This window comes from Leptospira ainlahdjerensis, from assembly GCF_016919175.1.
In the GTDB taxonomy this organism is placed as follows: domain Bacteria; phylum Spirochaetota; class Leptospiria; order Leptospirales; family Leptospiraceae; genus Leptospira; species Leptospira ainlahdjerensis.
The window spans coordinates 200164-244128 of the sequence record NZ_JAFFPU010000044.1 but is presented as its reverse complement, the minus strand read 5'-3'; the positions used below and the strand labels follow the sequence as shown (position 1 = coordinate 244128).

The following is a 43965-nucleotide window of genomic DNA, read 5'->3' as shown; positions in this document are numbered from 1 at the left end:
TATACACTATCATTCGTCAATCGCTAATTTGGTATTTTTGCGTAGAATTTGCGGGGCATGTTCGGCTAACGAAAGAGGCTTCTCGACGTTGCGTCCGCAAGCGCTTGTGCGCGACGCGGTTGGCACGAGGTTCGAGGCGCCTTAGCGCCGTCCCGCGAACCGAAGTGACAAAGCAATGTGGCTTTAGCCCGGAGTGAGCGCGAGCGGGAACCGTGAGTCGCGAACGGAGCGAGAAGCCGAAGTTAGGCGCCAGGCCGAAGGCCGTGTAGCTTGCGTGGACAAATACATCTAAAGTATAAAGCAGTGAAATATCACTGATGAGCAAGACTTAAACGTGATATATAATAAAATTATAAAAATTACTACCCAAACAATACCGAAACTATTCGGTATAAAATTTTCGAAACTGGAAACACTTCTTTTTTTAATAGATTTATATTTTCCATCGGAGAAGGTTTTGAATGATCCTATGGCTTCTTCCAAAGTTTTTGCACGCTCGATTCGAGCAGTTAAATAAAATCTATTCCGAATACTCGTCAATCGCCAAACATAACATAAATATAAATTTAGCAAGATGACGCACATTCCACTAAGAAAAATTATTAAATCGATTTCTTGCTTTTGATTTAAGATATCAAATATCCCTTTTATGGCGCCTAAAAGAAAGGCTGTTTCAACTGCTAGAAAGAATTGATTTTTAGCCCAGAAGTGGCTATCCCAATGGATAATTTGCTTAATAACTTGGTCATACTCGGCTAATCGATATTTCTCTTTTTTATCTTTTTTCATTTTACCTTGATTGTTAAGAAAACATTTTTTGGTCCCAATGATTATTTTACTTTGTAAATCATTAGATTCCTATAACTTATTTCTAATCTCATTGTTTATTGGCGTGATTTCCAGAATTAAAAGTTTTAGCATTCATTGTTTACATCCACTGAATTTTTTAGCATGCTATGGCGCCTAACGAAAGAGACTTCTCGACGTTCGCGTTCCCGGAGCGCCTGTGCGCGCAGGGATTGACGGAGGCTTGAGCGAGCCTTAGCGAGCGATCACAAGCCGAACGGTAAAGCGAATGTGGCGAAGCCCGGAGTGAGTCCGAGCGGGAACCGTGAGTGACGAACGGAGCGAGAAGACGAAGTTATGCGCCGTAGTGCCGATGAATTTCAAGGAGGATTCGTATTGCCAATGGTCATGACAAATGCTGCGTTCTTACTTTGATCCGTCTCATCTGAAAAATGAGCTAAATACTGAAGGTAAAGGTTGTGAACATTCACGACATCCCCTTTAGGAGAATGAATACCGATTTTTTGCGAGATAATCATTGGAATCCTCAATGTATCGTTAAAAGAAAATGGAGTTCTCTCTGTTGAAAAGTAAAGGCTCTGAGGATTCTCACCTATCGATAAATTCAAACGGCGAGCTACGTCCGGTAAGCGTGTTATTCGAATGCTTTCAATACCGTTAAAGGTTGTGGCAAACCAAAGCATTGCGCTTTCGTCAAGAAGAAATCGATTAAGAACATCAAGGGACATGATTCGTGCATTTGTGATGATCGCCCTACCATAGAAATTTTCGCGATATTGATAAATATGATCAAAGGTTAAACAATATCGTAAAGTGAGTGGTTCGAAAATAGATCGTAAATTGGGATAGAAGTGGAACGTATTAAAAAGATGCAAAAGATTCTGAAATGCCATCGCGAAAATCACGGCTTGAAGCGGATTATCAAAGATTTGGAATCCTCCGTCACCAGTTGAGATGAAATTTATCGAAAAACGTTCTTCATCATAGTTCTGAAAAATGATCGGTTCGATTAAAAGGACATGACGACTTGCTTCTTGATAGATGAGATCGAAGATGATCGGAACGAGCGTCTGGGAAAGCTCTTCCATCTTGCTGTACCTGTATATATCCAAACCGAGTACAGCTTGCTTATCCCAACTGGGAAAATCAAGAGAGTCAGAGACATGTTTCTGGAAAGAGTCTCGATTAGGCTGGAAAACTGATGATTCGTAATAATCTTTAATGTCGCCGGAAAGAATTGTATTAAGAAGGTTCGAGTCTATATGTTTCATTTGAATGGATTATCTCCAAGAATTTTGCAGGCGCTATGGCGCATAACGAAAGAGGCTTCTCGACGTTTGCGTTTCTGGAGCGCGCTAAACGCGCGGAAGAATTGGCGCGAGGCTTGAGTGAGCCTTAGCGAACGATCACAAGCCGAGCGACAAAGCAAATGTGCCGAAGGCCAAGCGAGAGTTGCGATAGCAATCTCGAAGCGCCGCGAGAAGCCGCAGTTATGCGATCGTCGCGAAGTTTATCAAATATTTCACGCAGGCCAAATTTTTTTTCGACAATCTCACTAATTAGCCTGGATCATTTACAGAGTTAAGAATTTTAATTTCCCACGTATTACAATTGAGCTGCAATTCTAATTTCCGGGTCCAATTTGTAAACTCTTCGCAATAAATAAGTAAATTATCATTATCCCATTCTTTAAATATGATTGAATCCATTTCAACGGGGCTATTAATATACTTCATTGACGTTAATTTATTCTCTAATCTTTGAATGTGATAATAATCTGCAAAAATAAAATCTCCCCGCGGGGAAACAGTTATATTTCTGAACTGCGGAGATTCCATTGTTTCAATAACGTTACCATTAGTCCTATCTAGTAAATACAAGTAATCAGAAGTTAAGACAACAATTTCATTTCTTGAAATGGAAATTTCAGCTCCATAAGACGCCCCTCGGAAGTGGCCACACCATTCATCATAGTTATCATTCGTAAATTTTATCCACGACCAATCTGCGGAGTTCCAAGCTGAATCGTTATCGTAGATCCTTTCTTTATATTCACCTGATTGAGGTTGTCTAATAATTTCAACGGAGCTAATCATTTCAAACCATATTATCTCAACTTTCTATCTGAAATCCCCTTTCTTAATGAAAGAATTTTCGCGATGTCGCATAACGACAGAAGCTTGCCGACGTCGCGTCCCGGAGCGCTTGTGCGCGATAGGGTCGCGAACTTCTACTTCTGAAAATCTCTTCTTTTACTATTTAACCAAGTTCGCGAAGCGATGTGTCGAAGACCGGAGTGAGTCCCGAACGGATTCCGTGAGTGGCGAACGAAGCGGCAAGCTTTAGTTAGCCGCTGTTTGCCCAATCAAGATCAAATTGCATCGCGGGGACTGCTGGGGGCTCAAGAAACATTGATTACAGAAATAGTAACTTTTGAACTTTAAAGTTTTTCCTGGAAGGAAAGACCAACACAGAAAAGCAATAACACTTCTTTCTTAATTTCTGGATTAGAATCAAGTGAGTATAGTAGAGAAGAACAAATCCGGAATTTCCCCTGCCCCGCTTCGTCCCCGCGCCTTTTTCCGTCATCCCCCGGGCAAATGGCGGCTAACGAAAGAGGCTTCTCGACGTTGCGTCCGCAAGCGCTTGTGCGCGACGCGGTTGGCACGAGGTTTGAGGCGCCTTAGCGCCGTCCCGCAAACCGAAGTGACAAAGCAATGTGGCTTTAGCCCGTAGTGAGTCCGAGCGGGACCGCGAGTGACGAACGGCGCGAGAAGTCGAAGTTAGACGCCGTCGATTTTACCAAAAGAATTCAATAATTTGAAAAATTTTTTTCGAATTTGGAATAGCCATTTGAACTCGATTTTGATGCCATAAACCAGCTAATCCATCCCAATCCTTTAAGTCTTCATCTAAAAGTATCACCGGACCATCACTATTCACAGTCTTTGGCGGAATTTTAAGTAAGAATTTAACTCCTCTAAATTCAAAAAGAGCCCCGACAATTTCTTTCCTTGTCGAATCGAAAACAGGCGTATGAAAAATTGAATCTTTAGATTTAATTTTATCACCTACTCTAACCATGATATTCAAACCGAAAGGCTCTTCAAAATTCTTCTCGTTATACAGGACATCCAATAAATAAGTTAAATTTATTTTATCTCTGTATTCTTTCTTATTTGCAAATATTATGTTCAAAAATGTTTTAACAAACCATCTTTCTAGCTTAAGGCCATTTACGTTATATTTTTTATTTTCTACAAACCTGTAATTACGAGCCTTCATTTGACTATCATGCTCCGAAAACTCATTCATAAATCGAAAGAATTTTCCCGCTTCCGTATCATAATCTGATAAAGAATTATTATGCTTTGTGCATAATAATTTTGCAACGGCCTTGGAAACGCTAATTTCCTTTGCCTCATTTAAGCACCAAGAGAATCCCTGAACAAAAACCTTTTCTTCGAAAATATTCTTCGATATTATATGTTCCTTGGACTGAATATTTGAACAATTTTTTAGGCTGTTAGCATAGCAATTCATAATTTCAACAGTTTTGTCCGATGGCGTCTAACGAAAGAGACTTCTCGACGTTGCGTCCGCAAGCGCTTGTGCGCGATGCGGTTGGCACGAGGTTCGAGCGTCCTTAGACGCGGCTCGCGAACCGAAGTGACAAAGCAATGTGCCGGAGGCCGTAGTGAGCGCGAGCGGGAACCGTGAGTCGCGAACGGAGCGAGAAGTCGAAGTTATGCGACGTGACAATTACAGTATTTGTGAAAGTAAATTGACGACATCGCTTGGATTCAAGCCTTCTACTTTTTCATATCCGAGTATATCTACTCCACGCACCTTAACTTCCGACGAACTTAAGTAATTATAATCAATGTACATATCAAGATTAACTCTGACTGACACTTTTTGCTTATCTACACCGATAATCGTTCCAATCATTAAGGCTTCAACATAGACGTTGTAAGAAAAGTCTGTTATTGGTTGGATTGGAGAAGTAATCCTAATATCAGCAATCTTATCGTAAGGAAATAAACCGGAAGTTTCTATTCGATTACCTGCTTCATTGATTATCAATCTAACTAATAAACTTTCAAAATTAGCCTGATCTTGATGTCTTCTTTTCAGAGCTTTATCTTCTGAAACAAGTTCGAGTAGATTTCCAAAAATCCAGCCTTCTACATCACCGTAAGTTTTAACTTTGTACCATTTATTAGTTCCAAGATTTTCAACCTTACGATAATCGTAAGTTTCACCTATAACATAGAAAAGCCCTTTATGTCTAATAATATCAACTCTATCAGATTTTGTATTCGGTTCTTTTCTAATTATCGCACCAGATTTGGTAGTAATAATTCCGTATCGTTTAGTTTCATATTCCGAAAATGAATTTTTTCTAATTGAATAAATTGAAAATAGCAAGAAACAAAAAAATAATAAGGATCCTCCGACAAAATAAAGTCGAAATGAATCATTATTTAGAATTCTTTTCCAAATTTTATCTTTAAATAATTCTGATAGTTCTTTCATTAACTATTTAACCCATTGTCATGTCGCATAACGAAAGAGGCTTCTCGACGTTTGCGTTTCTGGAGCGCGCTAAACGCGCGGAAGAATTGGTGCGAGGCTTGAGTGAGCCTTAGCGAACGATCACAAGCCGAGCGACAAAGCAAATGTGCCGAAGGCCAAGCGAGAGTTGCGATAGCAATCTCGAAGCGCAGCGAGAAGCCGAAGTTAGACGGCGTTCGATTATTCTACCTTCGAATTATATCATCCCATTGGTGTTCACATCTCTTACAATGAAAGTATCTTTTGTAAATTTTAGTTTCTGGATTACTTTTATAGCGTAAATCCGGCAATCCATCTTTTCGAGTGTGGCGCCAATTTGAATAAAGATATTCTTTCTTATCTAATTTTCTTGAAAACCATTTCTTACAGCTTGGACATTTTGCTGAGAAACCATAGATTAGAATTACTATTCCCGGGGTGAATAATAGAAACAGAATTACGCCAGCTGGATTTTCTTCATTCCTTTCCTTTTCCAATTTTTCTGCATTTAGATTTTCACACTTTTTCTCAAGATTGCGAATCTCACTAATTAATTTGTGACTTTTCTGGTGAATCTGTATTAATTTAATACAACCTTCATATTCTTTATTATTTATATATGATTTTGCAAGAGCAATAATTTCCTCATTTGAATAGTTTTTTTCAGTTTTAAGTTGAGCTTCACTTATTTTCCGGTCATCGGTAACTAATTTTCCTGAAGACTCTTTTTCAGTCTGATTAGTCGCAATTTCGTTCTTTTTATTAATAGAAACTACCATAAGTCCAGCAATAAATAATATGAAAAACGTTACTAATCTAAGTTTCCATGATGCTAAATTAGGAAATTTCACAAGGAGAAATAAATTAGTGAGCGGGAAGAGATAAAGTGATCCTATAGATATTATTAATATGCCTATTGTATTTTCATTCGACAGAAAACCGGCGAGCGCCATGATAAATCCAAATAAACTAAAGGCCCATTCTAATGTTCGAATGAAGATCGTTTTAATTTTGTTTATAAGTGAATTACTATTTTCTTCCATTTGCTTCTATGCCCTATTTTTAAGAAATCGAATGCCGTCTAACGAAAGAGGCTTCTCGACGTTCGCGGTTCTGGAGCGCGCTAAACGCGCGAAAGAATTGGAACGAGGTTCGAGCGACCTTAGTCGCGGCTCGCGAACCGAGTTACAAAGCGAATGTGCCGAAGGCCAAGCGAGAGTTGCGTAGCAATCTCGAAGCGCCGCGAGAAGCCGAAGTTAGGCGCAGTAGTATGCTTATCTAAGTTTTTTTGGTGCTTGCAGCAGTAATAATCGCTTGTAACTGCTCTTTACGATTGTGTCGATTTATATACCACTCTTTAAAGAGCGTTTCCAATAGACTAATAAGTAAAGCAGCTTCGTTCGGATCAACTTCCACAATTACATTGATATCTTTTTCCATATGTGCACCGATATTGCCTAGTTTTCGGAGGCCATCAATCGCATCCCATATTAGTGGATCAATTCTTCCTTGAAGCTCATTGATTTCATCTACTAAGCGTGACTTTGTTATACTCCAGAAATCGCGTACCATTCCTTGCAAACATCGTCGAGAGAGAGTCGCTGAAGCCTTAGGACTTAATGATAAAATCCTGGATGCTTCTTCGTAATCTTGCCGCACAGCTTCAGGAATGTAATTTGGAAGAACTATAAAGTTTGATTCAGGTTTTAGATGCCAAGAAAGTAAAGGTTCTCCAACGATCTCATTCTCATAGCGCGGAGGGCCTAGTTTGGCATTGAATAACTGAACCTCTATTGAAGTTTCACGACAATTAATATTGGGACAAACAATTATCAGAGTCATCAAGCACTGTTTTTTATACTTACTATTATGCTCGAAAAAATGAAACTCGGAAGAATACTGTGGATGTGTAATAGTAGCATCACGTCGGCAATAGGGGCAAGTCCAGGAAAAAGAATCGTTCATCTATTGATTTCCAAAATAATTTTATACTATTGCGCCTAACGAAAGAGGCTTCTCGATGTTGCGTCCGCAAGCGCTTGTGCGCGACGCGGTTGGCACGAGGTTCGAGGCGCCTTAGCGCCGGCTCGCGAACCGAAGTGACAAAGCAATGTGGCGAAGCCCGTAGTGAGTCCGAGCGGAAACCGCGAGTGGCGAACGGAGCGAGAAGTCGAAGTTATGCGAAGTTGGTTTTGCTTATGCGAGACCAATCTGGATATTATCGTTATTTATTTCGATTGCGCTTCGTAAATTTGAAAATCGATTATCGTGAAATTTAAGAGATCTTATATTTTTAGAATCCTTAATAAACAATTCATTTCCGGATATTTTAATCGCATATGAAAGATAGCTCATTTCCAAGTAATCAATTTTAATACCATTTGGAGGAAAGAATATAATTTTTAAATCTAGATTGTTTTCAGAACTTTTAATTTCCATAAAGGTTTCCTTCTCTTTTCTTTTAAATTCTATATCCCAAACATCTGTGAACGCCTTCCATTCATTATTTTCTATCTCTATTACTTTTTTCTTTTCACTATTCCATAATTTTGCACTAAGCAAGAAGGGTGGAGATTTATCTCCCGAATTATTTGCTTTAATAGAAATTATACTTTCGTTATTAATCCTTAAAACACTTTCACAATTTACAAATGCGGTGTTTCCAAGTTCAAGATTCAAGTTTTTATAAAAGTCAAATTCTCCGAACGCATATTTATGAATTTTAGAATAAGGTTTTTTCATATCCTCTTTAATTTTTTCCTTTGACCAAACTTTCCTTGTCACCTTATCATGACAACTCCCGCAGAGCAAAGTAATACAATCCGGGTCGTGAAGCTTTGCATCTGCAAATTCAGGATCGACGTGTTCATATTGGTATAAAGAACTTCCACAAGAGACGCAGGCAAATCCTGCTTTTTCTCTGATTTTCTTTTTTAACTTTGGACTAATATTCCGCGAAAGGTTATGCTTATTTATTTCCATATAATTTATACCAATTTCGCATAACGACAGAAGCTTGACGACGTCGCGTCCCGGAGCGCCTGCGCGCGAAAGGGTCGCGAACTTCTATTTCTGAAGATCCTTTCTATTACTATTTAAGCAAGTTCGCGAAGCGATGTGTCGAAGGCCGTAGTGAGTCCGAACGGAAACCGTGAGTGACGAACGAAGCGGCAAGCGTTAGTTAGCCGCTGTTTGCCCAATCAATAGCAAACTGCATCGCGGGGACTGCTGGGGGCTCAAGAAACATTGAGTACAGAAATAGTAACTTTTGAACTTTAAAGTTTCTCCTGGAAGGAAAGACCAATACAGAAAAACCATAACACTACTTTCTTAATTTCTGGATTAGAATCAAGTTAGTCTAGTAGAGAAGAACAAATCCGGAATTTCCCCTTGCCCCGCTTCGTCCCCGCGCCTTTTTCCGTCATCCCCCGGGCAAATGGCGGCTAACGAAAGAGGCTTCTCGACGTTTGCGTTCCCGGAGCGCCTGCGCGCGAAGGGATTTTAATTCGGTTTGAGTGAGCCTTAGCGAACGTCTTGCAAACCGAATTAAAAAGCAAATGTGCCAAAGGCCAAGCGAGAGTTGCGAAGCAATCTCGAAGCGCAGTGAGAAGCCGAAGTTATACGCCGTGCTATGATTCAATTTTTTTAATAAAAGCGGTTAAATTTTCTAAATCATTATATGAGAATATTTTATTATTCCCAATAATATTTTTAATTTTATCGGATTTTTCTATTTTGTCGCTCCCGATCATAAAAGGGAACAAGCTATAAATATAAGATTTATTTTTAACTAATATTTCTATCTTATCAAATTTTGAAATTAACTCTTCAAATGTTTCAGGGAAGTCCCTTTGCTGAAGCAAGTTTCGTATCGCTTGTAAAAGAACAAAAGCAAGTTTTGAATAATCACCATCTTGATCCATATATGGACCGTTGTTTTTAAACTCTTTAATCGATTCTAAAATATTGGAAAGTAAAACTTTTTTGGTTTCTCCAAACTCAGAATTTAACTGGATTATATTACTCGTCTTTGAGTTTAAAATTAGTTCAAGTATGAACGCCTTATCTGGTTGATCGGTCTGGCTAATTTTTATTATTCCAATGCGATTCGCCTTTGCAAAATCAAGACAATCTTCATCGAAGGTTACTGGATTATCAGTTTCTTCGTAATAAACTAACCAGTTTTCATTCGCCCAACTGCCATTAATTGCGGTTTCAGAAAGAGCATTGAGAATACTAGCGCGATGTGTTAATCCATACTTTAGTTCAATCGAGGAAATAATCAATTCAGGAGAGGAATCAACATATTTTAGTACATCTAAATCAATATCCTCATCATATTCAAATTTTCTATTTCTCCTGATCATAAACATATCAGGATTTGCCCATTTGCTGTTTGCTGTCTTTGTGGGCAATGAAAACACTCGACTAATGAAATACTGGGATATTAATAGAGTAGCGGGAAAATGTAAGAATGCTTCTTTTGAAATTGGATGAGACGAAGATGTATCTAAGGATTTTAAGTCGGTCTTATTTGAAATAGCAACTATATTTGAATCAAGTTTATCATCGTCGGCTAATTTATATCCTTGCTTTCTCCCGAGGCCAACTATGATGTTATTAGCTTGAGCACGTTGTACATAATTTGATAGATTTAAGTCTAAATCTTTAAATTGTTCTGAAGTAATCTCAAATTTTGAATATATAGGTTTGATTGCCTTAATTATATCATTAAAATTAAAAAATCTTTTTTCCTTGTATTGTTCTTTTAAACAGTTTTCAAATTTATCCTGCAATCCAGGAAATTTCGCTCGAGACATGTTATTTTCCTTTATTAATAAGATTCAAATTTAGCATGGCGTATAACTCAAACTGTCTGAGTGTGATATAAGAATTGCACTGGCGTCTTTCGTGTAAACGCCGAAAAAGGAGAGATAACCGAAGGGCGTATAAACGCCTAATTCTTTTTGAGGTTTAGGAGGTCGAGAGGGCTGGCAACTTCGGTGAGGCGAACTTGACTGACCTGAGTGTAGATCTCCGTGGTCCTTACACTTTTGTGTCCCAACAAAAATTGGATGTGTTTGATGTTGGTTCCTGCTTCCAGAAGATGAGTAGCGAAAGCGTGACGTAGGCCGTGGATGCTCACAGGCTTTTTGATCCCCGCCTTCTCCCTTGCCATCTCAAAGATTTTCTCCGCAGTCCGAATGTGAATGGGCTTCGAAGGATCCTGACCGGGAAAAACCCACTCTTCATAAGGGTTTGCTTCTCGAAACTCTTTCCAGAGAGAAGCGCAGGCCTGAGAGAGCATCGTAAAACGGTCCTTCTTCCCTTTACCTTCTCTTATCTTAAGGCTCTTCCTCGTTTCGTCGATGTCTTCCGGTTTTAGCTTGACCAATTCGCTCACGCGCAAGCCGCTTGCGTAACAAAAAGAGAGAAGAAGCCTGTGTTTCGGATTCGGAAGAGCCTTTAGAATATTAGAAACTTCTCCAGGAGAGAGGATATTCGGGAGTTTCTGTTCTCTCTTGGGCCTTGGAAGATTCTTAAACCAGGGCTTCCCCAGATAAAATCCAAAGTAAGAATTCAAAGCCTGGATTCTCAAAGAAACACTCGTCGCGCTTAATTTCTTCTCCAGAAAGGAAACTTCTAAAAACGTGAGGACATCCTTTTTTTCAATCTCCCTCGGATTCTTCCCCGACCATTTTAAAAGCGAGAGAACGTTCGAGTAGTAAGCTTGAATTGTTCTCCGGGAAGAATTCTTCAACCTCAAAGTCTTGATCCAACCTCGGAGTTCCAACTCTCCCTTGAGAACCACCTTCGAAGAATCTAACTTAAGGAATACGTCTAAGTTGGCTTCGGAGAAAGGAAGCACCCAATTCTTCCTTACCGGATCCCATTTGGCCTTTGGAATCCTCCTCACGAACTCATAGGCCTCCGAATCGTATGAAAAACGAACTAAAAGAAATCTTCCCTTCTTTTCCAAAAAGAAACGCATAGGGGAAGAGTAAAAAAGTGCTAAATATATGTATAGTAAAAAATGAATCTTGGGAAGTGTACAGCTTCGCCCCTTGGGTCACAAATGTTTGAAAAAAATAAAACCTTGTAGTATACGGTCAAGGAGTTTCTGACACATTTTCTGGGCTTTGAATTTCTTTTTTCATAACTCCTTCCTTTTGTGATATTTAGGCTCGTCTTGATGGCATTTTAAGATCAAGAACTCTTTTTTTTAAGAATGCACCTTTATTTCTGACACGTTTACAATGCCGACTAACGCGAAAATTCCGTTCTCTTCTTTGGATGGGATGATTCTCCGGAAAAAGTTAAACTCCTGAAAAGGAATTCGATTCTTCTCTCGGATTCTATTCTTAGAATGGAAGAAGGGATCATTCTTTTCCTTTTCGGTCTTTGCCCCGATATGGAAAGCCATGCCTTGCCCCACAAAGGCGAGAGGATCTTAAGGAAAAAACTGTCGTAGTTACGACGCTCCACTGTGAAAGTCGCGGGCCCCGCCCTGATTTTGGGTGGAGGGGAGTGGCGGCGGGAAAAACTCCGGATACTTTCCTCTATCAGAAAATCAAACTATTTACAATTACAAATTCCGATGTAGGAACTCCTACAAAACCCTTGTCTCGGGACACTTCTCGTTGTATCTCCCTCTCGACTTTTGGGTAAGGTATGATGAAAATCTGTGGGAACTCCTCCGACTTTCATCGAATGGTCGATCACTTCAAAAAAAGAAAGCCGGAGAAACGAAAAGATTCTTGTAGGAGCTTCTAAAAATTTTCTTCCGGGTTTAGGGAAAAATTCGAATCTAAAAAAAAGGATTCAAAGACGAAAAGGAAAAGTTTTTCTTTCGTCTTTGTTTGATCTTTTTGGATTCAGAATTAGGAATTTGTCCTGGATTTGAGAGAAGACACCGCTCTGGCCCAGTCTCTTTTTAGATATTCGAAAATTCTTTCCTTCTGAAGTCGGGCGTCTTGTTTTCCGAGTTCGTAGGCGCCTCTTACCCCGACAGGGTCGGTATAATCAAAGGAAGTAATCGGCAATGGCTCGGAAGGGGTTTGTAAAAAACATCTCTCGAGAAGCTTTGGATCCTTCCCTACGATCGTCGTGGGTTCGTAGTAGATTCCTATCGTCTTGCTGTCAGGAGGAAAGGCTTCCAAGAGAAGATTGTTCGTCAATCCCCCGTCGAAGTAGTATTCTTTTCCATGACTCTGAACGGAGACCACGGGAGGAACGGAAGAAGAATTGAGAATGATTTGCTCCACACTCTGAGGATCGTCGAAATCTTTTTCGGTAAACAAAACCTCTTTCATATTCCAGTTTCTGAGAACTCTCTGCATTCTTTCGGTGTGAAGACCTCGAGCACGGTCCCTCTCATCCTCTAAAAACGCCTTTGCAGTTTCGGCGATCAGTCTCGCCAGACGAAACTTATTCTTCAAAGAATCGTTTTTAGGGATGGCGCGTAACGTATGGATGAAAACTTTTGTCCCCGATTTCATGATCTTTTCAAAGTCCATTCCAAAACGAATCGTCTTTCGATACATCTCTTCATGAGGAAACGCACGTTCTCCTTTGAAAAGACGGCTCAGATAGAAGTTCTGAGGATTTTTTCTTACGATGTTTTCGAAGAAAGCGACACATTCTTCTTCACCGTCGCAGATCAAACAGAGAACCATAGCGGCTCCCGCGGAAACTCCGGATACTTCTCGGAATTTTAATCCCCAAGATTTCATCTCATGCCCAAAACCCAATCCGTAAAACGCCTTACATCCTCCTCCTGCGATGGCAAAACTGATTTCATTTTCCATCCAGAGTCCTTGAAAGGCTTCTCCCAGTTTTGTCTGGGATTCTTGTTTTCTCTCAAACGCAATGGAATCGTCTAAAACGGGCGGCATCGAATTCTCCGAAAATTCATTTGACCATAGTTTGACGGGCGATCCTTACGGGAAAAGAAATTATTGGGGAATTTTTTTCTTCCTTTTCCGATTGTAGTTTTTTGAAAGAGCTTCTAAATTCTGGAACGTGAAAAGGAAATAGATTCCGGTTTCTTTCTGGAATCGATTCGCAATCGAGATTCCCCCGTTGTTCCGACAATCTTTCCGTAAAAGTCGCGCGCCCCGCCCTGATCTTGGGTGGAGGGGAGAGGTGGCGGGAAAACCTCGGTCGATCTTTCCTCTATCAGAAAATCATACTTTTTGCAAGTAAAAAGTCCCGTGTAGGAACTCTAACAGAACGGGAAGATTTGTGTTTCAGTTTACTCTCAACTTGTGGGTAAGGTTATGTCCGGATTGGGTGAAGGTGGATCGCGTCAGCGCAACGCTCTCTACGGATCCCGTCGCAAGTAAAAAGTCGTCAATGTAGGAGCTCATACTAAAATTCCCATTGGGGTCTTGTTGATTCTTAATAACCTTTTTTTAGTAGAAGTCCTTGTTCTTTTGTAGAAGCTCCTACTAAAAAATCATCCTCTTCGATTCTTTCCTTATCCCTGTTCCGAAAAACCGTATCCTCTTTTTTCCAAAAAGTCCCCCGCGTGAAGAGCGATCCAGCTCGCGAGAAGCCCCGGAATCGAAGCGGGGATTTCGAAAGAACCTAAATTCCAAAATAGCCAAACGACAAATCCACAGATCATGGAAGACACGGCCCCCGTTCCCGTGGAACGTTTCCAAAAAAGCCCGGCGACCAGAGGAACAAAAAGAGAAACCAAACTCAGAGCCGAAGCCTGGGAAACCAATTCGTAGATATTACTTTTTGTGATCGCCATCGACAAAGAGACGAGAGTGATCACTCCAACAGAAATTCTTAATATTCTCAAAAGATGTTTTTCGGAAGGATTTTTTAAGAATGGACGAATCACGTTTTCTCCTAAAACGGAAGCCGGAGCCAAAATGGCACCGCTCGCGGTGCTCATCACTGCAGACAAAAGCGCCCCAAAAAAAAGGATCTGAGTAAACAGACCGGTGTGTGTCAAAACCGTCTTTGGAAGAATCATCTGCGCGTCGCCGGCCGCGATTTCCGGATAAACCTTTCTCGCACAAAGAACGGCAAGCAACGGAAGTAAGGCGACACTCAGATAAAAAAAAGAAGCCAAAAGAGAAGAATAAACCGCAACTTTTTCCGATTTAGAGGCCATTACCCTTTGAAAAATATCCTGCTGTGGAATCGAACCAAGCCCGATTGTCATCCAAGCTGCGATATAGACCAAAATACTTTTCGGATTCATCTCGGGAACAAAACTAAAAAATCCGGGTTTTGTGGATTCTAAAACGACGCCGATTCCTCCCGCCTTCACGCTTAAGTCCCAAACTAGATAAGCAAGTCCTAATACGATTAGAATCGTCTGTAAAAAGTCTGTGAGGGAAATCGCCCACATTCCTCCGATCGTCGTGTAAACCAAAACGACCCCGGCTCCTAAAAAAATTCCCGTCGAAACCGGAAGATCCGTCAAAGAATGAAGGATGATTCCTAACGCGACAAATTGAGCCGCGATCCAACCGAAATAGGACGGTATCATAAAAACGCTCGAAACGACTTCGGCCCTTCTCCCAAAACGATTCTTATAAAAATCTCCGAAAGTAAGAATATTCATTCGATAAAGAGGACGCGCAAAAAAAAGACCGACCAAAAAAAGACAAAGGGCGGCGCCGAAAGGATCTTCGATCACGCCTAAAATGCCCTCCTCCACAAAACGGGAGGATGCGCCGAGCAAGGTCTCCGAACCGAACCAGGTCGCGAACAAGGCGGAGGAGGCCAGAAAAAGAGGAAGCCTTCTTCCGGCGAGAACATAGTCCTTGGAATCGCTTACAAAACGGGAAGCGATCGCTCCGATCAGAATGGTTGTGAGAAGATAGAGGATTACGGAAATGCCGAGCAATGGATTACCTTGGATTTATCGTTTCTTTTTTTTCCTCAGGAAAATCAATTCAAAACCAAAGTCTGTTTCTTTTAAAACCAAGAACGATTTTAAATTTTCAAAATCATTCCTTTCTGTGGGCCTTTTTACAAAGATCGGCGAGTTGCAGATGATTTAGATTCCCGATGTCTCCGAAATGTTTCGGAGTATCTCGGACCCACTTATCGTAATGACCTTCGTCGCTTCGGGAAAGATTGACGATACATTCGTCCGAAGGAAAGCTTCCTCGGAGCTCCTTCATTTTTTGAGAAAGAAATTGAGCGCCCTCCTTCGTATTTTCAAAGGTGTATTCCAACTTTCCTTCCGACTTCGTCGAGTTTGTATCAATCTGTTCGCTAATCAGCTTGAGTTCCGTTTCGGAAAGAATGAGGATCGTAAAGATAAAAATCGATTTGAATAAAACCATCTTATCCTTTCCAACGCCGGAAGGTCTTTCTTTTTGAGTTCGTTTTTTAAGTTTGAGAATTATTTTTTGACAAACGCATTTTTACAAAGATCGGCTAACGCGGAAGAATCGAGTCCTTTGGTTTTACCCAGATTTTTCGGAGAATTGTCCACAGATTTCCCTAAAAAACCTCCTTCCTGTTCGGAAAGATTGATGATACAATCTCTGGAAGGTTCATTTCCTTTTAAAGCGGACATCTTATCCCCAATCAAAGAAAAACCACTTTTGGTATTTTTGAAAAAAAATTCAGATTTCCCTTCGGAAACGCCCGTGCGGACGTTGATCCTTTCGCTGATCAGCTTGAGTTCCAAAGGGGAAAGAATCAGAAGTGTGAAGATCACTAAAATTTCGGACATTAAATTCTCCAAAACCTACAGGATTCAAATTTAGAATCCATTATGAAAAAGAGGAAATAAATTTCCATCCAAAGAATCCCCAATTCAACATTTGTCCTTACAAGAATAATTCCTTCTGCAATCCTTAAGGTGTTCCAAAAATGAGAATCTTATCCGCCTTTCCAAAAAAAATCTCGAAGTCCCGTTACTTTTCCGAAACGGATTTACTAAAGAATCGGAATTCCCAGAATTTCAAACCCTTTCTTTTTCTCTCGAAGCGTGTTCTTGAAAAAGCCGACGTATGGATTTTCAAAACACTTAATAATAGTGGAATATACTTTATCTAAGGATTTTTTTTGGGGTTCGGGAGATTTCTCAGATGAATCGCTTCTTCAATGAGAATTTTTATTGCCTCTTCTTGAAATCGAATGATGAATTCCAGTTCTTCGTCCTTGTAATTTTGGAAGAGATTCATCATCGAGTTTCCCATCGGAGAATAGATCTTTTCGGCTTCTTGCATCGCTTCCGGAATCAATTCCACGACGACCTTTCTTCTATCGTTCGGATCGGCGATTCTTCGAACCAGCCCCACCTTTTCGAGACGATCGATCACCGAAGTGACGGCGCCTGTGGTCAACCCTAAGGATTCCGCCAGCTTTCCGGCGGCAATCGGACCTCCTTCCAAAAGAGGAAGGGTTTTCATATCCGTCGCATTCAGCCCGAATTTTTCAGCCGCCGCTTGGTGATAGAGGACAGTTGCATTGCTCGTTCGGTGGCTGACTATGGCAAGTCTCTGTAGGAGCTCCTCACGAGAAGAATATTTCAGATTATCAGTTGACATATTTACTTAGATTCATTAAGATACTTATTAGTTCTTACTATTTTAGAAAAAGAAAAGGACATAAGGAGCTTTCTTATGAATTCACAAGACAAAAAAATCGAAGATTCCGTCAAGCTTTCGCTTGGAAAATGGTATAGTTGGGACACCCCAACCGGACTCAGCATTGCGCTTCTCTCCCTTGGATTGTTTTTGGTCCTTCTTACGGTTGTCGGATTTATAGGCCGCTCGATTACACTTCTTCATTGAGGAGGACGATCGAAGAAGTCGGGTTTTCCGATTCGAAAAGATTTGTTCTTCCAGTTCGAGAAATCTCATTGGAGAAAATAAATTTTTCAGATCAGTCCAAATCTACGACTTTCCGTAGAAAGAACTTTCGAAAAAAAAAAGATCATCGGAATCCCAAGAGAATTCTGTCGGAACTCCGACAACTCTACTGTGAAAGCGGCGCGCCCCGCCCTGATCTTGGGTGGTGGGGCGGGTGGCGGAAAAAACCACGGCAAACTTTCCTATATCACAAAATCCTAATTTTGCAAGTAAAAATTCCCGCGTAGGAGCTCCTACAAAATTTCTCGAACCATTCCGCCCAAAAAGACTCGTTAAAACGTTCTCGATTTCGTCCTTCAGGACTAAATTATTATTTAGTATATTTCAATATTCTACTTTCTAGAAAATTAAAATATACCTTATTCAGATCCGATCTAATTATCCCTCTGCAAAAAAATAGGTGGGAGAATTTTTTCTATCGGTAAAACCGCACGATATCTTGGGTCGATTCTCTCGGCGTATGATAACGATTGAGATCGGAATTCTCCTTCGGATATCCCAAGCTCAATCCACAAACAACCTTCTCCGATTCGGAAAGACCCAACTCCAATCTCACCACTTCAGGAAAGGCGGATAACGCAGCTTGAGGAACCGATCCCAAACCGTAACCGCGGGCGAGTAACATTAGAGTGTTCAAATAACATCCAATATCGAGAGCGATATAAAAGTTCAAATCGAATTCGGTCGTTATAAAGACCGCCGTAGGCGCTCCGAAGAATTCAAAGTTACGAAGCATAAAATTGTCTCTTGCTTCCTTGTCCTTACGTTCGATCCCGGCAACTCCGTAGATTTTCATTCCAAGATCGAACATCCTTTTTTTCGCGCTCGCAGGAAAGGACGCAGGCCAGATCGTGTCAGGTACCGGTTCTCCTTGTTTGGCTCTTTCCACAAGTAGACTTGCCATCTTGTCCCTTCTCTCTCCGCTTACGACGTGCACCTTCCAGGGCTGGCTGTTTTTCCAACTCGGGGCCCGGAGCGATTTTTGAAAGAGATCCTGCAATACGCTCTCTTCGATCGGCCTAGATTCGTAGTCTCGAACGCTGTGTCTGGTTCGGACGGCTTCTTCTACTGTCGTCGCAATTCCGGCGACGTTTACAAACTCGGCTTCCGCGATTTCATTTGATGACATAAAAACTCCAAATTGGACTTGCGTTTTCTTCCTTCTCCCGGTTTGATGAAAGAAGAAGGACTTTGGACAGACAAGTCTGTCTGCTATTTCATCAAATGGAATCAAAAATGTCAAGTAGAGAATCCGGACCGAAATCTAGAATTTTAGAAACCGCAGTTCGGCTTTTCCAATCCCAAGGTTACGGGAACACGGGAATCAATCAGATCATCCAGGAATCCAAAACCGCAAAGGCGAGTTTTTACGACCATTTTCCATCCAAAGACGATCTCGGTCGTGCATACATCGAATTCTACGGAGAGGAACAACTCATTCTTTTGGAAAAACTTAAATCTAGATCGACCAATCCGCAAGAATTCATCCAAGCCTGGACTCAGATTTTAAGAAGACAAACAAGAAACAGCTCATTCGCAGGTTGTCCGATGGCAAACACGGTCGCACAAATCGCCTCCACTTCCCATTCCATTTCGGAGGAAGCCAAAAGAGTTTCCTTAAAGACGATCGATATCCTTGCCTCTTATCTTTCCGATTGGCAGAACGAAGGTTTTGTTTCTAAAAACGCGGATCCGAAACTTTTAGCGAGAAGGGTTTTTGCGTGTTACGAAGGTGTTCTTCATACCTGGAAGTTAACGGGAAAAATTTCCGCGTTAGACGATCTCCCTATCATTGTGAACGCCGTCTTTCAGAACATTTCTTCGAACAAAAACTGAATCGATATCGCTCCGAAGATTTTATTTTTTTGATTCGCATTCGAATCTCTTTTTAAACCCGAAAAACAATATTCTTTTAGTCTGAAAATCGGAGCCCGAACAAAACCATTCGATTTTGATTGACGCTAAATATACCCCGTATGGTATATGGCTATGAAGAAGGAAAAAGATTCCAAACTCCTCGTCAACCGGATCCACAGGATCAAAGGCCAACTCGACGCCGTCGAAAAAGGTCTTATCAACGATTCAATGGACTGCGAAAAAACTTTACTCTTGTTAAAAGCGGCGAGCCAAGCCCTCAAAAAATTCGGGGAAGCTTATGTACAAGAATACATGGATCGTTGTCTCTTGGAAAATAAAAAAAATCCGAATATGGAAAACGTCAGGACTGCGATCAAGGCCGCTTTTTTTCTCTAATCAAAATCTCCCATTCGGTCTTAGAATGGCGATTTCTGTCATTCTAAGACTTTCCTAAAGCTTACAAATTAAGAATTTCAGAGATTCTCCCAGTGCCCGCCGTAGTATTCTTTCTACGGACCGAAAAATACGGGAATTTCTTTCGTGGGGCGTCCAAAAATCTTTGAGCTGCGCTTCCCGCAAATCCGTCTCGTTACTACCGAATTCAAGCTTTCCTTTCGTTCCCGATCGGATATTCCGTTTTTTTGATAAAATCCGCTCTGTTTATCGTCCTATAAAATAAAATTTCACTTTCAAAAAACATATACCCCATAGGGTATGTCAATTATTATATACCCGCTGGGGTATATAAAGGAGAACAAGATGAACAGCTGGTATAGAGAAAGGTTGCTTTTTTTAATCGGTGGAACCGTGTCTTTGATAGGAATTACTTTAGGGCTCTTTGTAAATCCCTGGGGATATGTTTTGAATTTCCTCGTTGGAATCAACATGGTCCTTTTTGCGTTTGCGGGATTTTGTCCTATGTCGTTGATCCTCAAAGGTTGCGGAATCCCTTCTCTGATTGAGATCAAAGGAGAAAACAGATGAAATCCTTTTTAGGAATTCTTCCGATTCTCATAACCTTTCTGGCCTCGCCCTTTTGGGGCGAGGTTCGCGCAGAAAGTGTTCTTGAATTTTCGGAAGTCTGGTCAAAAATTCAAACCCAAGCTCCCAACTTGAAATCCAAGGCTCTGGAAGTTCAAGCTGCAGAAATCTCCAAGGACCGAGCTAAAAAACACTGGCTCCCAAAAGTCTACGCCGACGTCCGCTCCTTTCAGACAAACGACCCGGCACTGAATTTTATGGGCAAACTCGGACAAAGATCGGCGACCCAATCCGACTTTTCCACCGCGAGCGTCCGTTCTCAACCTTCCAATTATTTGGATACGAATAACCAACCCTACACCGGTTTGAATTCGAATACCGCTAACATTTTTGCAAAAGACACTCTCAACAATCCGGGTTCTCAAACCTACGCGAGAGGAACCTTAGGGATCGAACTTCCTCTCTACGAAGGAGGCGCCAAATCATCCGCAAGTCTGATCCAAGAAAAACGACTCAACGCGGTTCACGCGGAAGAAAAGTATATTCGTTTTCGTGAATATTCGAACGCAGCCGTCGCTTATCAATCGATTCTTCTCGCCGAAGAAAACGGAAAGATCGCCGAAAATCTTCACCGTAAAATTTCCGACTTCTTGAGCCAGTATCAAATCGGAAACCGCTCCAATCTCGTCGGGTTTTCAGGATCTTTGGCTCTAAAGTCCTTACAGCTCATATTAGATGTTTCTAAAAAAGAATCGGAAACCGTTCAAAAAAGCGCGGAAGAAACTCTTCACTTTCTCGCGGTCGATCTTCCCGAGGATTTTAAACCGAAAAAGAACTCGCTTCTTAAATTTGTGGAAGAGTATCTCCCTCTTCCTTCGGAAGCAGAATCGGGTCATACGCCTCTCGCGGACGCATATTCAGCCTATGCCGACGGCGCAAAAGAATCCGTAAATTCCGAAAAATCCAAATTCTTACCGAAGGTCGCCGCTTACGCGGAAACATACGCTTACGACGGAAATCGGAATTTTGCCAATTCCTACAACGCTGGAATTTATCTACAGATGAATCTACTCAGCCCCTCCGACATAGGCGCGTTAGACGAAGCAAAGGTAAAGGCGGAAGGTGCGAAAAAGAAATCGGAGGAGATCCGACTCAGAGAAGAAAGTAATTTTAGAATTCTTCTCCAACAAGAAAAGACACTTTCTGAAAATTTAAAATCCATCCAAGAATCGGTTCGGCTCCAGGAGGAGCAATTGCAGGTATCCCAAAAGCTCTTCCGAAACGGAACGATCCAGGCTCCTCAACTTGCGGAATCTTTTTCGGCGATGGTCAATCTTCTCAAAATGAAAAGCGCCTCGGAATCGGAATATCTGAGAATCCGAGGAGAACTCTCCATCTACGCAAAAAGAGGAAATTCCAATGAAAGATAAACAACCACAAAAGACCGGATTCGCAGGAAAAATCGCGCTCGCGTTTGTTCATTCCAAACTCACTCCGATTCTTATCTTCTCGAGTCTTTTTTTAGGAATCATCGCGGTCTATCTGACTCCGAAAGAAGAAGAGCCGCAGATTTCGGTGCCGATGATAGACATTCAACTTTCGGCTCCGGGTTTTAACCGTTACGAAGTGGAACGCAAAGTCACAGAACCGGTCGAAAGAGCGGTTTGGGGATTGGAAGGAGTCGAATACGTTTATTCCGCGAGCGGGGATCACAACACGATCGTCACGGTTCGTTTCGAAGTCGGCCAACCCTTGGAACCTTCTCTGGTCAAAATCCATCATAAACTCATGGAAGTCCAAAGGGAATTGCCGCCTAACGTGTCACAGGCGACTGTTCGATCCTTGACGATAGACGACGTTCCGTTTTTAGCACTTACTTTCAGCTCCGATCAAAGAGACGATTATTCATTACGCACGTTAGTCGCACCTTTGGCGAGAGAACTTTCGGGAACTCCGGATCTTTCCAAAGTGGAACTTTTGGGGGGAAGAAAACGATCCGTGCGCGTGATCGCGGATCCTTCCAGAATGAATCGCTCCGGGATCAGCATCTCGGACATCGCCAATTCTCTCAAACTCAACGATACCTTTCTTCCTGTCGGACAAAACTGGGGGAAAGAAAAAAAATTCGACGTTGAAGTGGGAACTGCGATTTCCAAATTGGAAGACGTACGATCTCTACCGGTAGCACAACGCGGAGGCCGCGTGATCCGAGTCTCCGACGTCGCTGAAATCGTGGAAGGCGCGCAAGAAAGAAACAAGCAGTCAATCCTCTACGACAAAAATATCGACACAAAGGAAAGAAATTCGGTGACGATCAGCTTCTCCAAAAGAAAAGGAACCAACGTCGTTCCTCTTTCTAAAGAACTTTTAGAAAGGGCTGAAAGTTTCGGAAAAAATCTTCCCAAAGACGTGAAGATGTCCGTGATCCGAGACTACGGATCGACAGCGGATGCGAAGTCCAAAGAATTGATCGAACACCTTTTGATCGCCACGGTTTCGGTGAGTATCTTAATCGCGCTCTGGATGGGATTTCGCGCATCCGTCGTGGTTTCGGTCGCAATTCCGGTGACCTTGGCTCTGACCTTGGCGCTCTACTACTTCTTGGGTTATACTCTTAACCGAGTCACGTTATTTGCTCTTATCTTCTCGATCGGAATCTTAGTCGACGACGCGATCGTAGTCGTAGAAAACATAGAGCGGCACCTTAAGGAAAATCCGAAACAGAGTATCTTAGAATCCACGATCGCAGCCGTTTCCGAAGTGGGCAATCCGACCATTCTCGCGACCTTTACTGTGATAGCGGCGATTCTTCCGATGGCGTTTGTGAGAGGGCTCATGGGTCCGTATATGAAACCGATCCCCGTCGGAGCGAGTCTTGCGATGATTCTTTCCTTATTGGTCGCGTTTATCGTAACCCCTTGGGTCAGCGTTCGCCTTCTAAAAACTTCACACGCACATTCCGAGAAAGAAAAAATTTCCAAACTGGATCGCATCTACATTCGAGTCGTAAACTGGTTATTGGCGTCGAAAGTCAACTCTCTCAAATTCGGAGCCGGGATCGTAGGACTTCTTCTACTCGCCTCTTCCTTGGTCGCGTTCAAAGCCGTAAAGGTAAAGATGCTTCCGTTTGACGACAAAGACGAGTTCCAAGTGCTGATCGACTTTGATCCGAAAACCCCGCTTACAAAAAGCGTCGATCGATCCAAAATTCTCGCAGAAGGAATATTAAAAAATGAGAATGTGGAAAAGGTGCAAATCTTCGGAGGAGAAGCTGCCCCTTTTTCCTTTTCGGGAATGGTCAAACACAGTTTTCTTAGAAAATCGGATTGGCAGATCGATCTTCACGTGGTTCTCAAATCGAAAGAACATCGTTCTATCAAAAGTCACGAGATCATAGAATCATTGCGGGACGAAATCGCAAACTTCGGAAGAATGGAAAACGCGATCACAAAGGTATTGGAAATTCCGCCCGGACCACCCGTGCTCGCAACCTTTGTCGCAGAAATCTACGGACCGAACGAAACGGAACGAAAAAAAACAGCGGCGGAAATTCACAAAATTCTCTCCGAACAAGAAGGAGTCGCCGACCTGGATTCGAGTCTCCGCCCCGGAAGACCGAAGATCGTCTACCCTTTTGATTCCAATCTTGGAGGAATCTTGGGGGTTCGTTCGGAAACGATCGCGAGAGACGGACAGTTTTTATTTTCGGAAAGTCCGATTCTATCCCTATCCGAAGCGATTCATCCGGAAGAGATCACGGTGGACCTTTCGGTATCGGATAGAATTCGTTCTTCACAGTCGCCTTTTCGTCCGATGACCGTGTCCTCGATGGAAAGCGGATCGATTCCTTCCGAAAGTGTATTAAAAAATCCTTATATTCGAGAGAACCTAACGTTAAACCGAAAAAATCTGAGATCGGTGGAATACGTCACGAGCGAGTTTTACGGAGAAGAAGAAGCTCCCGTTTACGGAATTCTTAGATTGGCTCCTAAAATTCTCTATCCGACCGGAACCGCCGAAACTCCGCGCAACACCGACCAAGTCTTCGTAAAATGGGACGGAGAATGGTTTATCACATACGAAGTCTTCCGGGATTTGGGAGGAGCTTTCGCACTTGTGATGATTCTCATCTATGTTCTCGTGCTCGGTTGGTTTAAAAATTATTTCCTACCTCTGATCATCATGGCTCCGATTCCGATCTCTTTGATCGGAATTCTACCGGGACATTGGTTTACGGGAGCGTATTTTACGGCGACTTCGATGATCGGTTTTATCGCCGGAGCGGGAATCATCGTGCGAAATTCGATCATTCTTGTGGACTTTATAGAATCTGAGATTCGTTTTGGAAAACCCCTCAAACAAGCGGTGATCGACGCGGGTGTGGTTCGGTTTCGTCCGATGCTTCTCACGGCCTCCGCCGTCGTAGTGGGAAGTGCGATCATGCTTTTGGATCCAATCTTCCAAGGACTCGCGGTTTCTCTGATCTTCGGAGAGATTGCGGCAACGATTCTCAGCCGATTTGCGGTCCCGGCTCTCTACTATTGGTTCTTGGGTAAGAATCGGGTGCAAGAATTGACTGCGGAAACGGAATAAAGTTTGCATCCGATCCAACGAAAACAAAAGAGGCCAATTTATAGCATGCAGTGATTTTTAAAATGATAAAAACGATAATCTATCTGGATCATGAAGAAGTCTCTTCGATTACAGATTATCGTTATTTATACGATCCTAACCGTGGTGAACCTGACGTTTGTCGCGGTTATGATTTTCGAAAATCAAACAGATCTTTTGATTTCGAATTTTACTCTGGAATCGGATCGGGTCGCGAGGGAAATTCTTAAAAAGATAGAATCTTTCGGCAATGTCGATTATCAAGATCCTTCCCAGATCCACGAATTTCAGAGTAAACTTTTCAGCATCGGTCTCAGTCATTTTTCGGTTCTTGAAATCGAAGACAGCTCCTTGGAAAAAACAAAAACGCTTCTTTCCAACGGAGCGGTTTCTCCCCTCTCCGATCTCAAATCCAAGCTGAGTAAAATTTCCAGCGCCAAGGCCGCGCTCAATACTTCTTACGATATCGAACTGGATACGGATCAGTTTATCGTACATCTGATTTTTTTTCTCAATCCGAAAACGTTCTTAATTTCCGAAATCAAAATGCGGGAGATGATCGATCGACTGCGTTCTCTTTATATCCAACTCGGGCTTCTCTTGGTCTGGGGTTTTACGTTTCAAATTCTTTTCGGAGTCTTTCTCTATCGTAAAATTTTTATCCGTCTTTTTCTTTTGAAAGAGGTCAGCGAGACGATGGCGACGGGAGATCTAAAAGCAAGAGTTTCTTGGAAACAAAACGCCCAAGACGAGTTGGACGTTTTGGGAAATACCTTCAATGGGATGGCTGAAAAAATTTCCTCTCAGTTCGAAACGTTACAACTGAAAAACACTCAGATTCAAACCGAATTGGAAATCGGAAAAAACGTTCAGGAATGTTTTCTTCCCGGGAAACAAAAACAATTCAATCTTCTTCAAGCTCATATTCACTATCAGCCGATGCGCGAAGTCAGCGGAGATATTTACGAAATCGTCGAGATCAACGAGACTCGGACTGCATTCTTTTTGGCGGATGCGACCGGACACGGGGTTTCGGCCGCCCTGATCACTTCCATCATTCATTACAATATGCGTGACATCCTCAAAGAAACGATCAACCCCGCAGAAGTATTGGGCAGACTCAGCGAAAATCTGTTTGAAACCTTACAAGGCACCTTTTTTGCGACCGGGATTTTTTTCCTCTTCGAAAAAAACGGGTTCGCCTACTTCTGCAGCGCCGGCCACAACCCGATCTATTACTTCCGCAAATCCAAAAGAACGATTCTAACCTTGAATTCCACCGGATTTGTTTTAGGAATCGGAATTCCCGATCCATACCAAGTTTTGAAAATCAAAACCGAACCGGGGGACAAAATCCTCGTGTATACGGACGGAATCTTAGACGCTGAAAGCCCGGCCAAAGAACAATTCGGAGACGATCGCCTTTTAGAAACCTTTCAGAAATACGCCGAACTTCCCTCGGAAGAATTGATTCACCGTTTACAAACGGAACTTCGCTCCTTTGCGAATCATTTTCCGGACGACGTTACTTTTGGAATATTAGAGATTTCTTAAGAATGAAAAAAAGCGCCTTCATCGCGATCATCGGTTTTTTGGTGATCCTATTTTTCGGTTTGATCGTCCTGGATACGAAACTTTTCGAGCTCAAGGTAATTCTGGAAAAAAGAAAAGTTCTGAACTTTTCCTTTTCCAGCGATATTCTAAGATCCAAGTTTGAAAGTATTCTTTCCAACAAAGAAAATCTAAGAGTCGAGATGAATCTCAACAATCTCCAGAGCAACCTTATCGAAAGCGACCAGCTCCATTCTTTTGAAACCAACTTCTGGCAGAATCTGGGTTCGGCCCTGATAAACGCGGTTCGTTTTGTGACCGGAAAACCGCCGATCCACTTTGAACTCAATTCTTCGAAAATTCGCGCCTTGGAACGTGCCTTCCGTTTGGAAAGGAATCAGGCTTATAAGGACGCCTACAACGCCTACGAAGAGGCCCTTTCTTCCTTTCCCAAAGGAAGCGAAGAAAGCGGATTCATTCTATTGCACCAAGGATTTTGTTTGGCGGCCCAGGGAGAATTGGACGCGGCGCTCCAGGACTTGAGGAAGGTTCCGGAAAACAATCCGGGAAGCAGCTTTGCAAACGACGCGGAAATTTTGACCGGAGTGATTCTCAAATCCAAAGAAAACGCAAAGGAAATCGAAGCCAATTTTGAAAGTCCCGAAGCAAAAATTCGTGCCTATTTTGCGAAAGGAAATTATGTAAAGGTTTTGGAGGAAATCGCAAAGATCGAACTCCATTCCTCGGAAATGAAATACCTCCGGGGGTATTCTCTCGAAAAAACGGGGAACCAAAACGAAGCGATCACGGAGTATGCAAAACTCGCATTCTCCGACAAGGACAAGGAGATTGCGATCAAGGCCAATCGACGTCTTTTGATGTTGGGGCATTACTACAACGCGGGAAGTGAAATCGCCAGGATTTCGGATAAGAATGCGCAGCGTCTCGGAGACGTAAGCGAGGCGGCCATGATCAAGTCTTCAGCGGAAAAATTAAAACACACAAAAGAAGAAGACTCTTCTCCTTACGAAGAATCCGTCGCGTCCAAAGAAGCTCTCAAAACTCCGATACAGGAAATTATCTCCGACTCGGAGGCTTTTCTAAAAAAAGCGGAAGAAGAAGCCAAGGCGGCCGAAGTTCGAAATTACATCATGGTCCACATCGCGGGCGCCCCACCCGTCTACGGCGAGCGAATCGTAATCGAAGGAGACAAGACCAAACTTTTCTCCACACATTTCCCGATCACACTGCCTACTTATACGATTCAATCCATCACTCTGGACAAAAAGCCGATGAGAACTTCCAAACTGAAATTTGTAAAAGATTCCAAAATCACACACTTTCAGAAGGCGATCTTCGAAGACGATCAATCGATTACTTTTATCGAAAACAAACTCCAAAAAAAAATCGATCTCAATACGCCAATCACAATCGAGCTTTCAAAATGAAATGGGTTCTTCTTTTAATCCTAATCTGTTCGATTCTTACCGAACAATTGATAGCACATCGGGTTGTCCTCAAATCCGGAGAAGTTGTCACGGGAGAATGGAAAGAATCCGAAGGTCATAACGATCACATCGTAATCATCACAAACGGAACGGAAAAAAAGATCGAAAAAAAGGATATCTTAGAATTGTTTTTTGAAGATCTGGGAAACCGACTTTGTTTCACCCCGAAAATCGAAGCGGAAAGAAAATGCGGATTAAAACTTCTTAAATTGAGTTCACAAACCGCCTACTACATGGACGAAAAAAACCGTTATCTAAGAATTTCTTTACAAGACTTGAAGGATCTTACCCTCGAGGAGCCGTCTACAAGAATATTGGAACAACTTTCACAAACAGGCTTCCGACTTTTGATTTCCTCCATACAAAATCAAAACATTCCATCCACGATCCAAAAGGTAAATGGAGAATCCGTCTTCGTCCAAGGAGCGTCCGGAACCGAACCGTTCGAAATTGCACGAAAGGAAATTCTCGCAATTACGTACGTTTTGGAAGAAAAATCCCCCGAAAAAAAAGAAGAAAACCCGAAAGAACAAGCTATAACTTTCGTCGATTACTTAATCCCGGGATATTATTTGAAAAATCAAGGGCATCGTAAATCCGGATTCACTCTTATGGGATTGACCGCTTTTTTTGCAACGGGAGCCCTGCACGAATTTATAGCGGCCCAAAAGGCGAATTCGGGGCCGCCCACATTGGTACCGCAAGGGAACGGTTCCTTTCTCTGGCTCGAATCCGAAAATGAACAGTTTCAAAAGCACAAACAACTCAACCAGATGTTTCTCCTTTCTCTGGCTTTTAGTTATCTTTTGAATACAACACTTTTGACTTTCCCCGTTACTTACGAATTCTTATTTCAAGAGACGGAGCTCCCATTACGGCCTTCGGTTGAAAAAGATCAAAAAATTGAAATGAAAATAAATATCAGCTTTTAGGAATATACAATGGAAACAACCAACAACTCGAAAGATGAACTTTCCGTAGAGGTCGTAAAAAACTCTCATGTACATCACATACTCAAACCGAATATCAGCGTCATAAAGGCAAAAGGAGAAATTAATATTTTCTCCTCAAAAAAATTGAAAGACGTTTTTTCCGAAAGAATCGACGGTGGGGACACTTTGCTTCTTCTAGATCTTTCCGAAGTGACACATATCGATTCGTCCGGCCTCGCTGCTTTGATCAGCACACAGGCACGATTGATGAAACAGGTAAAGGGTGGATTGATTCTTTATTCGATTCCGAGTTCCATCATGAAAATTTTCGAGCTCACACGATTGGACAAACTGATCTCGATGACTATCGACTTGGATGCGGCCGTCGATAAAACCTTGAGTTACTAAAATTCAAAGTCTTTCTTTCCTAAAAAACCTACTCTCGATTGAGCAGTAGGTGGATCGTACAAAGCCCGTCGATTCCAAATCCGGACGGGACTTTTCAATTTTCAAAAACATAAGAATCAAAACCCTCTTCTTGGGTCAAGAACCGTCTTGAATCAAGTAGTCTAAATGCAAACGAATGTCCGGTTCTTCGGAAGAAACATTTGCAAAAAGAAAATTCTGATCCAACCGTTTCTCAATCAGTTGATTCAACTCTTTGGAATTCTTTGCCAAATAGGTTCCGTTAAAGATCGTATAGTTTTCGATCCACAATTCCAACTTCCTACTTTCAGAGAGAAGAATACAATTTTGATTGATACGGATTGAATCGGCGATCATCTTCCGAAAGTTTGTAAGATTTGGAAAATCCTCGTTTTCAATTCGACTGAGATCCAGAATATAAATTCCTGGAAAATCGTCCAAAACGGACAAAATCACATCTCTAACGTTCACGATGGAACGATTGTCCACGGAGCCGGAGAGTTTGATCCACATTGTCTTTGTGGAAGCTCCTCGCACATCGAATAGAACAAATTCGTTGCTAACTTGCATTTGCACCCTCACTCAATCGATATTCTTTCGCACAAGCCGCCATAATGAATTTTTGAAATGATTCTTAAATCATCAAATTGGAAATCACGTTATGCGGTCTTGTTCAAACAATAAGCCGAAGAAGGAATTTCATAGAATTTCCATTCCGAAGCTCGATGCTTATAGAATAGATCGATTCCGAAGAATGTTCGCCGCATTCTATAAAAGGAACACTTTTTTACTATTGGCGCCCTTCCTTTTACAAAGAGGAAATGAAATTGTATGAGTTCCTACTTCGCCTAACAAAAATATGCGAAAATCGATAAGGGCTAACGTAAAATCTACGTTATGGGGCACTTTAACTGAGAACTTATCTCCTAACCGAAAACCGTGGGAATTCGTTTAAAACGGAAAGACTATCACTCAAAAAACAAAAGATGACAAAATGGAGAATGCTGGAAGAACTCTCACAGATACTTTTCTCGGTTTTAGTATCCTTTTTAGATTGCCCATTGCATTCCTGATTTTTTTCACTTCACATCCGAAAGAGTAAGAAACGGAAGATCGTAAAGATTGGAAGGTTTCCCATAAAGAAATCCCTGCAGATAATTTGCGCCGCAATCGATTGCAATTTTTTCCAAGGTCGTGTTTTCGATTCCTTCAAAGACGGTCTTTTTACCCAGAGAAAGTAAAACCTGCGAGATCGCCCTGAGAACACTCCTTTTGCTCGCATTGGAATCGGTCCCCAAGATCAAACTCTTATCTAATTTTACGTAATCGCTTTCGATCTTTTCAATCCTTGAAAAGTTAGAATTCCCCACCCCAAAATCATCGATCGCAATTTGAAAACCGAATTTTCGCAAGATGGACATTTGTTCTATGATCAGAGGTGTCTCTTCATAACGGCTCTCCGTAATTTCCAAGATGACCGAAGGCGGAGGAAGATTTAAGTTAGAAAAATAGAATATAAGATTGTCCGCAAATTCCGGATTCTTGAGCTGAAACGGAGACACATTGATCGAACAAATAAAGTTCGAAGACGGATTCTTCCGTTTCAATTCCGTAAAATCTCGAAGCGCTTTGTGAATCACCCAGGATCCGATGGAACTGATCAAACCCGATTCTTCTGCAAGAGGAATGAAAATATCGGGGCTGATCATTCCTTTTTCGGTTTGATTCCAGCGAGAAAGGGCTTCCAAAGAATGCAAGGTTCTCGTATCCGCGGAGAGAATCGGCTGATACTGAAGAAAAAGTTCTTTTTTGTGAACCGAATTTCTCAAGGACAAATACGTTGCGATCATCTGAGAAGAATCGTTCTGACTTTCCGTCGCATAACGACTGAAAGGATATTCGATGACTTGATTTAAGTTGTTTCTAAGTCCCCGAAGAATCTGGAGAGGCGCCGCATTCGGTTCCGCAGTGTGATATCCGCCGATAGAAAGTTTGAGATGGAATTCATATCCTTCCACTTGAATCGTATTTTTCATATAGGAAATCAAACTCGATGGAATCCAATTGATATCCACATCTGGCTTATTGATCTGGTAGGAAAAGAAAATCTGATTTGTCGAAACTCGAAAGCCTAAATTTTGAGAATTCGTGATCGTTAGAAATTCTGCGTGTAAATCCAAAAAAACGGCCTCATAGATCTGATTCTCAAATTGATGCAAAAAGGGATGATTGTAAATTTCGATATTTACGAGATAAAAATAGGTACTCTGCAATTTGAGAGAACGGAGTAAATTGTTTCTCAGAGAACGAAATCTCTGAAGTCGGCTTTTTTCGGAATTGATCGAGGCCTGTGTCGTAGACTCAATATGGACCAAAACTACCTTACTCTTAGAATTGATTTCAAAATTAACCTTGTAAACTCGATCCAAAGCCGAACGAACGATCAATTGGATCCGACGTTCCCTCCTAACTTTTCGAATCCCGGCTCCGTGTGCATAGAGATTTCCATATTCCAAAAATCTTTCGATCGCTCGTTGCAACTTTGAATCCAACTTCCGAAGGGAATCGTAATCTGCATCCGAATAGAGAAGATCTCCTTCGAAGTTATACAACGCATAACTGTAGGTTCGAGGGTCGAGATCGCGATCCAAAGGAACATCATGAAATCGAGAAAGCATTCTGAAATTTTACAGTAATCTACGTCTCTTTCCTTTCACTTTATAACCTAAGGAATACGCAAATCAAAAATGAGCATCACTCACCGCAAATGTAGAAACTCAAATTTTCTATTTTTTGAATGGGCCTTCAGTAATTTTTGTTTGGATTTTTATAGAATCCGAGAAGTTTCTTTTTAAAATTCATAGTTTTATTTTTTTGTCAAAACTGTCCTTTGAAAACTGACCTAATTCTTCTATATTTAAATTTTCTTTCCAAAATATAAATTGAAGTCAGATTTATTTTTGAATTTCAGTAAGAATCAATAAATTCCCAAAGAATCGGATTCTTCTTACAAATATTTTTGGAAAACTAATTCCCGCTAAAATTATAAATTTTCGCGCAAGACAATTTGGATTTTGAAGAATCTTTTTTTACCATTTGAATTGCAGTTTTTGGAATCCGCATCTCCCCTCCTAAAAAAGAAATAATTTTACAGATACGACTTTCTTCGGTTTAAAATATGAACAATCATCATTTAAAAACGCTAGCATGCACATTATAATCAGAACCAACCAAAGTAAATTTCGTGTCGGACGTTTAATTTTTTATTCATAAAAGTATCTGATTCTTACGACAAAAAGTTTGATTCTATATATAAATGTCTCAAATAACAATAATACTTTAATATTCATTTTTTATATTGTAACTTAAAATCAGATCGTAATCTTATTATTTAAAAATAGAATGATCTATTTTTTATAAAATTTGCGAAGAATAAATAGAATTCGTTTTAAAATTTAATTTCTTCTTTTCAAAAATAAGAATTTAATGTATTTTGATTTTATAAAAGATTTGCTTTAGTTTTTCATACAAAGAAATCAAAAAATAACAAAATAGAACATGAAGAGTTATGGTGAATATTGATTTAGATTCATTCTTAAATGAAACGTTTTCGATCAGCCTCATTCGGTTCGGTGCCGGATTTGCTTTGATTCTGGGAATTGGAAATTGGATTCGAGCCAAAAAACAAATCGATCATCTGATATCGTATGTGTTAATTTTAACGGCGGTTTTCCAAGCAATCGATGAAAATAGCCTACGTCTGGTCAGTCATCTCTGGCTTTCCAAGTTCTTATTTCTAATCGATATCATTGCGTTAGCCGCCAGCGGAACCTTCGTTTTTCTCATTTCTTCGATGATTTTCCGTAAATATACGGAACTCCCCCTTTACTATTATTGGAACTTTTTGGGGCCTTTTTTGCTCGCGATTCCGATCGCTACCTTTTACGAGCAGCCGCAGAGCCAAGAACTCTCTATCTTTCTTTTTCTGGCGGATCTTTATGTTTTTGTTTATTTTACGATTGCGATCGTAAACGTTTGGAGGGATCGAGAATATCTCCTCTCCAAAGTAAATTTTAGAATCATCCTTCTTCTCGTGATCGTTATTTCCCTCTGCATTCCGTTAGAAATCGCGGGTATCCTCCTGGAGAACAAATCCTTGATTCTTCTTTCCAGCGTTCACACTACCTTTGTACTGATTTTTTATTATTTTATGACGCTTCTTTTTCCGAAAATGATGGAATTTCCGGAAATCGAACCCAACAAAACCCTGTCGAAACGTTCCCTTCTCCATGACATTGACATTCACGCACTGGAAGAAAAACTCGCGCACATGGTGAAAGAAGAAAGAATTTATCTGGATGAGGAGATCCGACTCCCCGATCTTTCGGAAGAACTGGGTATCTCGGTACATCAACTTTCTTTTTTTCTGAACAATCATTTAGGAATCAATTTTAATAATTACATCAATCGATTTCGAGTGGAAGAAGCCAAATCGATGCTGATCAACGACCCGAATCGTTCGGTGGTTTCCGTTGGAATCGCCGTCGGGTTCAATTCCAATTCTTCTTTTTATAAGGCTTTTTTTAAGGAAACCGGAATGTCTCCGAAACAATTTCGGGAATCACAACCGAGAATCATCCACTATCAATCCATCCATGACGTTCAACTGAAAAACTGAACAACCCTCTTCGAAAATTCCGTTTCCTAGGATTTTCTTACCGAATTTCGATATTCGAATCGGTAAGAAAACCTTCCTAAGTCTATAATTTATAGAATTTATTTCCGATTAAATTAAATTCTAAAATAGAATATTCTTATTTTTATAATTTCAACAATTTCCAATTATATTTGCCGACGCATCCGGGAGCGAAACGCGTTAAACTCTCCTCAAACTCATGCAGGAACATAAAAGAGGAGGTGCATCCCCATGTTTAACTTGAATCTTCTATCGGATATCATGTCATTTGCGGGTTTTTCGGAAGTGAATTTGTTTTACACACACGCGGCTGGAGTTGGGACCGGAATGACCATGGCCATTTCCAGGTTGTACGGAGAAAAAAGAAACGAATTCAGCAAGGCATACGGAACCATCTTATTGAGCGTAAGTGTATTTTTGATGACGAACAACAAAATCCTTTTTCCTCAAGAGACGGATCCGCGGTTGTTGAAAGACCCGGTCGAATTAGGATTTTACTTCGGACTCGTTCTCTACGCGTGTTCTGCGGTTCTCATCTGTGTGAAGTTCCTACTTGGAGAAATGGAAAATCCCTGGTTTTTCTGCAAACGGATGATCGGAATTCTTCCACTGACCATTCTTCTTTCCTTTTTGATTCCGAGTGTCGTTTATATTTGTCTTTGTGATGGAATCGCGATCTGCATCGTACTCTATACCTTCGTCTGGTCTTGTGTTACGATTTACAAAACGCGGAAAGAACGCCAATTCTATCACTTCCCTTTTATCATTTTCCTGATTTCCGTTTCCCTGTTTTTGGATTTTACGGGAACAATTCTGCAATCCACGAAGATACTTTTGTTTTCGGAACTGATACCGGGGATTCTGTTAGCCTACGTAACCTTACTTGAGAGAATCTATCCTTTCCTTTTTCATAAAGTGAATGGAGAATTAAAAGCGGAAGAAATGATAATTGCAAAGGATATTCCAAATGAATCCCCCGGATTTTTCGAAGAGGAAGACTCGGTTCCGGAACCAAGTCGAAACATCTTAGAAGGTGTGGAGTTAAGTAAAATAGAAGAAAGAGTCCAAGCATTCCTACAAATTCGAGGTTATGCGGATGAAGAATTACGACTACCGGACTTCGCTTCCTATCTCGGCCTTTCCACACATCAGGCTTCGTATTATATCAACAAACACATGTCTATGAAGTTCGCCGACTTTCTAAACATGCATCGAATCGAGGACGTAAAGAGAAATCTCAAAAACAAATCTCATATGAATCTTTTACAGATCGCTTTAGAATGTGGATTCAACTCGGCTTCTTCCTTTCATAGAGCTTGCGTAAAATTTACGGGAAAGTCGCCTCGGGAGTTTAGAAAATTGGTCAATTCACAGAACTAAAAATCCTTACAAAAAACCACCGAAACTCTTTTCGAATCGGGTATAAAAAATTCTTTTGATTTTTTATGCCCGACCTCCAACTCTCAAATTCAACGTCGTTCAGCGATTGAAAATCTGTTACAGTTCCTACAAATCCTTTGCTTATTGCATTTTTGTAGGAATTCTTACAAAGAGCCGTTCACTTTTTGTTCCTATTTTTTCACGAGGTTGATCCTTCGATCGTAAAGTGAGGAGTTCCCACGACTTCCGATATTGGGGCAGACCCTGAAATCAAAAAAGAGAAAAGATGAAATCAGAATCCGATTTAAATAAGGTTTCCGGAAAAAATTTCGAAGAATCTCTGAATTGAAATCTAAGTCTTGAAAACGGATTCGTAAAAAAAAATCTATTTGGCTAATGAATGCAAATTAGCCAAATAGATACAGGGATTTCTATGGAGATATAGGAGCTGGTTGCTTTCAAAGTTCCCGTGGAAGGCACTCAAAAAACTGGATTCATTCTAAACTAAATTCAGAAATTTATCTCTTCTCGTTATAAGTTGAATTTAATTACAAGAGCTTATCCCAAGGCCGGAAAGGAGATTTGCAGAAGCTCCTACAAGAGCCTTCCATTTCTCCGTCTTTCGTTTCTCGATACCGCGACATTCGATTGAAAACGGAGGAGTTCCCACGGATCGCACCTTTGAAACGGTTAGAGGGTCTTCCAACAAACCTCTCTTTGTTTCGATGCCAATGAGGAGTTCCCACGGTTTCAGTTCTTGAGACAATACCTAAGATTGGTTTTTAAGAATTCGAAGCCAAATTCCTGGAAGAATGAAAAAGAGTTTTGGGAAAAACAAAGAGGAGCGAAACAAAGAGAAAAAAGTTCGAAAATTGTCTATCAGGTTAACGTTTTACTTCTAACCTGATAGACGAGTACAATAGAGTGAGTTCCCTTCTACACTTTCTATCATAACCCGACGTGGGATTCCGTTCTTTCCAGGATATAATCTGAATCAAAAAGAACGAATCGGATCGAAGGCACAGACTCGATTGCGTCCAGTAGTCTTGGCTCGATACAAGGCTTGATCTGCATGAGAAAAAGATTCTTCCAAACCGTGTTTTCCTCCCCGGCCTTCGGAGATCCCGATACTTACGGTCACCGAATTTCCATTCTGAAGTAAAACTTTCTGCTCCACCTCTTCACGCAAGTGTTCCGCGATATTCATCGAATCTTCCGGATTGGCCCCAAAGAGAAAAATGGCAAACTCTTCCCCGCCCCAGCGACAAACCGCATCCGTCTGTCGAACGCATGAACTCAAAATTTGTGCGACCTTTACAAGAATTCGGTCGCCTTCTTCATGACCATATTGATCGTTTACCGATTTGAAATGATCGATATCCAACATCAAAATCGTCCAGGTCTGACCATGACGACTGCTGATCGCGAGCGATCTCTGAGTTAATTTTAAGAATCCCCTTCGATTTGAAATTCCGGTCAAAGGATCCGTATGTATCAAGGTTGCGATTTGTTCGATAGAAGATCGGAGCTGTAGATACAAAATCAATACTACTGCTAAAGCGCAAACCAGTCCCCAAATCGGCAGTAAACCTCTGATGATGTAAAGAACGAAATCGAACACTTCGATTTTATGAATGAGATAGACCTCGCCCGGCTTTACTTCAAAGGATGCCCAGTAAGTAAGATCCTTTCTGAATAAAGGCTGCGAAAGGGGAATTTCCGGAATTTGAATTTTCTGCAAAGCTCGAAAGTCGTCTTTACCGGTTGTCGCGATTACGTGACGGTGTTCGTCGATGAGCATACTTTCACCAATACCGTCTCCGGTTTCGAGAATTCTTTTCATCATATCCAATCCGATATCAAGCGAAGCGACTCCCATAAATTGACCGCGGTAGTAAACGGGTTCCGCGATCGTGATCATCAATCCCTTTTCATTGATATCTTCGTACAATTCGGTAATAATCTGAAGCCCATCTGGATTCGCCTTCGGTTCGGCTTGAAGCCAAAAAGGTCTCGTATAAAGTTCATCCGTGAATTGAAAATTTGCGGCCTTACCGGTGTTAGGCGTAAAGTAAAGAAATTGCTGCTTCGAAAGATAATACGCCCAGACCACCTCCGGTTGTTTTTCGACCAAGGTCTCAAACTGTCCGCCCAAACTCAAAACCGCTTCGAGCTCTTTTAACAAAGAAGAATTTACTTTTTGAGTGGATCCTACCGCTGTTAACGTACCTGCAAACGCCACGTCTCTTTTAGAACCGTTGTATATTGAAATTCCGAATCGATCCAGATTCGGAAAGTCCTTCATCTTTTTAAGAATTTTGGGATTCGATGGAGAATCTTCGTGGAATATCATATAATCCGTTACCGACAATCCAAGAGCGCGGCTTTGATTGCTCACTTGATGAAGATAGTCCTGTATTGCGCGGGCCCTCATTCCTACGATCCGATAAAGGTCGCTTTCTAACTTTCGAGTCTCATAGATGAGAATTAGAACCATAAAGAGCGGAATGATTGCAAAAAGCAAAAAGAGGATTCTCTTTTTGATTCTTATTTTTTCCCTATCTTTCTGAATTCGATGCTTTCGTAACAACTTTCACACTCCTCGATCTGATTGAGACAAAGGATCTCTTACGTCGAATTGCCTTTTTGCCCGTTAAAAAGAAATAGGAATTCCCTTCGAAAAAGTATCGAATTCGAAAATGAAATATTTGGTTTAGGATCCGCCGATCCAAAGCCAGCGGAAATCAAATCCGTTTTGTAAAACTTTCGTTCCCATTGTATGTCGAATCGACATTTTAATTACCATTAGGATTTGACTTTCAAGTCACAAACACGGCTATAAAATGAAATTAATGCGACCATGTCAAAAACATGGATGTCTTGATGCCGATTATACTTTTTTATAATTACAAATAAAAATTTTCCCAAAGGCAGAGCGTCCTCAGGGAAAAAGGGCAATCCTATCCCACAAATGGGAGAAAGAATCAAGAACGCGATGTTCGTTTGTCTTTTCAGTCGAAGGAGAACAGCCTTTTGTCTGGAAGTAGATTCCGATTTTTTGTTGGAACTCTTACGAAGACTTCAACGTTTTAAATCCGTTCCGCTCCGACGAGAGAGCATGTCCCTCACCCTAAAGTTATTTGGATTCTAAGATCAATCTGTCGGAACTCCGACGCCCTCCGTAAAAGTCGCGCGCCCCGCCCAAATTTCGGGTGGTGGGGAGCGGTGGCGGGAAAAACTCCGGAAACTTTCCTCTATCATAAAATTCTAATTTTGCAAGAAAAAAGTTCCGTGTAGGAACTCCTACAAACCGCACTTCTTAGGACAAATCTCGTTGCGGTTTCTCTCAAATGCGAGTGAGGCTATGCTCATCGAGGGGTTCTTCGCATTTAATTTCCGGTCAATATCTTGTATTCTTTGGGAATTTGAAATTGTTGGAAACGGTTTGTTAGACCGTATATTAGGATTCCTGCAAGAATTATTCCTAAAATCAGAATCCAAACCGATTGTTGAACCGGAGAGACGCCCAAAACCGTCAGTTTCATTTTATTTCTGTGGGCCGCAGCAAGATGTCCAAAGACAGAAATCACGGCCAAAGAATAGTAAGGAATAAAAAAAATACTAAACGGAAATGTATTCAAACCCGCCGCTCCAAAATAGAAATTCGTATCTAAACGCAAAATAAATCGACCCGCCAAAACGGCGCTCAGATGAATGACCAAAAATAAAACGAGATACAACCCGGTTGCGATCTGCACTCGATCGAAAGTTTCGAGATTTTTTTTTCTCTTCCGGATGAATAAACGAATTCCGGAAACGATTTGAGTCAAAACCGCAAGCAAAATCAAGGTCTCTACAAACGGATTTCGATAAACGAAACGTAGCTTCTCCATCACGAATCTATGAACCTCCGGTCCCCAAAAACTTGCGAAGTGATTGAAAAGATGAAATCCGATAAATAACGCGAGTGTTATCCCGGAGAAATAGTGAATTTTTTTGATCATAACAAAGTCCTATTCTTATCCAAAACGGCTTATGAAACCGTTTTTAGGATTTAGAATGAAGACGTTCGACCGAGTCCTTTTGTGACGGAAGAATGCAATCGTAAATCCGATTTCCGATTTTTCTCCGGTGTTGGGCCTGTGGGGCCAATCGTTTCAACATGAACGACAAGTTCAAAGATAATTCCCGAAAGAGATGATTACGGAATTCTTCTCTTTTATTTCACTCGACCGACTTTCCAAATATGATAAAGAAGCGATTTGTTCCATATCGAGCTGAACCCACCTACGCAATGCCCCGCATATCGTAATTCTATAATCGAAATCATTTTACTTAGAAACCCGGACTCTTTTCAAAATTTTGACAAGAGACGATGTCTAATTTCGAATTTCCCGCCCCCTTCTCTTTCAACTCTCTTCGAAGTCATAGTAAAAAAGCTATTTACCGGAATCCCCCTTTTTACTAAAAACTCTTTTCAATCAAAAAAAAGTTGCTATTCATTCTTTATATAACCTAGTAGTTATATAAAGAATGAATTCTAAACTTGAAACTTCCAATCGTCTGGATTCAACGTTTGCCGCTTTAGCCGACCCGACTCGACGAGCAATCCTCGCCCGTTTGGCCTCGGGCGAAACGTCGGTAACGGATTTGGCCAAGCCGTTTGCGATGAGTCAACCCGCAATTTCAAAACATCTGAAAGTATTGGAACAGGCAGGTTTGATTGTAAGAGGTCGGGAAGCTCAAAAAAGACCGAGACAAATTCGTGCGAAACCTCTTGAGGAAGCCTTCGAGTGGTTGGAAAAGTATCGTAAGTTCTGGGAAGGAAGTTTTGAACAACTCGATGTCCTTTTAGAAGAACTCAAAACAAAGAAGAAAAAATTATCGAAATGAATACAATCATTCAGGAGTATAATATGAACATAGCCGGCAATCTGAGACTTGTTCCCAAAGGAGATCTTGAAATCGTGATGACCCGCGAGTTCAACGCCCCCCGTAAGATGGTTTTTGAAACATTCACAAAACCTGAATTTGTGAAACTTTGGCTTTTGGGTCCGCCGGGTTGGTCTATGGACGTCTGTGAAATCGACCTAAAAGTCGGCGGTAAGTATCGTTATCTCTGGAAACACGAAGACGGTAGAGTTATGGGCGTGGGAGGAGTGTATCAAGAAATTCAAAAACCGGAACGAATCGTTCACACGGAAGTTTTCGACGAGTCTTGGTATTCGGGTCAATCTCTGATCACTACCGTTCTGATCGAAAGAGATGGAAAGACGTTTATGACCGCGACTCTGAAATACGAATCTTTGGAAGCGAGAGATTCGGTTATCCATTCGCCGATGGAAGGGGGAGTTGCGATGAGTTACGCAAGACTCGACGAGGTTTTATCTAAGGCAGAAACCCAAGGAGAATTCGAATGAGCGATTCGTTAAAGAATAAAAATTTATATTTTTTTAATATTCTAAAAAGCGCAGGAGCAGTTTTATCGGGACTCGTCACCATTTTTGTCACTTCTCTCGGAACCGATCAAATATTACACGTTTTGAATATTTATCCTCCTTGGGGAGAACCTATGTTCGACAACGGCCTTAACGTACTGGCCTTGTCTTACCGACTCGTCTACGGAGTTTTAGGATGTTATATCACCGCATTTCTCGCCCCTAACCACCCGATGCGTCATGCGCTCATCTTGGGTGGAATCGGTTTGATTCTCAGCGCCATAGGAGTGATCGGAGCGATGAAATACAATCTCGGTCCGATGTGGTATCCGATTTCTCTCGTTCTTACGGGGCCTCCCTCCGCTTGGCTGGGCGGTAGACTCAGAGAAAAACAGGTGAAGGTTCTATGAAAAAAATAACTCCTTTTCTTTGGTTTAACGATAATTTGGGGGAAGCGATCGACTTTTATACTTCTATTTTTAAGAATGCGAAAGTCGAACACAGCTCTAAAAACGGAAACAAGGTGGTGAGTGCGGCCTTTCATCTCGACGGTCAGGACTTCTTGGCTTTGGACGGAGGACCACACTTTACGTTCTCTCCGGCGGTTTCTTTTTTTATCAACTGTGAAACACAGGAAGAGATCGACGAGTTTTGGGAAAAACTTTCCACAGGCGGAGAATCGCAAAGATGCGGTTGGCTCAAGGATAAGTTCGGTCTTTCCTGGCAGATCGTCCCTTCCATACTGGGCCATTTTCTACAAAACGAGAATCGGGAAAAAGCGAATCGAACGATGCAGGCGATGTTGCAAATGAACAAACTCGATATCGAAACACTCCAAAGGGCCTTTGACGGAAATTAGTTTTTTAGTGTATAGAAAACCAATCCACAATGGCCTTGACTCCGTTGGAAACTCCCGGATTCAATTGACCTTGACGAAAGTATGGAATGAAATCCTTTTCGATGATTTCTTTTGCTTCCGAGTTCGACATTCTTTCGGCGGCGATTTTTCCCAATTCGATCCGAATCTTACGATCGCTGAAGGAAATCAAAACTACGATCCCATATTCGGAAAACGAAGGATCACTTTGGGCGTATTTTTGAAAATATTTTACCGCGTATTCTTCCTCCGTAAGATTATCGAGTAACGCGACAATGACGACTTCCAATCGAAGTTTCGTATCCAGATAGAGAGAATTACAAAGAAGATTGATGTTCGATTTTGTTTCCGCAGAAAGTTTATTCGCATAGTCGTGAGCGCAATCCGCCTTTAAAATTTTTTGAATTCCGCTATAAATGGAAAACGAAGACGTAAAATATAAAACTAAAAATAAGACCAAGAAAATTCTAAATTTCATTACTTACACAACAAAGAACGCCCTTTTTTTTTATTTATTTTTTGTAGATTCCATTTTGTAAATATTTGCTAACTTATAAAATGTCTTTTAAGAAGTCACTCTTCCTGAAACGCAGAATGTTCTATAATATACGTCGAACATTCAATTTTTCGAAAATAATTCTTCTAAACTGCCGTTCCACACATTCAAATCGACGTAACCCTCGACGCCGGAAATTCTTCCCCGATTCTTATATTGCCATAAAGACCAACGGATATCCGAGAACGTATTCGGATGTTTGTAAATATCTCGAATCCAAATCGGATGTCCGAAGAATTCTTCACCCAGATACTGATCTATAAATTCGAAAGTTAAATATAAAATCGTTTTTTTGCCGTAGTAAAAATCGACTCGGTCCAAAAAGTCTCGGATTTCATTTTGAACGTTCTGCAGTTTCGACCTTTCCTTACAATTTCCGGTAAACTCAAGATCGATCACGGGTGGGAGTGAATTCGGTTCTTTTGGAACCCGTTTCATAAAATTCTCAGCTTGTTCGATTCCGGTTTTGCAGAGAGTAAAAAAATGATAAGCTCCTACGGGAAATCCAGCGCCTCTCGCCTCTTTCCAATTTGTCCGAAAAAAAGGATCCTGAAATTCGGCTCCTTCCGTGGCCTTGAGATAAACAAAGGAAACTTCCGATTTCGGAACAAGATTCCAATCGATCTTTCCTTGATGATGGGAAACGTCGATTCCTCGAATCGGATATTTTTGTTCGGAAGGATATACAAACCAGATTCTTCCTGAATCCAGAGCTTTGTATGCGCCAAACAAAAGCCCGACGATCCAAAGAATTGTGAACGGGATTTTTAGTTTCATTCTGATGATTCGCTCGTTTCCCTCATTGATCGATCGTTTTCGCGTATTTTTGTAAACGTTTTGGATCGCTTTCCCTACTCTTTTTCCGGAAGAAGAATTCGGAAAATTTCGCTAAGATCACTTTTGTAAAAGCTCTACAATACGATTCTTCCCATAAGAATATTTTTCCGGATTTTATAAGATGCAAATAATGCGGGACGAAACGCCGATAAAATTTCACCGGCGTTTTTTAGAGTTTGAAAAAGGATTACGGCGCATCCAATTTCTTTTTCACAAGTGTGAACATCGCTTGCACCTGCGTCGGAGTCATCCTACTCTGAGCACCAATCGGCGAACCTTCGATCTCGCTATGATCGTGAGAATAAGCGATTTTCACTTCTTGAAGGTCTTTTGCGGTGATATAGACCGTTTTTGTTCCGCGTGTGACTGCAAGATAATCGGAATCGTTTATCTTTTTAGAATGATTGGCGACGTTCTCCAATTCGATCTGTCCTTCGCAGTGACAGGTAAAGGTCATGTCTTCTCGAACCGCCGTAAAAAATTTAGTTCCTCTGACTCCGGCTGTACTCGTAGGTGTGTGAAGACTGAGTTTGTCTCCTTTCAACAATTTATTGGCAAAGACCCAAGAACTTCCTCGATCTTGAAAAAAGATTCTTTCGTTCGATTCTTCTTTGAGACGAAACTGAGAATCCGATTGAATCTCGATCACGGAAGAATTTTCTCCGAACACGACGGTCGCTACGGATTTAGATCCCGTTATCAGAACGTCTCCATTTCGAATCTCCTGAGAAACAAACGCTTTGATCGTTTGATCTCCGCGCTGAACGGATACGGTTCCTTTAACAAAAGTGATCGCGCCCTTTGTAGGTTCCAAAGAAGAACCCTTACATTTCGAAAGAAAAACGTTTATACAAAGAAGAATCGACAGGATTGTTATTTTTTTCATAAATTCTCCGCAGATCCCGATAAAAAACCGGAATCGAACTGCAAACATCCGCCATCATTTTGAAAATGGCAAACTATAATTTCAGATCCGGATCGATTCTTTCAATCGGAACCCTTCGCAGGAATGGGAATACGTTGCACCGGATCGTAGAAGAAAGTTTCCTCTGCAATTTGTTCCCCCTCCCAGCGTTGATAGGCAAGTTCTTCCATG

Annotated in this window: 40 protein-coding genes (1 of these 40 only partly in view); 16 read left to right on the top strand and 24 right to left on the bottom strand. The window is 41.3% G+C overall.

All coding sequences use genetic code 11. The features are described 5' to 3' along the window. Positions 1-288: 288 nt before the first annotated feature. The 15 genes from JWG45_RS13570 to JWG45_RS13500 form a co-directional block, all read right to left on the bottom strand. A complete protein-coding gene (locus JWG45_RS13570) occupies positions 289-789 on the bottom strand; it encodes a RipA family octameric membrane protein (protein ID WP_205280214.1) in 501 nt (166 codons plus the stop codon). Positions 790-1166: 377 nt separating this feature from the next. Then, positions 1167-2078 (bottom strand): hypothetical protein, encoded by a 912-nt coding sequence (locus tag JWG45_RS13565; RefSeq protein WP_205280213.1) that lies wholly within the window; start codon positions 2076-2078, stop codon positions 1167-1169. Between the two features lie 288 nt (positions 2079-2366). After that, on the bottom strand, positions 2367-2903 hold the full coding sequence (locus JWG45_RS13560) for a hypothetical protein (protein WP_205280212.1): 537 nt from the start codon (positions 2901-2903) through the stop codon (positions 2367-2369). Positions 2904-3606: 703 nt separating this feature from the next. Beyond that, entirely contained in the window at positions 3607-4350 is a 744-nt protein-coding gene (locus JWG45_RS13555; RefSeq protein ID WP_205280211.1) for a hypothetical protein, read from the bottom strand. Between the two features lie 219 nt (positions 4351-4569). Continuing rightward, positions 4570-5346 (bottom strand): SH3 domain-containing protein, encoded by a 777-nt coding sequence (locus tag JWG45_RS13550; RefSeq protein WP_205280210.1) that lies wholly within the window; start codon positions 5344-5346, stop codon positions 4570-4572. Between the two features lie 224 nt (positions 5347-5570). Continuing rightward, positions 5571-6407: a hypothetical protein gene (locus JWG45_RS13545; protein ID WP_205280209.1), complete on the bottom strand. Its 837-nt coding sequence runs from the start codon at positions 6405-6407 to the stop codon at positions 5571-5573. 235 nt (positions 6408-6642) lie between these two features. Continuing rightward, positions 6643-7329 (bottom strand): DUF4145 domain-containing protein, encoded by a 687-nt coding sequence (locus tag JWG45_RS13540; protein ID WP_205280208.1) that lies wholly within the window; start codon positions 7327-7329, stop codon positions 6643-6645. Between the two features lie 231 nt (positions 7330-7560). Further along, a complete protein-coding gene (locus JWG45_RS13535) occupies positions 7561-8346 on the bottom strand; it encodes an HNH endonuclease (protein ID WP_205280207.1) in 786 nt (261 codons plus the stop codon). A gap of 647 nt (positions 8347-8993) precedes the next feature. Then, a complete protein-coding gene (locus JWG45_RS13530) occupies positions 8994-10184 on the bottom strand; it encodes a hypothetical protein (RefSeq protein WP_205280206.1) in 1191 nt (396 codons plus the stop codon). 137 nt (positions 10185-10321) lie between these two features. Then, positions 10322-11233, bottom strand: a complete 912-nt coding sequence (locus tag JWG45_RS13525) for a tyrosine-type recombinase/integrase (protein WP_332476572.1) — start codon at positions 11231-11233, stop codon at positions 10322-10324. 1012 nt (positions 11234-12245) lie between these two features. After that, the gene (locus JWG45_RS13520; RefSeq protein ID WP_205280204.1) at positions 12246-13259 is read right to left on the bottom strand and encodes a patatin-like phospholipase family protein; all 1014 of its coding nucleotides are present in this window, start codon (positions 13257-13259) and stop codon (positions 12246-12248) included. Between the two features lie 584 nt (positions 13260-13843). Further along, entirely contained in the window at positions 13844-15235 is a 1392-nt protein-coding gene (locus JWG45_RS13515) for a sodium:solute symporter family protein (RefSeq protein ID WP_205280203.1), read from the bottom strand. A gap of 103 nt (positions 15236-15338) precedes the next feature. Beyond that, on the bottom strand, positions 15339-15680 hold the full coding sequence (locus JWG45_RS13510; RefSeq protein ID WP_205280202.1) for a hypothetical protein: 342 nt from the start codon (positions 15678-15680) through the stop codon (positions 15339-15341). Positions 15681-15739: 59 nt separating this feature from the next. Beyond that, positions 15740-16075, bottom strand: coding sequence for a hypothetical protein (locus JWG45_RS13505; protein WP_205280201.1), 336 nt, complete (start codon positions 16073-16075; stop codon positions 15740-15742). Positions 16076-16397: 322 nt separating this feature from the next. Further along, positions 16398-16895 carry a MarR family transcriptional regulator gene (locus tag JWG45_RS13500; protein ID WP_205280200.1) on the bottom strand — a complete coding sequence of 166 codons (498 nt, stop codon included), beginning with the start codon at positions 16893-16895 and terminating at the stop codon, positions 16398-16400. Between the two features lie 75 nt (positions 16896-16970). Between JWG45_RS13500 and JWG45_RS13495 the strand changes: the two genes are divergently transcribed. Next, entirely contained in the window at positions 16971-17141 is a 171-nt protein-coding gene (locus JWG45_RS13495) for a hypothetical protein (protein WP_205280199.1), read from the top strand. Between the two features lie 493 nt (positions 17142-17634). On the opposite strand, the gene JWG45_RS13490 is transcribed toward JWG45_RS13495, so the two are convergent. Beyond that, positions 17635-18348, bottom strand: a complete 714-nt coding sequence (locus JWG45_RS13490; protein WP_205280198.1) for a nitroreductase — start codon at positions 18346-18348, stop codon at positions 17635-17637. A 107-nt stretch (positions 18349-18455) separates the two neighbouring features. Here JWG45_RS13490 and JWG45_RS13485 point away from each other — a divergent pair, with 107 nt between their 5' ends. From JWG45_RS13485 to JWG45_RS13445, 9 genes are all read left to right on the top strand, one after another. Next, the gene (locus tag JWG45_RS13485; RefSeq protein WP_205280197.1) at positions 18456-19055 is read left to right on the top strand and encodes a TetR/AcrR family transcriptional regulator; all 600 of its coding nucleotides are present in this window, start codon (positions 18456-18458) and stop codon (positions 19053-19055) included. A 153-nt stretch (positions 19056-19208) separates the two neighbouring features. Continuing rightward, the gene (locus tag JWG45_RS13480; protein WP_205280196.1) at positions 19209-19472 is read left to right on the top strand and encodes a metal-sensitive transcriptional regulator; all 264 of its coding nucleotides are present in this window, start codon (positions 19209-19211) and stop codon (positions 19470-19472) included. Between the two features lie 363 nt (positions 19473-19835). Next, entirely contained in the window at positions 19836-20060 is a 225-nt protein-coding gene (locus JWG45_RS13475) for a DUF2892 domain-containing protein (RefSeq protein ID WP_205280195.1), read from the top strand. Then, positions 20057-21487 carry a TolC family protein gene (locus tag JWG45_RS13470; RefSeq protein WP_205280194.1) on the top strand — a complete coding sequence of 477 codons (1431 nt, stop codon included), beginning with the start codon at positions 20057-20059 and terminating at the stop codon, positions 21485-21487. The genes JWG45_RS13475 and JWG45_RS13470 overlap by 4 nt, the downstream gene beginning before the upstream one ends. Then, the gene (locus JWG45_RS13465) at positions 21477-24650 is read left to right on the top strand and encodes an efflux RND transporter permease subunit (protein ID WP_205280193.1); all 3174 of its coding nucleotides are present in this window, start codon (positions 21477-21479) and stop codon (positions 24648-24650) included. Before JWG45_RS13470 ends, JWG45_RS13465 begins: the two co-directional genes overlap by 11 nt. A 90-nt stretch (positions 24651-24740) precedes the next feature. Then, entirely contained in the window at positions 24741-26222 is a 1482-nt protein-coding gene (locus JWG45_RS13460; RefSeq protein ID WP_205280192.1) for a SpoIIE family protein phosphatase, read from the top strand. Between the two features lie 2 nt (positions 26223-26224). Next, positions 26225-27667, top strand: a complete 1443-nt coding sequence (locus JWG45_RS13455) for a tetratricopeptide repeat protein (protein ID WP_205280191.1) — start codon at positions 26225-26227, stop codon at positions 27665-27667. Beyond that, a complete protein-coding gene (locus JWG45_RS13450) occupies positions 27664-28659 on the top strand; it encodes an LB_137 family protein (protein WP_205280190.1) in 996 nt (331 codons plus the stop codon). The genes JWG45_RS13455 and JWG45_RS13450 overlap by 4 nt, the downstream gene beginning before the upstream one ends. 9 nt (positions 28660-28668) lie before the next feature. Further along, positions 28669-29067: an STAS domain-containing protein gene (locus JWG45_RS13445; protein WP_205280189.1), complete on the top strand. Its 399-nt coding sequence runs from the start codon at positions 28669-28671 to the stop codon at positions 29065-29067. Positions 29068-29202: 135 nt separating this feature from the next. On the opposite strand, the gene JWG45_RS13440 is transcribed toward JWG45_RS13445, so the two are convergent. Continuing rightward, the gene (locus JWG45_RS13440) at positions 29203-29598 is read right to left on the bottom strand and encodes a hypothetical protein (protein WP_205280188.1); all 396 of its coding nucleotides are present in this window, start codon (positions 29596-29598) and stop codon (positions 29203-29205) included. A gap of 566 nt (positions 29599-30164) precedes the next feature. Then, a complete protein-coding gene (locus JWG45_RS13435) occupies positions 30165-31763 on the bottom strand; it encodes an EAL domain-containing protein (RefSeq protein ID WP_205280187.1) in 1599 nt (532 codons plus the stop codon). Between the two features lie 890 nt (positions 31764-32653). On the opposite strand from JWG45_RS13435, the gene JWG45_RS13430 reads away from it, so the two are divergent. Further along, complete coding sequence (locus JWG45_RS13430; protein WP_205280186.1) at positions 32654-33763, top strand: AraC family transcriptional regulator; 1110 nt, start codon at positions 32654-32656, stop codon at positions 33761-33763. Positions 33764-34012: 249 nt separating this feature from the next. Further along, entirely contained in the window at positions 34013-35161 is a 1149-nt protein-coding gene (locus JWG45_RS13425) for a helix-turn-helix domain-containing protein (RefSeq protein ID WP_205280185.1), read from the top strand. A gap of 994 nt (positions 35162-36155) precedes the next feature. Here the strand turns inward: JWG45_RS13425 and JWG45_RS13420 are convergent. Both JWG45_RS13420 and JWG45_RS13415 read right to left on the bottom strand, forming a co-directional pair. Beyond that, a complete protein-coding gene (locus JWG45_RS13420) occupies positions 36156-37658 on the bottom strand; it encodes a sensor domain-containing diguanylate cyclase (protein ID WP_205280238.1) in 1503 nt (500 codons plus the stop codon). A gap of 892 nt (positions 37659-38550) precedes the next feature. Beyond that, the gene (locus JWG45_RS13415) at positions 38551-39165 is read right to left on the bottom strand and encodes a hypothetical protein (protein WP_205280184.1); all 615 of its coding nucleotides are present in this window, start codon (positions 39163-39165) and stop codon (positions 38551-38553) included. Between the two features lie 529 nt (positions 39166-39694). Between JWG45_RS13415 and JWG45_RS13410 the strand changes: the two genes are divergently transcribed. From JWG45_RS13410 to JWG45_RS13395, 4 genes are read left to right on the top strand one after another with little or no spacing between them, the layout of a single operon-like run. Continuing rightward, entirely contained in the window at positions 39695-40054 is a 360-nt protein-coding gene (locus JWG45_RS13410; protein ID WP_205280183.1) for an ArsR/SmtB family transcription factor, read from the top strand. After that, positions 40051-40581 carry an SRPBCC family protein gene (locus tag JWG45_RS13405; protein ID WP_232380680.1) on the top strand — a complete coding sequence of 177 codons (531 nt, stop codon included), beginning with the start codon at positions 40051-40053 and terminating at the stop codon, positions 40579-40581. The genes JWG45_RS13410 and JWG45_RS13405 overlap by 4 nt, the downstream gene beginning before the upstream one ends. Next, on the top strand, positions 40578-41009 hold the full coding sequence (locus JWG45_RS13400) for a hypothetical protein (RefSeq protein ID WP_205280182.1): 432 nt from the start codon (positions 40578-40580) through the stop codon (positions 41007-41009). The genes JWG45_RS13405 and JWG45_RS13400 overlap by 4 nt, the downstream gene beginning before the upstream one ends. Then, a complete protein-coding gene (locus JWG45_RS13395) occupies positions 41006-41458 on the top strand; it encodes a VOC family protein (protein WP_205280181.1) in 453 nt (150 codons plus the stop codon). Before JWG45_RS13400 ends, JWG45_RS13395 begins: the two co-directional genes overlap by 4 nt. Before the next feature lie 4 nt (positions 41459-41462). Here JWG45_RS13395 and JWG45_RS13390 read toward each other — a convergent pair whose 3' ends face one another. From JWG45_RS13390 to JWG45_RS13375, 4 genes are all read right to left on the bottom strand, one after another. Continuing rightward, positions 41463-41954 (bottom strand): TPM domain-containing protein, encoded by a 492-nt coding sequence (locus tag JWG45_RS13390; RefSeq protein ID WP_205280180.1) that lies wholly within the window; start codon positions 41952-41954, stop codon positions 41463-41465. Between the two features lie 141 nt (positions 41955-42095). Further along, positions 42096-42809 carry a glycoside hydrolase family 25 protein gene (locus JWG45_RS13385; RefSeq protein WP_205280179.1) on the bottom strand — a complete coding sequence of 238 codons (714 nt, stop codon included), beginning with the start codon at positions 42807-42809 and terminating at the stop codon, positions 42096-42098. A 247-nt stretch (positions 42810-43056) separates the two neighbouring features. Further along, positions 43057-43755: a FecR family protein gene (locus JWG45_RS13380; RefSeq protein ID WP_205280178.1), complete on the bottom strand. Its 699-nt coding sequence runs from the start codon at positions 43753-43755 to the stop codon at positions 43057-43059. A gap of 101 nt (positions 43756-43856) precedes the next feature. Then, positions 43857-43965: the final stretch of a nuclear transport factor 2-like protein gene (locus tag JWG45_RS13375; protein ID WP_205280177.1), read on the bottom strand. 278 nt of this gene lie beyond the right edge of the window; 109 of the gene's 387 nt are visible here — the last part of the coding sequence; its start codon lies off the right edge, out of view — the gene reads right to left on this strand; it ends in the stop codon at positions 43857-43859.

Bases quoted from the DNA above. Each gene is read 5' to 3' on its own strand.
- JWG45_RS13570 (WP_205280214.1), bottom strand. From the start codon at position 789: ATGAAAAAAGATAAAAAAGAGAAATATCGATTAGCCGAGTATGACCAA.
- JWG45_RS13565 (WP_205280213.1), bottom strand. From the start codon at position 2,078: ATGAAACATATAGACTCGAACCTTCTTAATACAATTCTTTCCGGCGAC.
- JWG45_RS13560 (WP_205280212.1), bottom strand. From the start codon at position 2,903: ATGATTAGCTCCGTTGAAATTATTAGACAACCTCAATCAGGTGAATAT.
- JWG45_RS13555 (WP_205280211.1), bottom strand. From the start codon at position 4,350: ATGAATTGCTATGCTAACAGCCTAAAAAATTGTTCAAATATTCAGTCC.
- JWG45_RS13550 (WP_205280210.1), bottom strand. From the start codon at position 5,346: ATGAAAGAACTATCAGAATTATTTAAAGATAAAATTTGGAAAAGAATT.
- JWG45_RS13545 (WP_205280209.1), bottom strand. From the start codon at position 6,407: ATGGAAGAAAATAGTAATTCACTTATAAACAAAATTAAAACGATCTTC.
- JWG45_RS13540 (WP_205280208.1), bottom strand. From the start codon at position 7,329: ATGAACGATTCTTTTTCCTGGACTTGCCCCTATTGCCGACGTGATGCT.
- JWG45_RS13535 (WP_205280207.1), bottom strand. From the start codon at position 8,346: ATGGAAATAAATAAGCATAACCTTTCGCGGAATATTAGTCCAAAGTTA.
- JWG45_RS13530 (WP_205280206.1), bottom strand. From the start codon at position 10,184: ATGTCTCGAGCGAAATTTCCTGGATTGCAGGATAAATTTGAAAACTGT.
- JWG45_RS13520 (WP_205280204.1), bottom strand. From the start codon at position 13,259: ATGCCGCCCGTTTTAGACGATTCCATTGCGTTTGAGAGAAAACAAGAA.
- JWG45_RS13510 (WP_205280202.1), bottom strand. From the start codon at position 15,680: ATGGTTTTATTCAAATCGATTTTTATCTTTACGATCCTCATTCTTTCC.
- JWG45_RS13505 (WP_205280201.1), bottom strand. From the start codon at position 16,075: ATGTCCGAAATTTTAGTGATCTTCACACTTCTGATTCTTTCCCCTTTG.
- JWG45_RS13500 (WP_205280200.1), bottom strand. From the start codon at position 16,895: ATGTCAACTGATAATCTGAAATATTCTTCTCGTGAGGAGCTCCTACAG.
- JWG45_RS13495 (WP_205280199.1), top strand. From the start codon at position 16,971: ATGAATTCACAAGACAAAAAAATCGAAGATTCCGTCAAGCTTTCGCTT.
- JWG45_RS13490 (WP_205280198.1), bottom strand. From the start codon at position 18,348: ATGTCATCAAATGAAATCGCGGAAGCCGAGTTTGTAAACGTCGCCGGA.
- JWG45_RS13485 (WP_205280197.1), top strand. From the start codon at position 18,456: ATGTCAAGTAGAGAATCCGGACCGAAATCTAGAATTTTAGAAACCGCA.
- JWG45_RS13480 (WP_205280196.1), top strand. From the start codon at position 19,209: ATGAAGAAGGAAAAAGATTCCAAACTCCTCGTCAACCGGATCCACAGG.
- JWG45_RS13475 (WP_205280195.1), top strand. From the start codon at position 19,836: ATGAACAGCTGGTATAGAGAAAGGTTGCTTTTTTTAATCGGTGGAACC.
- JWG45_RS13470 (WP_205280194.1), top strand. From the start codon at position 20,057: ATGAAATCCTTTTTAGGAATTCTTCCGATTCTCATAACCTTTCTGGCC.
- JWG45_RS13465 (WP_205280193.1), top strand. From the start codon at position 21,477: ATGAAAGATAAACAACCACAAAAGACCGGATTCGCAGGAAAAATCGCG.
- JWG45_RS13460 (WP_205280192.1), top strand. From the start codon at position 24,741: ATGAAGAAGTCTCTTCGATTACAGATTATCGTTATTTATACGATCCTA.
- JWG45_RS13455 (WP_205280191.1), top strand. From the start codon at position 26,225: ATGAAAAAAAGCGCCTTCATCGCGATCATCGGTTTTTTGGTGATCCTA.
- JWG45_RS13450 (WP_205280190.1), top strand. From the start codon at position 27,664: ATGAAATGGGTTCTTCTTTTAATCCTAATCTGTTCGATTCTTACCGAA.
- JWG45_RS13445 (WP_205280189.1), top strand. From the start codon at position 28,669: ATGGAAACAACCAACAACTCGAAAGATGAACTTTCCGTAGAGGTCGTA.
- JWG45_RS13440 (WP_205280188.1), bottom strand. From the start codon at position 29,598: ATGTGGATCAAACTCTCCGGCTCCGTGGACAATCGTTCCATCGTGAAC.
- JWG45_RS13435 (WP_205280187.1), bottom strand. From the start codon at position 31,763: ATGCTTTCTCGATTTCATGATGTTCCTTTGGATCGCGATCTCGACCCT.
- JWG45_RS13430 (WP_205280186.1), top strand. From the start codon at position 32,654: ATGGTGAATATTGATTTAGATTCATTCTTAAATGAAACGTTTTCGATC.
- JWG45_RS13425 (WP_205280185.1), top strand. From the start codon at position 34,013: ATGTTTAACTTGAATCTTCTATCGGATATCATGTCATTTGCGGGTTTT.
- JWG45_RS13420 (WP_205280238.1), bottom strand. From the start codon at position 37,658: ATGGTTCTAATTCTCATCTATGAGACTCGAAAGTTAGAAAGCGACCTT.
- JWG45_RS13415 (WP_205280184.1), bottom strand. From the start codon at position 39,165: ATGATCAAAAAAATTCACTATTTCTCCGGGATAACACTCGCGTTATTT.
- JWG45_RS13410 (WP_205280183.1), top strand. From the start codon at position 39,695: ATGAATTCTAAACTTGAAACTTCCAATCGTCTGGATTCAACGTTTGCC.
- JWG45_RS13405 (WP_232380680.1), top strand. From the start codon at position 40,051: ATGAATACAATCATTCAGGAGTATAATATGAACATAGCCGGCAATCTG.
- JWG45_RS13400 (WP_205280182.1), top strand. From the start codon at position 40,578: ATGAGCGATTCGTTAAAGAATAAAAATTTATATTTTTTTAATATTCTA.
- JWG45_RS13395 (WP_205280181.1), top strand. From the start codon at position 41,006: ATGAAAAAAATAACTCCTTTTCTTTGGTTTAACGATAATTTGGGGGAA.
- JWG45_RS13390 (WP_205280180.1), bottom strand. From the start codon at position 41,954: ATGAAATTTAGAATTTTCTTGGTCTTATTTTTAGTTTTATATTTTACG.
- JWG45_RS13385 (WP_205280179.1), bottom strand. From the start codon at position 42,809: ATGAAACTAAAAATCCCGTTCACAATTCTTTGGATCGTCGGGCTTTTG.
- JWG45_RS13380 (WP_205280178.1), bottom strand. From the start codon at position 43,755: ATGAAAAAAATAACAATCCTGTCGATTCTTCTTTGTATAAACGTTTTT.